The organism is Acetobacter sp. UBA5411, assembly GCF_002409645.1.
Taxonomy (GTDB): domain Bacteria; phylum Pseudomonadota; class Alphaproteobacteria; order Acetobacterales; family Acetobacteraceae; genus Acetobacter.
The window spans coordinates 18,664-76,334 of record NZ_DHNR01000040.1 but is presented as its reverse complement, the minus strand read 5'-3'; the positions used below and the strand labels follow the sequence as shown (position 1 = coordinate 76,334).

Annotated in this window: 51 protein-coding genes and 1 pseudogene (1 of these 52 running past the window's edge); 26 read left to right on the top strand and 26 right to left on the bottom strand. The window is 58.8% G+C overall.

Going from position 1 to position 57,671, the window contains the following annotated elements; all coding sequences use genetic code 11:
• On the top strand, window positions 1-2,229 hold the 3' portion of the coding sequence (locus B3759_RS14055; RefSeq protein ID WP_291366771.1) for a glycosyltransferase. Its footprint begins 786 nt before the window's first position; only the last 2,229 of its 3,015 coding nucleotides appear in the window; its start codon lies off the left edge, out of view; it ends in the stop codon at window positions 2,227-2,229.
• Between the two features lie 185 nt (window positions 2,230-2,414).
• Here B3759_RS14055 and dgt read toward each other — a convergent pair whose 3' ends face one another.
• From dgt to B3759_RS14030, 5 genes are all read right to left on the bottom strand, one after another.
• On the bottom strand, window positions 2,415-3,647 hold the full coding sequence (gene dgt / locus B3759_RS14050) for a dGTP triphosphohydrolase (protein ID WP_291366769.1): 1,233 nt from the start codon (window positions 3,645-3,647) through the stop codon (window positions 2,415-2,417).
• Between the two features lie 140 nt (window positions 3,648-3,787).
• A complete protein-coding gene (locus B3759_RS14045) occupies window positions 3,788-5,266 on the bottom strand; it encodes an outer membrane beta-barrel protein (RefSeq protein WP_291366767.1) in 1,479 nt (492 codons plus the stop codon).
• Between the two features lie 35 nt (window positions 5,267-5,301).
• A complete protein-coding gene (gene eat / locus B3759_RS14040; protein ID WP_291366765.1) occupies window positions 5,302-6,657 on the bottom strand; it encodes an ethanolamine permease in 1,356 nt (451 codons plus the stop codon).
• Window positions 6,654-7,454 carry an ethanolamine ammonia-lyase subunit EutC gene (eutC, locus tag B3759_RS14035; protein WP_291366763.1) on the bottom strand — a complete coding sequence of 267 codons (801 nt, stop codon included), beginning with the start codon at window positions 7,452-7,454 and terminating at the stop codon, window positions 6,654-6,656. The genes eat and eutC overlap by 4 nt, the downstream gene beginning before the upstream one ends.
• 1 nt (window position 7,455) lies before the next feature.
• Window positions 7,456-8,838: an ethanolamine ammonia-lyase subunit EutB gene (locus B3759_RS14030; protein ID WP_291366761.1), complete on the bottom strand. Its 1,383-nt coding sequence runs from the start codon at window positions 8,836-8,838 to the stop codon at window positions 7,456-7,458.
• Window positions 8,839-9,303: 465 nt separating this feature from the next.
• Here B3759_RS14030 and B3759_RS14025 point away from each other — a divergent pair, with 465 nt between their 5' ends.
• Window positions 9,304-9,819 (top strand): exonuclease domain-containing protein, encoded by a 516-nt coding sequence (locus B3759_RS14025; protein ID WP_291366759.1) that lies wholly within the window; start codon window positions 9,304-9,306, stop codon window positions 9,817-9,819.
• A 38-nt stretch (window positions 9,820-9,857) separates the two neighbouring features.
• Here the strand turns inward: B3759_RS14025 and B3759_RS14020 are convergent, their stop codons facing one another.
• Window positions 9,858-10,262: a tautomerase family protein gene (locus B3759_RS14020; RefSeq protein ID WP_291366757.1), complete on the bottom strand. Its 405-nt coding sequence runs from the start codon at window positions 10,260-10,262 to the stop codon at window positions 9,858-9,860.
• A 35-nt stretch (window positions 10,263-10,297) separates the two neighbouring features.
• On the bottom strand, window positions 10,298-11,647 hold the full coding sequence (locus B3759_RS14015; protein ID WP_291366755.1) for an aspartate aminotransferase family protein: 1,350 nt from the start codon (window positions 11,645-11,647) through the stop codon (window positions 10,298-10,300).
• Between the two features lie 212 nt (window positions 11,648-11,859).
• Here B3759_RS14015 and B3759_RS14010 point away from each other — a divergent pair, with 212 nt between their 5' ends.
• From B3759_RS14010 to B3759_RS13995, 4 genes are all read left to right on the top strand, one after another.
• The gene (locus tag B3759_RS14010; RefSeq protein WP_291366753.1) at window positions 11,860-12,942 is read left to right on the top strand and encodes an MBL fold metallo-hydrolase; all 1,083 of its coding nucleotides are present in this window, start codon (window positions 11,860-11,862) and stop codon (window positions 12,940-12,942) included.
• A gap of 88 nt (window positions 12,943-13,030) precedes the next feature.
• Window positions 13,031-13,540 carry an ankyrin repeat domain-containing protein gene (locus B3759_RS14005; protein ID WP_291366751.1) on the top strand — a complete coding sequence of 170 codons (510 nt, stop codon included), beginning with the start codon at window positions 13,031-13,033 and terminating at the stop codon, window positions 13,538-13,540.
• Complete coding sequence (gene hisC / locus B3759_RS14000) at window positions 13,537-14,616, top strand: histidinol-phosphate transaminase (RefSeq protein ID WP_291366749.1); 1,080 nt, start codon at window positions 13,537-13,539, stop codon at window positions 14,614-14,616. The genes B3759_RS14005 and hisC overlap by 4 nt, the downstream gene beginning before the upstream one ends.
• A 196-nt stretch (window positions 14,617-14,812) precedes the next feature.
• Window positions 14,813-15,103 (top strand): hypothetical protein, encoded by a 291-nt coding sequence (locus tag B3759_RS13995; protein WP_291366747.1) that lies wholly within the window; start codon window positions 14,813-14,815, stop codon window positions 15,101-15,103.
• 256 nt (window positions 15,104-15,359) lie between these two features.
• Here the strand turns inward: B3759_RS13995 and B3759_RS13990 are convergent, their stop codons facing one another.
• On the bottom strand, window positions 15,360-16,604 hold the full coding sequence (locus B3759_RS13990; RefSeq protein ID WP_291366746.1) for a UbiH/UbiF/VisC/COQ6 family ubiquinone biosynthesis hydroxylase: 1,245 nt from the start codon (window positions 16,602-16,604) through the stop codon (window positions 15,360-15,362).
• 212 nt (window positions 16,605-16,816) lie between these two features.
• On the opposite strand from B3759_RS13990, the gene B3759_RS13985 reads away from it, so the two are divergent.
• From B3759_RS13985 to rplS, 10 genes are all read left to right on the top strand, one after another.
• Window positions 16,817-17,155 (top strand): P-II family nitrogen regulator, encoded by a 339-nt coding sequence (locus tag B3759_RS13985; protein ID WP_099347488.1) that lies wholly within the window; start codon window positions 16,817-16,819, stop codon window positions 17,153-17,155.
• Window positions 17,156-17,319: 164 nt separating this feature from the next.
• Window positions 17,320-17,661: a HesB/IscA family protein gene (locus B3759_RS13980; RefSeq protein WP_291366739.1), complete on the top strand. Its 342-nt coding sequence runs from the start codon at window positions 17,320-17,322 to the stop codon at window positions 17,659-17,661.
• Window positions 17,662-17,782: 121 nt separating this feature from the next.
• Window positions 17,783-18,553: an exodeoxyribonuclease III gene (locus B3759_RS13975; protein WP_291366737.1), complete on the top strand. Its 771-nt coding sequence runs from the start codon at window positions 17,783-17,785 to the stop codon at window positions 18,551-18,553.
• A 109-nt stretch (window positions 18,554-18,662) separates the two neighbouring features.
• Window positions 18,663-20,123, top strand: a complete 1,461-nt coding sequence (locus B3759_RS13970) for an NAD-dependent succinate-semialdehyde dehydrogenase (protein ID WP_291366735.1) — start codon at window positions 18,663-18,665, stop codon at window positions 20,121-20,123.
• 771 nt (window positions 20,124-20,894) lie between these two features.
• Window positions 20,895-21,974 carry a Hint domain-containing protein gene (locus B3759_RS13965; RefSeq protein ID WP_291366733.1) on the top strand — a complete coding sequence of 360 codons (1,080 nt, stop codon included), beginning with the start codon at window positions 20,895-20,897 and terminating at the stop codon, window positions 21,972-21,974.
• A 216-nt stretch (window positions 21,975-22,190) separates the two neighbouring features.
• The gene (gene ffh, locus B3759_RS13960) at window positions 22,191-23,603 is read left to right on the top strand and encodes a signal recognition particle protein (protein WP_010667938.1); all 1,413 of its coding nucleotides are present in this window, start codon (window positions 22,191-22,193) and stop codon (window positions 23,601-23,603) included.
• A gap of 44 nt (window positions 23,604-23,647) precedes the next feature.
• A complete protein-coding gene (rpsP, locus tag B3759_RS13955) occupies window positions 23,648-23,998 on the top strand; it encodes a 30S ribosomal protein S16 (RefSeq protein WP_010667939.1) in 351 nt (116 codons plus the stop codon).
• Window positions 23,999-24,028: 30 nt separating this feature from the next.
• Complete coding sequence (gene rimM / locus B3759_RS13950) at window positions 24,029-24,568, top strand: ribosome maturation factor RimM (RefSeq protein ID WP_291366730.1); 540 nt, start codon at window positions 24,029-24,031, stop codon at window positions 24,566-24,568.
• Window positions 24,565-25,296, top strand: a complete 732-nt coding sequence (gene trmD / locus B3759_RS13945) for a tRNA (guanosine(37)-N1)-methyltransferase TrmD (protein WP_291366728.1) — start codon at window positions 24,565-24,567, stop codon at window positions 25,294-25,296. Before rimM ends, trmD begins: the two co-directional genes overlap by 4 nt.
• Complete coding sequence (gene rplS, locus B3759_RS13940; protein ID WP_010667942.1) at window positions 25,293-25,688, top strand: 50S ribosomal protein L19; 396 nt, start codon at window positions 25,293-25,295, stop codon at window positions 25,686-25,688. Before trmD ends, rplS begins: the two co-directional genes overlap by 4 nt.
• A gap of 355 nt (window positions 25,689-26,043) precedes the next feature.
• On the opposite strand, the gene B3759_RS13935 is transcribed toward rplS, so the two are convergent.
• The 8 genes from B3759_RS13935 to pstC all read right to left on the bottom strand — a co-directional run bounded on the left by B3759_RS13935 (window position 26,044) and on the right by pstC (window position 34,148).
• Window positions 26,044-27,354 carry a DUF763 domain-containing protein gene (locus tag B3759_RS13935; protein WP_291366726.1) on the bottom strand — a complete coding sequence of 437 codons (1,311 nt, stop codon included), beginning with the start codon at window positions 27,352-27,354 and terminating at the stop codon, window positions 26,044-26,046.
• Between the two features lie 319 nt (window positions 27,355-27,673).
• A complete protein-coding gene (pstS, locus tag B3759_RS13930) occupies window positions 27,674-28,690 on the bottom strand; it encodes a phosphate ABC transporter substrate-binding protein PstS (RefSeq protein ID WP_010666134.1) in 1,017 nt (338 codons plus the stop codon).
• A 186-nt stretch (window positions 28,691-28,876) separates the two neighbouring features.
• Entirely contained in the window at window positions 28,877-30,055 is a 1,179-nt protein-coding gene (locus B3759_RS13925) for a sensor histidine kinase (protein ID WP_291366723.1), read from the bottom strand.
• Window positions 30,056-30,085: 30 nt separating this feature from the next.
• Window positions 30,086-30,799: a phosphate regulon transcriptional regulator PhoB gene (gene phoB, locus B3759_RS13920; RefSeq protein ID WP_291366722.1), complete on the bottom strand. Its 714-nt coding sequence runs from the start codon at window positions 30,797-30,799 to the stop codon at window positions 30,086-30,088.
• Between the two features lie 5 nt (window positions 30,800-30,804).
• Complete coding sequence (phoU, locus tag B3759_RS13915; RefSeq protein WP_010666137.1) at window positions 30,805-31,506, bottom strand: phosphate signaling complex protein PhoU; 702 nt, start codon at window positions 31,504-31,506, stop codon at window positions 30,805-30,807.
• A gap of 12 nt (window positions 31,507-31,518) precedes the next feature.
• Entirely contained in the window at window positions 31,519-32,310 is a 792-nt protein-coding gene (pstB, locus tag B3759_RS13910; protein WP_099348819.1) for a phosphate ABC transporter ATP-binding protein PstB, read from the bottom strand.
• A gap of 4 nt (window positions 32,311-32,314) precedes the next feature.
• Entirely contained in the window at window positions 32,315-33,205 is an 891-nt protein-coding gene (pstA, locus tag B3759_RS13905) for a phosphate ABC transporter permease PstA (protein ID WP_291366718.1), read from the bottom strand.
• Window position 33,206: 1 nt separating this feature from the next.
• Window positions 33,207-34,148 carry a phosphate ABC transporter permease subunit PstC gene (gene pstC / locus B3759_RS13900; protein ID WP_231368053.1) on the bottom strand — a complete coding sequence of 314 codons (942 nt, stop codon included), beginning with the start codon at window positions 34,146-34,148 and terminating at the stop codon, window positions 33,207-33,209.
• Window positions 34,149-34,491: 343 nt separating this feature from the next.
• On the opposite strand from pstC, the gene B3759_RS13895 reads away from it, so the two are divergent.
• From B3759_RS13895 to B3759_RS13885, 3 genes are all read left to right on the top strand, one after another.
• Window positions 34,492-34,767, top strand: coding sequence for a DUF333 domain-containing protein (locus B3759_RS13895; protein WP_026200140.1), 276 nt, complete (start codon window positions 34,492-34,494; stop codon window positions 34,765-34,767).
• Window positions 34,764-35,585 carry a nitroreductase family protein gene (locus B3759_RS13890; protein WP_291366717.1) on the top strand — a complete coding sequence of 274 codons (822 nt, stop codon included), beginning with the start codon at window positions 34,764-34,766 and terminating at the stop codon, window positions 35,583-35,585. Before B3759_RS13895 ends, B3759_RS13890 begins: the two co-directional genes overlap by 4 nt.
• 150 nt (window positions 35,586-35,735) lie before the next feature.
• Window positions 35,736-36,041 carry a hypothetical protein gene (locus B3759_RS13885; protein WP_291366716.1) on the top strand — a complete coding sequence of 102 codons (306 nt, stop codon included), beginning with the start codon at window positions 35,736-35,738 and terminating at the stop codon, window positions 36,039-36,041.
• A 56-nt stretch (window positions 36,042-36,097) separates the two neighbouring features.
• On the opposite strand, the gene leuD is transcribed toward B3759_RS13885, so the two are convergent.
• The 5 genes from leuD to B3759_RS13860 form a co-directional block, all read right to left on the bottom strand.
• On the bottom strand, window positions 36,098-36,718 hold the full coding sequence (gene leuD / locus B3759_RS13880; RefSeq protein WP_291366714.1) for a 3-isopropylmalate dehydratase small subunit: 621 nt from the start codon (window positions 36,716-36,718) through the stop codon (window positions 36,098-36,100).
• A 25-nt stretch (window positions 36,719-36,743) separates the two neighbouring features.
• Window positions 36,744-38,150, bottom strand: coding sequence for a 3-isopropylmalate dehydratase large subunit (gene leuC, locus B3759_RS13875; RefSeq protein WP_291366712.1), 1,407 nt, complete (start codon window positions 38,148-38,150; stop codon window positions 36,744-36,746).
• Window positions 38,151-38,456: 306 nt separating this feature from the next.
• On the bottom strand, window positions 38,457-38,633 hold the full coding sequence (locus tag B3759_RS13870) for a hypothetical protein (RefSeq protein ID WP_291366710.1): 177 nt from the start codon (window positions 38,631-38,633) through the stop codon (window positions 38,457-38,459).
• A 38-nt stretch (window positions 38,634-38,671) separates the two neighbouring features.
• On the bottom strand, window positions 38,672-39,070 hold the full coding sequence (locus B3759_RS13865; protein WP_291366708.1) for a hypothetical protein: 399 nt from the start codon (window positions 39,068-39,070) through the stop codon (window positions 38,672-38,674).
• Between the two features lie 150 nt (window positions 39,071-39,220).
• Complete coding sequence (locus B3759_RS13860; protein WP_291366707.1) at window positions 39,221-41,017, bottom strand: tetratricopeptide repeat protein; 1,797 nt, start codon at window positions 41,015-41,017, stop codon at window positions 39,221-39,223.
• A 379-nt stretch (window positions 41,018-41,396) separates the two neighbouring features.
• On the opposite strand from B3759_RS13860, the gene B3759_RS13855 reads away from it, so the two are divergent.
• Window positions 41,397-42,242: a uracil-DNA glycosylase gene (locus B3759_RS13855; RefSeq protein WP_291367055.1), complete on the top strand. Its 846-nt coding sequence runs from the start codon at window positions 41,397-41,399 to the stop codon at window positions 42,240-42,242.
• A gap of 194 nt (window positions 42,243-42,436) precedes the next feature.
• Window positions 42,437-44,422 carry a transglycosylase SLT domain-containing protein gene (locus B3759_RS13850; RefSeq protein ID WP_291366704.1) on the top strand — a complete coding sequence of 662 codons (1,986 nt, stop codon included), beginning with the start codon at window positions 42,437-42,439 and terminating at the stop codon, window positions 44,420-44,422.
• A gap of 207 nt (window positions 44,423-44,629) precedes the next feature.
• On the opposite strand, the gene B3759_RS13845 is transcribed toward B3759_RS13850, so the two are convergent.
• Together B3759_RS13845 and B3759_RS13840 are read right to left on the bottom strand one after the other, a co-directional pair.
• Entirely contained in the window at window positions 44,630-45,253 is a 624-nt protein-coding gene (locus B3759_RS13845) for an SGNH/GDSL hydrolase family protein (protein WP_291366703.1), read from the bottom strand.
• A 57-nt stretch (window positions 45,254-45,310) separates the two neighbouring features.
• Window positions 45,311-46,519 (bottom strand): OpgC family protein, encoded by a 1,209-nt coding sequence (locus B3759_RS13840; protein WP_291366702.1) that lies wholly within the window; start codon window positions 46,517-46,519, stop codon window positions 45,311-45,313.
• A 324-nt stretch (window positions 46,520-46,843) separates the two neighbouring features.
• On the opposite strand from B3759_RS13840, the gene B3759_RS13835 reads away from it, so the two are divergent.
• From B3759_RS13835 to B3759_RS13825, 3 genes are all read left to right on the top strand, one after another.
• Entirely contained in the window at window positions 46,844-47,959 is a 1,116-nt protein-coding gene (locus B3759_RS13835) for an Mrp/NBP35 family ATP-binding protein (RefSeq protein WP_291366700.1), read from the top strand.
• A 141-nt stretch (window positions 47,960-48,100) separates the two neighbouring features.
• The gene (locus B3759_RS13830; protein WP_291366698.1) at window positions 48,101-50,017 is read left to right on the top strand and encodes a Hint domain-containing protein; all 1,917 of its coding nucleotides are present in this window, start codon (window positions 48,101-48,103) and stop codon (window positions 50,015-50,017) included.
• 10 nt (window positions 50,018-50,027) lie between these two features.
• Complete coding sequence (locus tag B3759_RS13825) at window positions 50,028-51,998, top strand: glycosyltransferase (RefSeq protein ID WP_291366697.1); 1,971 nt, start codon at window positions 50,028-50,030, stop codon at window positions 51,996-51,998.
• 163 nt (window positions 51,999-52,161) lie between these two features.
• Here B3759_RS13825 and B3759_RS13820 read toward each other — a convergent pair whose 3' ends face one another.
• The gene (locus tag B3759_RS13820) at window positions 52,162-52,599 is read right to left on the bottom strand and encodes a hypothetical protein (RefSeq protein ID WP_291366695.1); all 438 of its coding nucleotides are present in this window, start codon (window positions 52,597-52,599) and stop codon (window positions 52,162-52,164) included.
• Between the two features lie 104 nt (window positions 52,600-52,703).
• Window positions 52,704-53,594, bottom strand: coding sequence for a 4-(cytidine 5'-diphospho)-2-C-methyl-D-erythritol kinase (locus B3759_RS13815; RefSeq protein ID WP_291366693.1), 891 nt, complete (start codon window positions 53,592-53,594; stop codon window positions 52,704-52,706).
• A gap of 237 nt (window positions 53,595-53,831) precedes the next feature.
• Here B3759_RS13815 and B3759_RS13810 point away from each other — a divergent pair.
• Both B3759_RS13810 and B3759_RS13805 read left to right on the top strand, forming a co-directional pair.
• Window positions 53,832-55,695: pseudogene (locus tag B3759_RS13810) on the top strand (N-acyl-D-amino-acid deacylase family protein).
• A 241-nt stretch (window positions 55,696-55,936) separates the two neighbouring features.
• Window positions 55,937-56,404, top strand: a complete 468-nt coding sequence (locus B3759_RS13805) for a hypothetical protein (RefSeq protein ID WP_291366691.1) — start codon at window positions 55,937-55,939, stop codon at window positions 56,402-56,404.
• A 51-nt stretch (window positions 56,405-56,455) separates the two neighbouring features.
• On the opposite strand, the gene B3759_RS13800 is transcribed toward B3759_RS13805, so the two are convergent.
• On the bottom strand, window positions 56,456-57,442 hold the full coding sequence (locus tag B3759_RS13800) for an alpha/beta hydrolase (protein ID WP_408736496.1): 987 nt from the start codon (window positions 57,440-57,442) through the stop codon (window positions 56,456-56,458).
• Window positions 57,443-57,671: the final 229 nt, after the last annotated feature.

Below are 57,671 nucleotides of genomic sequence, written 5' to 3'. Positions count from 1 at the left end.
ACGGGGCAGCTTCGTTCCGCCTACGACCATTTCCTGCGTTATGGCGCATTCGAACGTCGTCGCCCCCATCCGGATGTCGATCTCAACGCCTACTTTTTCTCGGGAACGGTCCGGGCTGATATCGAGCGCGGTCTGGTACGCGATGTGTTCGAGCACTGGCTGTCCCGTCGGCACCAGCAGCCACTCGATGCAGGGTTGGAACGTCCGGATCTGAAAGTGTTCGAAGGGCTCGCGGTGCGCAAAGCTGAAAACCTTCTACCGCTTCTGGCTGCGCGTCCTCTGGATTTTACCGCGCAGGATGAGCCGCGCCTCAGTGTTATTCTCCTTGTCCGCAATCGTCTGTCCCTGACCCTCTCTACCCTGTCGGCCCTGCACATGACCTATGCCGGGCCTCTGGATGTTATCGTCGTGGATGCAGGGTCACGTGACGATACGACGCGTCTGCAGCATTTTGCCCGTGGCATGCAGATTCTGAGACTGGATCGTTCGGTGACACGGGCCGAGGCGCTGAAAGCAGCGCTGCCTCATGCTCGCGGAACGGCGGTGCTATGGCTGGGGCAGGGGATGCGTCTGGCTCACGGCAGCTTGCAGGCCGCACTTGATGCGCTCGACACGCAAGTACCTTCGGCGGAGGAGTGTATCGGCGTTGTGACGGGTCTGACCCTGCGGGCTGACGGTCGTATTCTCGAAGCGGGCGCTCTGATCGGGCGGGATGGATCGCTGATCCATTATCTTGAAAACGCCACGATGGAAGAGCCTGCCGCCTGTTTCCGCCGACCTGTGGCATGTGGGACGGTCCCTGCTCTCCTGATTGACCGTACTTTGCTGGAAAAGCTGGAGGGATTTGACGGGCGGCTGGAGTCTGAGGCGGCGCAATTGGCTGACCTTTGTCTGCGCGCTGCGGAGGCAGGGCGGCATGTTGGCTATGAGCCTGCATTTCTGACTTCGCAGGATGTCAGCGATAAGGAAGCGTCTGCTTTTGATACGGCGGATCGTCACCGTCTGAAACAGCGACACGCCGCCATTTTTGCACAGGCTTTCCCGCCATCTCCCCGGCTTGCGGCGCGTGCCCGCAGTAACGCTGGCGCGTCGGTCAAACGTATTCTCTTTATTGAGGATCGCGTGCCCTTGCGCAGTCTGGGCTCCGGCTTCGTGCGCTCCAATGACATTGTGCGCACCATGGCGGCGCTTGGTCATCAGGTCACGGTCTTTCCGATCTATGCGTCGGTTGACCCCCTATCCCGGATCTATGCGGATTTTCCGCCGGAGGTGGAGGTTCTGCATGACCGTGGTTATGAGACGCTTGACGCATTTCTGCAGGAACGCAGCGGAGTATGGGACTGTGTGTGGATTGGCCGGACGCATAACATAGGCAGATTGCTGCCGATTCTGATGGCGCAGGCTCCTGCGCTGCCGCTCAATGCGGTTGTGCTCGACACGGAGGCGGTTACGTCTCCTCGTGATCTGTTGAAGGCGCAGCTGTTTGACGAGCCGCAGACGCGAACGCTGGACGAAGCGCTGGGTGCTGAATTTGCAGCGGCCTGGTTCTGCCGGAAGATTGTCGCAGTCAATTCGCTGGACGTGCGCACTCTGCATGAGGCTGGCTTTGAAAACGTCGCTGAGCTCGGGCACATGTGTCCTGTCAGACCGATACCGAGGGCATGGGACGAGCGCCGTGACATGCTCTTTCTCGGAGCTATTCATGAGCCTAACTCGCCTAACCATGACAGCCTGATCTGGTTCGTGGAGAAGGTTCTGCCCCTGCTGCGGGATCGTCTGCCTGAGGATGTCCGGTTCTCTGTCGCCGGTTTCCGTGGGGCCGCAGTTGATCTCAGTGTTCTGGGGCGTGATCCGCGTGTCGAGTTGCTTGGACCGGTCAAAGACCCGTCAGAACTGTATGCGACGCACCGTGTTTTTATCGCGCCGACCCGTTATGCGGGCGGTATTCCCTTCAAGGTGCATGAGGCGGCATCCTACGGATTGCCGGTGGTGGCGTCTGATCTCCTCTGCCGTCAGCTTGGCTGGCGGGATGGTCTGGAGATTGTGTCGGGCGGCGACAACGATGCCGAACGTTTCGCCGAGCGTGTGGTGGCTCTCTACACGGACGAGGAACTGTGGAACACAGTACGCGATGGCGCCTTAAGGATGCTTGAGCAGGAGAACAGCGCCAAAGCTTATGCTGTTCGACTGAACAGTATTTTGCAGGATGTGTTTGAAGCAGGACGGTAGGAAACTTCGGTGTTTCTGTATGTCATTGTGGTGTCCGGGATTGGCTTTTTTCGGACCGCAGCCTCAAACCCCGTCAAAGATGGCGCTTCTGGAAACCGGTCTGTTATCAATACCTCAAGGTCAAGAAAGGCTGCGTCTCCCTGTGGGGAAAGGCAGAGAAGGGTCAATCCGTAACGCCGCTGATATTACCCCGGCACGGACAGATCGGTCAGACGCCGATGCTCTTCCATCGCGAAACGGTCGGTCATGGACGCTAGATAGTCGGCTACGACACGGCGGCGTCCCGCTTCATCGGCGGCGGCATCGGCCTGTTCACGCCATCCGTCGGGCAGAAGACCCGGGGATGAGCCCAGCGTATCGAAAAGCTCGGCGACCACGTGCTTCGCCTTGTGCGTCATCCGCTTGACTTTCCAGTGCCGGTAAAGATTGGCGAACAGGAAAGAACGGATCTGCGCGTTGGCTTCGCCCATGGCTGGGCTGAAACTCACAACCGGCTTGGCGGCATGACGGATGTCGCTGGCGGATTTCGGTTCGAGCGCGACGAGATTTTTTTCGGTTTGTTTGAGAACATCCGAGACGAGAGCATGGACGATACGCCTCACCATCTCATGGCGGAGGCGTTGATCCTGTGTAGCGATGGATGCGCTGGCGGTCGTGGGCGCATCCCCCGTGCGGCTACCGGCTCCGAATGATGTAACAGGACGGGGCGGCAGGGTTGCGGCAATCCGACGTGCTTCCCGCAAAGCATCGCTAACCACTGGCACATCAACCAGATCGTCCAGCGTGAGCAGACCGGATTTGATCCCGTCGTCCAGATCATGGCCGTGATAGGCAATATCGTCGGCCAAGGCCGCCAGCTGCGCTTCAAGCGAAGCGAAGGTGTGCAACTCCAGATCCTGAGCTGCTGTATAATCTCGCAGCCAGCCGGAAACATGGTTGACCGGGCCGTTATGTTTTACCAGCCCTTCCAGCGTTTCCCATGTCAGATTGAGGCCATCAAACTGGAGATAACGTTGCTCCAGTACAGTCACCTGCCGGAGGGCCTGTGTATTGTGATCGAACCCGCCCCACGGCTCCATCGCGAGGGAAAGGGCGTCCTCTCCCGCATGACCAAAAGGAGTGTGACCAAGATCATGGGCGAGGGCGATGGCTTCAGTGATGTCTTCATCCGCACCGAAATACCGGGCCATGGATCGTGCGATCTGGGCGACTTCGAGGGAATGGGTCAGGCGGGTGCGGAAGAAATCCCCCTCGTGATTGATGAAAACCTGAGTTTTGTACTGGAGCCGCCGGAAGCCTGATGAATGGATGACCCGGTCACGATCCCGCTGCCAGGGCGAGCGTGTGGGAGACGCGGGCTCATCATAGAGTCTGCCGCGTGAGGCATGTGCGTTGACTGCAAAAGGAGCTGTGACCATCAGGCCCATCCATGGTGGTTGGTTGGCCTATAAGATCATGTTCACAGGATCATGGCGAGAGGCGCTGGTGGCGATCTCTTTTCGTACAGGGGAGTGCAGACACTCCCCTGTGTAGACAGTCTGTTTATGCGTGGTCTGGATCAGAAGGCCCAGATGGCATCGGCGTTGAACCACAGCATGTTGCTGGTGCCGTTGTTCACGACTGGATTGGCGGCTGTGCCCGCCTGGTTGAAGGGGCGTGTCCCGTTGAGCGATTTGTCGAGACGGACTTCCGGACGGAAGGTGAACTGTCCGAAACTGACATGTTTGTTGATGAATTCCGGACGATAGGTGACGCCGACTGTCAGAGCACCAAAGGTCGTGGGGGCGGCAACATAGTAGGGGTAAGGCTGGTTTGTCAGGGCCTTGGTGAAGGATGTGAAGCTTGAATATTCAGCGATCGTGCCGCCTGTGTTGTCACGCAGGATTTCACCACGGGCGTTGAAGGTCAGGTTCGGATTAATGTCGTAGGCGAAATAGCTTGTGACACCATAGACATCATCACGCGCCAGATCATCATGCAGATAGGTCCCATCAATGGTGATGGTCATCTTTTTGTTGAGCTTGTAGGTCGCAAGAATGTCGCCGTTATACTGCATCTTTTCATTGGCGATCTTGCCGACGCCCACACTGTACCAGCCGGCTGCGGCCCGCGATTCACCATTGTTGCCCTGCGGACCGAAGTGACCAAGGAGATGGAAGCTCAGCTTGCCATCCATGAGATCGTTGAAGGCGAAGCCGAAAGTTCCCTTCGGACGGCTGTTGTTTCCGGCATTGCCGAAGGACGTTGAGTTGCCCGCGTCAATGCCCAGAATCCAGTCAACATGCTTGTTCAAGTGCAGGGTGGTATAGATGCCGATGACCTGGAACGGTACGATGTAATCCGAGGCATAGTTGAAGGTATAGAAGGGACGGGCAAGAGCCGGTGTGCCTTCGGAACCGAGCAGACCATACATCTGACCAAGCTGGACATCGATACCGCGCTTGAAGAGCCACGGCATGTGGAAGTCAACATGTGCCTGTGTCGGAACCCACTGATACAGGCCGGTCAGAGACCCGTCACCCATACCTGCGGTCGGATCGAAACGGGCGTCCGAACCATACATGACTTCAAAGTTGAAGCCGAAGCCGTAACCATCACCAATGCTCGTTACAGGATGGGAGAGGGAACCCATGATCTGGTTGAGTGTAACGGTGTTGGCGCGGTCAACATAGAACTGTCCGAAGTTGCGTGCCGAGCGTGTCCAAGGGTTGCCGGCGATACCGGCTTCCACGGTGAGGTGCCCCACCAATCCATCCCAGTAGGAGAGAGGTTTTCCTGCCTTGGGGTGGAAGATGTTGCCCTGTACGACTTTCAGGCTTTCTTCGGTTTCCGCAACATCATCATCGACGAGTTTGTTGTTGTCAGCAAGCGCGTCAGGAGCGGGTGTCTCCTTCGGTGCATTGATGTTGACGACAGGAGCCGTGGCCGGAGCAGGCGATGACACAGTCTGTGCGTGGGCCGCATACGGCAGGATCAGGCTTGCTGTCACCAGCGTTGATGAAAGAAGCAGGCCTTTTCTGCGGTATTTTTCGATCATATAACTTCCCTCTCTCGTGATCGACTCTGACTGGCTCAGGAAGCCTGCAGACGCTTCTTCGTGGATCGCATCATAAAGAATACAGATAAAATCATTACGAACGTGATATAAATCAAGAAGATTGTTGTGTTGTAAAAAATAACCGCAGTCAGTGCGACAATTGCGCAACTCAAGGCGAGTCCTGGAAGGATCGGATAGAGCGGCGCACGGTAGGAGCGCTCCATGTTCGGCTCCTTGCGACGCAGCACGAACAGGCTGATCATGCTGAGAATATACATGGTCAGAGCGCCGAAAACCGACATTGTGACGAGTGTAGCCGTCAGGGACTGACCGGCGATCGACACAACATCATCGGAGAAAATAGCAGCGATTCCCACGATTCCGCCTGCAATGGTGGCGACGTAAGGGGTCTGGAAACGTGGATGGATTTTTCCCAGGACCGCAGGAAGAAATCCGGCGCGGGCCAGAGCGAAGATCTGACGGGCGTAGCCCATGATGATGCCGTGCAGGGAGGCGACAAGACCGAAAAGTCCAAGCCATACCAGCATGTGCAGCCAACCGCTGTTGGTTCCGACAACGCGCTTCATGGCCTCGGGAAGCGGATCATTCAGATTCGCCAGTGCTTTCCAGTCGCCAACACCGCCGGCAAAGATCATGACGCCGAAAGCAAGGGAAACGAGCGTCAGCACACTTGCAATATAGGCCACGGGAATCGAGCGTTTCGGGTCTTTTGCTTCTTCTGCGGCCATCGCCACGCCTTCAATGGCGAGAAAGAACCAGATGGCGAAAGGAATGGCTGCAAAAATGCCTCCCATGGCTTCAAGACCGAAGTGAGGAGCAACGCCCCATCCATCATGAACGAAATTATTCCATGAGAAGGCGGGTGCGACCACACCCATGAAGACAAGGAGTTCGATAATAGCCGCTATTGTCACGAACAGTTCAAAGGATGCGGCAATGTGAACGCCGATTATATTGAGCGCCATGAAGATGATGTAAGCGCCCACGGCCGCAACTTTGGGTGATAAGGCCGGAAACTGCACGTTCAGATAAGCGCCAATCGCAAGAGCGATCGCAGGAGGTGCAAAAATGAATTCAACGAGCGTCGCAAGGCCTGCGATCAGACCTCCCAGTGGACCCAGTGCGCGGAAGCTGTAGGTGAACGGGCCACCTGCATGGGGAATAGCCGTCGTCAGTTCCGTAAAACTGAAGATAAAGGAAGTGTACATCAGCGCCACGAAGATCGTGGCGACCATGAAGCCAAGCGTTCCGGCCGTGCCCCATCCATAACTCCAGCCGAAATATTCGCCTGAAATCACAAGACCGACACCGATCCCCCATAAATGGAAAGCACTCAGTGTCTTATTGAGTTTTGTCGCACCCGTGGTCATGCGCGTGTGTCCTTATCAAGAGCGGGTGGTGTCTGTTGGAGAAGGGTGCTTTCTGGCGCGTCATCTTTTAGATCGACGCCGGTCAGCTTTCGCTGTCTGGCCTCGCGCATCAGCCAGGCGAGTTTGTCAGCCGCCACAGCCGTTTGCTGGCCGTGAGGGTGAATGTTGGAAAGGCAGTTGCGCGCCGAATCCGGGCAGCCAACGCGGGGTGCGTATGTGAGATAGACGCCCATGCTGTTTGCAACGCTGAGCCCCGGACGTTCGCCAATCATCATGACCACCATGCTCGCTCCCATGGCGGCGGCGATCTCATCGCCAATGGCGACACGGCCTTCCTTTGCGATGACAAGAGGCGCAATCGACCAGTCTTGGAGGCGCTCTTTCATCGCGTGATACAGAGCGACCGCACCTTCCGTCGTGGCGACGGAGGAAAGGCCATCTGCAGCGACAAACACAACGTCCCAACTGCCTTTTTTTAGACTGGCGAGACTTTCGGCATCAAGACGCCGTCCCAGATCAGGCCGACGTAGATAGGTCGGGCGATCCGGTGCGCGGCTGTGAACGATCAGGCAGGGCTCGTCCTTCAGCTGCGCCTGCATCGTGTCGATGTCGAGCGGTGCATGCACGGCGTCACGCGCTTGTGCGTGGGCCGCCTGAAATGCGAGAACATCCGTGCTACGCTGGGCATTTCCGCTGCGGCCCAGCCCGATGCGGGCGCGAGTGAGGGAACGCAGTCCGTGCCACGGGTCAGGGCTGCCGCCTCCGGTCGATGCGGTGGGGAGTGTCTTGTCTGTCATGTCAGGCAATCATCTGGCCAAGAAGTGTCTGGCTGGGAGACAGAGGCAGCATTTTGTCAGAATGGCTGTCATACAGACCCATTTTTTCAAGCCATGCCGCGAATTCCGGTGCCGGTTTCAGGTTCAGCAGCGTCCGTAATGTCAGAATGTCGTGGAAGGACAGGCTCTGGTAGTTGAGCATGATGTCATCCGCGCCCGGCACACCGATCAGGAAGGAAATGCCTGCCGTGCCCAACAGCACCATCAGGTTGTCCATATCATCCTGATCGGCCTCGGCGTGATTGGTGTAACAGGCGTCACAGCCCATCGGGACACCCATTAGCTTGGCGCAGAAATGATCTTCAAGACCGGCACGGATGATCTGCTTGCCGTCATAGAGATATTCCGGACCGATAAAGCCCACGACCGTGTTGACCAGTAGCGGCCTATAAGCTCGTGCAACAGCATAGGCCCGGGCCTCCACAGTCTGCTGGTCAATGCCGTGATGCGCGTCGGCGGAAAGCGCTGCGCCCTGTCCGGTCTCGAAATACATCAGGTTATCGCCAACCGTGCCACGCTTCAGTCCCTGCGCGGCATCATGCGCTTCCTTGAGAATAGCGAGGTTGACGCCAAAGCCTTCATTGGCCTTCTGGGTGCCGGCGATGGACTGGAACACCAGATCGACAGCACCACCGCGATTGATGATCTCGATGGTGTTTGTCACATGCGTCAGAACGCAGGTCTGGGTGGGAATATCGTAATGCTGTCGGGCATGGTCGAGCATGTCGAGCAGCGCCAGCCCGTTGGCGACACTGTCCGTCGCCGGATTGATGCCGATGACCGCATCGCCCATGCCGTAGAGCAGCCCGTCCAGCGTGGAGGCGGCGATCCCCTTGAGATCGTCTGTCGGATGGTTGGGTTGCAGGCGGGAGGCAAGGCATCCCTCAAGCCCGATGGTGTTGCGGAACCGGGTAATGACCCTGATCTTGCGCGCAACGCTCATCAGATCCTGATTGCGCATGATCTTGCTGACGGCAGCGGCCATTTCAGGTGTGATGCCCGGTGCTACGGCGGCGAGGGTGGCTGTGTCAGCCTCGTGTGACAGCAGCCAGTCACGGAAACCACCCACCGTCAGATGGGCGATGGGCGCGAAGGCGGCCTTGTCGTGAGTATCCACGATCAACCGCGTGACCTCGTCTTCCTCATAAGGAACGAGATCGGCGCTCAGGAAGGTGCTGAGAGGCAATTCCGCCAGTGCGTAGCGTGCGGCCATGCGCTGACCGTCCGATGTGGCGGCAAGACCTGCCAGTTCATCTCCGGATCTCTGAGAGGAAGCTGCGGCGAGCAGCCCCTTGAGATCATCAAATCCATAGCGTTCTCCGCCGAGTGTATGATGGAAGCTCATCCCGAAAGCTCCTGACATCCAGTTTCGGGCCAAGCCCGGCTTGTGTGATGGGTCGCGGACGCGCAGAACGATGCGAACCCGAAACATACCGGATATGCGTCAAAACGCCAAAGCAGGACTGTTCAATCCGTAACGTGATTGCAGGGCGTGAACAGGCTTTTCATGGATTGTGTCAAAAAAAGGGGTTTTTCTGAATCATGGTGTTTTTCGGATCGAGTATGAAGCAAATGAAAAAACGTAATCATGAAACAGAGGAACAATTAGCAATGTTTTGACACAAAAAATTCAGAATCAGAAAGGAAGGTAATTTTCAATTAATTGAAAATAAAAGGAAAAGAACGCTCTGGATTATTGAATGGACATAAAATGACGTAAAGTTTCTTTCGAAAGACGTTTATTTCTGGCTTGTGCAGTGCTCAAGGCCCGGCAGAATATCTGGCGCAGAAAGGCAGGGCTGGATCTAACATGTTCATTTTTCTGGATAATGAAGCCTCTTCTCTCAACGTCGATAGCTATCCCATCGAAATCGCTTGGGTCTGGGAGAGTGGGAAGAGTGAAAGCTTCCTGATCCGTCCGGAACCTGAGTGGACAGACTGGTCGGAAGAAGCCGAGGCTCTGCATGGGGTGAGTCGGGACACGCTCATGCGCGAAGGCAGCCCTGCTGCTCTAGTGGCTCAACGCTTTCTGGCGGCCACGGAAAACTGCCGGATTGTCACGGATGCGCCCGCTTTTGATCGCGGCTGGCTGAAAAGACTGTGCGGCGTTGTCGGAAAAAGCGAGCCTGCCGTCCATCCCGTGCTGGAAGCGTGGGTGGAGGCGCTGCGGTCAGCACACAGGGGAGCGTCGGCGGCGGAAGATGCTACGTTGCTGGCTCAGGTTCGCGTACGGGAAGAAAAACGGACATCCCGAAAGCACAGGGCTTTACCCGACGCGATGGAATTATGGAGAATCTGGAAAGACCTCCGGGATGGCGTGTCGTAACAGGGCAGATCGGACGTTTGTCCGATCTGCCCGCAGTTTCATTTCTTCGGGAGAGGAAGCTCGCCTGTCAGGAACTGGGCGCGGCCCAGACCGAATGACCAGTGCGCATCCTTGTTCTCCACCACGGAAACCATGACGTCAGAGGGCTTGATGCCGCATTTTGCTTCCAGACGCTCGGTGAGCAGTCGGTAAAACAGGGCAAAGCCGCCATCACCGCGCGGACGGCTGAAAATCTGCAGCAGCACCATGTTCTTCGTGCGGGGGATACCGAGATCGGTGTCCTCAAGGATCATGTGTGACGGCTTGTGCTCGCTGACGATCTGATAGCGGTCACCCGGCGGTACCTGAAAGGCTTCCAGAACGACTTCGTGCGTCGTGTCCAGCAGCTTCTTGATCTCGGCTTCGTTGCGGCCTTCATAGAGGTGAAAATGCAGAAGCGGCATATAAAATCTCCTTTGTCCGCCGAAGCGGAATGGTGTCAGTCCAGTTCGGTAATCAGTTTGCGGACGGTCGCCACCATGTCACGCAACTGCTCAGGTGTCGAAATGAAGGGAGGGCCGAAAGAGATCGTCTCGCCCGTGCAGCGCAGAAGAAGCCCGTTCTTCAGCCCTTTTTCGAACAGTTCAAGACATCGTGCGCCGGGGGCGTCTTTACGCGGCTTCAGATCGACACCTGCCGTAAGACCGATATTGCGGATGTCATGCACGATGGGCAGATCGCGCAGGCTGTGAATGGCCTCTTCCAGCACCGGCTCAAGCGAGCGGGCGCGGGCGATCAGGCTTTCCTCTTCCATGATGTCGAGAACAGTGTGCGCCACGGCGGCCGCCAGCGGATGGCCGGAATAGGTATAGCCGTGCGCGAACTCGATGGCGTTCTCCGGGCCGGTCATGAAGGTGTTGTAGATCTCGTCAGTCACGATCACGCCGCCCATCGGCACTATACCGTTGGTGATGGCCTTGGCGAAGGTGATCATGTCCGGCTTTACGCCAAAACGCTGCGAGGCGAAGTTTTCGCCCATACGTCCGAAGCCGGTGATGACCTCGTCAAAGATCAGCAGGATGCCGTGCTTCGTGCAGATCTCGCGCAGGCGTTCGAGATAGCCGATCGGCGGTACCAGCACGCCGGTGGAACCCTGCACCGGCTCCACCATGACAGCGGCGATGGTGGAGGCGTCATGCAGGGCGATGACGCGCTCCAGATCCTCGGCCATCTCTGCACCCCATTCGGGCTGCCCCTTGGAGAAGGCGACCTTGGCGTGGTCGTAGGGGTGGCGGATGTGATCCACGCCCGGCACCATGATCGTGGCGAACATCTTGCGGTTGGGGACAATGCCGCCGACCGACATGCCGCCCAGTCCGACGCCGTGATAGCCACGCTCACGCCCGATCAGACGGAAGCGACCGCCTTCTCCACGCAGCCGGTGGTAACCGATGGCGGCCTTCAGCGCCGTGTCGGCAGCTTCCGAGCCGGAGTTGGCGAAAAACACATGCTCGAGTCCTGCCGGCGCCATGTTGGCGATGCGCTCGGCGAGACGGACCGTGACAGGATTGGCAAGCTGGAAGCCCGGTGCATAGTCGAGCGTGTCTGCCTGTTTTTTCAGGGTTTCCGAAATCCGCGGATCGGCGTGTCCCAGTGGGGAGCACCACAGGCCGGACAGCGTATCAAACAGCTTCACGCCGTCGGCGGTCGTGTAATACGGTCCGCTGGCGCTCTCCAGAACACGGGCCATGCCCTGTTCCTTCACCCGGCGATTGGCCGTGAACGGCATCCAGTAGCGCCCTTCCTTGAGACTTTTGGCGCAATCGAACTCGTTTTTCAGTTCAGGCATGCTTGGCTCCCGCTTTGCCCCTGTCGGGGACTATTCGCGTCTGTGTTACGTGATCATTGCGACTTCGTATAGACATCTTGCGATGAACTTTTCTGCTTCTTCCTGTGAGGGCAGAAGGAACAAGCATAGTGCAGAAAGCGCCTGACTGCCTGCGGGTGACGGCGTGCAGAAGTTCTGATGGCGTCTTCCTCTTCCGATGCTATTTTCCCTTTATGAAAAAGGCAGCGCTTCCTCTCTCCGATCATTGCAACGGAGAGATTTTCATCAATCCACCTCTTCCGGAAGACTGGCAGGAGGCTCCAAGGCCCCCGGCATGGCCAGATCAACCGGCTCCCGTGCAGTCAGCGGCTCAGGCAGGTAAAAAACGACGGGGGATAAGACCTCTGACGTTTCTGCGCTGGATCATATCGAATATTCTGGAAAAACCGCCGCAGGGCCAAGGGCCGGACACGCCGGGCAATCCGCACGATATCCCGGAACAGGGGGAAGTTGCTGTCACCTTTATCGGTCACGACACCTTCCTTCTCAGATTCCCATTGCCGGAGGGCGGCACGCTGTCTGTGCTGACAGACCCGATTTTCTCGGAACGCTGCTCTCCCATTCCGTTTATCGGGCCGAAGCGTTTCCGGCCACCAGCTTACCAACTGGCCGATCTGCCCCCCATCGACGTCGTGCTGGTTTCACATTGCCATTACGACCATCTCGATCTGCCTTCACTGCAAGCGGTGGCGCAACGGGACAATCCCGTGGTCGTGACAGCGGCGCAGACGGGGGACCTGATTCGCAAGGCTGGCCTGTCGCGGGTGTCCGAACTGGACTGGTGGCAGAGTGTGCGGATTGGGGGGCTTGAGGTCGTTTGCACCCCGGCCCGTCATTTCACGCAGCGTGGGCTGACGGACGCCGGGAAACGTCTGTGGGGCGGGTTCTTCCTGCGTTTCCCAAAATCGCCCGAGACTCCTTCGGTCTTCTTCGCGGGTGACACTGCACACGGTGCTCACTGGAAGGAGATTCGCACCCGGCTTGACGCGCCTGATATAGCGTTACTGCCGATTGGAGCGTACGCGCCGCGTCCGATGCTGCGCAAGGTTCATACGGACCCGGTGGAAGCGGTGGAGGCGTTCCGGCAGTTGCAGGCGCGTCACGGGATTGCCATGCATTTCGGAACTTTTCCGTTGTCGCAGGAGCCTTTGGGGGAGCCGGAGCGTTGTCTCAGGGAGACAGCGGAGTGGGCCGGGCTTGCTCCGGATGCCTTTGTGCCGCTCGGCTTTGGTGAAACGAGACTGTTGAGCCGGTAGCGTCCTTCGCAGAGACGGCCGAATAACGTAGAAGATCAGCAGCGCCTTCCGTGCGGGCGTTGCAGTGGAACCGGGAAGGGAGAGTCAGATGCCAGAACATGAAGGCGAGACATTCGATCAAGCGGAAATCGAAACCCTGTTCCTTGAAGCTGCGCGTGACGGTCAGACGGATCTTGTCCGCGAATTTATCGCGGCAGGCCTGAGCCCGGATGTCACGAATGACAAGGGATACACGCCGCTGATTCTGGCCGCCTATAACGGACGCGCGGACACGGTGAAGCAACTGCTCGAATCCGGTGCGTCGGTTGACAAAACCGACGCCAAGGGCGCGACGGCGCTGGCTGGTGTCGCGTTCAAGGGTGACCGCCCAATTGCCGAAATCCTCATCGCGCATGGCGCGGCGGTGGATGCCGTCAACAGCGTGGGCCGTACGCCGCTGATGTTTGCCGTCATGTTCGGGCGCACGGATATGGCGCGTTATCTGCTTGAAGCAGGGGCTGATCCGGACCAGAAGGACGGCGAAGGCCAGAGCGCGCGTGAAATGGCTGTTGCGCAGGGCCATCCTGATCTGCTCACTCTTTTTGGAATCTCTTCATGAGTCGTTTCTGGAGCCCGCTTGTTCACCGCCTCACGCCTTATGTTCCCGGTGAGCAGCCGCGTCTGACCAATCTCATCAAGCTGAACACCAACGAGAGTCCTTATGGCCCGTCGCCCAAGGCGATTGCGGCCATGCAGGCGGCAACCGATGAGACTCTTCGGCTTTATCCTGACCCGGCCTCTTTGGCCCTGCGCGAGGCTATCGCGCGGCGGTCGGGTCTGACGGCGGAGCATGTCTTTACTGGCAATGGTTCGGACGAAGTTTTGGCGCATGCGTTTCAGGCGTTCTTCAACCATGGCGAGCCTGTGCTGTTCGCCGATGTGACCTACAGTTTTTATCCGGTCTATTGCGGTCTTTATGGCCTGCCGTTTGAGACTGTGCCGCTTGATGACGGGCTGCGTGTGCGGATCGAGGACTTCAACCGTCCGAACAGCGGTATCGTGCTGGCCAACCCCAACGCGCCGACAGGGATTGCGCTGGGGCTTGGAGACATCGAGAAACTGCTGGCTGCGCATCCGGATCGGGTTGTGCTGATTGATGAAGCCTATGTGGATTTCGGTGCTGAATCCGCTGTTTCACTCGTCAGTCGCTATCCGAATCTTCTGGTGGTCCAGACATTCTCCAAATCACGGGGACTGGCTGGCCTGCGTGTCGGTTTTGCTGTCGGCGATCCTGCCCTGATTGAAGGGCTGGTCCGCGTGAAGGACAGTTTCAATTCCTATCCGCTCGACCGTCTGGCTCAGGCTGGCGCTCTGGCGGCCTATGAAGATGAAGAATGGCTTGCCGAATGCGTCAACAAGGTCATGGCGACCCGGACGGCTCTGTCGGGCTCCCTCGCGGAACTCGGTTTTGAGGTCTTGCCTTCCAGCGCCAACTTTGTTTACGCTCGGCATCAGGATCGTGAGGCTGCCATGCTGGCGGCCGCGTTGAGAGAAAGGGCGATAATCGTGCGCCATCTTAAAGGCCCGCGAACATCATCCTGGCTCAGGATCACGGTCGGAACCGATGCGCAATGCGCAGCACTGGTGAAGGCGTTGCAGGATATCCTGCACAGAAATGATCAGTCGCCGGATTAACGCCGACTTCCATTTTCTGAACACTTTCCCGCACTCCGAAAAACAGACAGCCCTCTCACGTCTGTCGTTCTCGCCCGTCGGCAGGACTGGTCAGTCGTAAAGGACAGGTGAGAGAGTCTGTTTTTTCACTTTTTGTTAGAATCTGTCCTCCAGATATGGGGGTAACCTTTTGTCCTGCCTGAATGGGTTTTGAAACATGCGTGCTTTTCACGGCCAGCTTTCGGATAATCAGCCGATCCGCCGTACTCTTGCTGAGAAGCAGAAGCAGCTTCGTGACCTCAAGGAAACGCTGGCATCCATGAAGTCGCACACGGCTCCCGCCCTGCGGGACAGCGTGCGCAAGCGTATTGCCCAGCTTGAGGCCGAACTGGCTGCTGCTCCGGCACTGAAGTCTACGTCCGAGAACCGGACACAGCGTCCCACGACGCGTGTAGGCGATGCATCCCGTCGCCCACGCAGCCGTATCCGTTCAGACCTGACTGGCTGAACGACTGCCTTAGTAGAGCGGCACCATCAGGTGCCGTTACCTGCCGGGGATATACCGGCAGGTATTCAAAGGTCCGGTTCTCCCGGACCTTTTCTGTTTCCAAGGCGATAAATTGCGTTTGGGGTCATTATCCCAATGAATGACCCGTATGCGGGCACTGCCCGCACCCGCAAGGGACCGCAGTCCCTTTGACCCCGATTAAACGGTTTCCAAAGGCGAGCCTTTGGCGGGGTTATGGGGCAGAGCCCTGTTGGGATCAGACGCCCATCGCGTGTTTGACGAACGCCTTGCGCAGCCGGGGCAGGCGCTGAACGGTTGCAATCCCGACATCTCTTGCCAGACGCAGCACCGGATTGTCGTTGCTGAACAGACGATCCAGCGCGTCGGTCGCCACAAACATCATCATGTTTGCAGGACGGCACCGCGCCTGATAGCGGGCCAGCAGGGCTGGATTACCGAGGTCTTCTCCCTTGCCGTGCGCCGTAATCAGGATATCCGAAAGCGCGATCACATCCCGAAAGCCGAGATTGAGGCCCTGTCCGGCGATTGGATGGATGCCGTGGGCCGCGTCGCCTGCCAGTACAAGACGTGTGGCCGTGTAGCGCTGAGCATACTGCGCAGCGAGCGGATATACCCAGCGGCGACCAACTGGCGTGACGTCTCCCAGCCGATCACCGATGCGACGCTTCAGTTCACGCTTGAACTGCTCTTCCGGAAGGGCCGCGATTCGTCGGGCCATCGCGTCCTTTTCACTCCAGACAATCGCTGAAAGATTGGGATGCTCGGCGGTGCCGGTCATCGGAAGCTGGGCGAAGGGACCACCCGGCAGGAAATGCTCAAGCGCGCCGTTGTCATGCGGGTATTCGTGGGCGATTGCACAGACGATGCCGCTCTGACCGTAGGCGAGTTTCGTGATGGGAATGCCGGCCTGCGAGCGTGTGCGGCTTCCGCGACCGTCTGCGGCGACAAGAAGCTGCGCCCGTATCGTGCGGCCATCCGTGGCTTTTACGGTCACACCGTTTTCATTCCGCACGATCGAGACATCGGCAGGGGCAAGCACCGTCACCAGAGGGGCATTGTGCAGCGTTGCGTTCAGCGCCACGCGGAGGGCGCGGGCTTCCGCCATCCATCCGAACGGCTGTGTCGAGTCCTCACGGGTGAACTCAAGAGACAGCGGGGAAGGGGGCTGTCCCGGCCTGCCGTCCGTGACAAGAATGTCCTCGATGGGGCAGGGGATCTGCGGGAGATGTTCCCAGACTCCGGCGGCTTCCAGAAGGTTTTTTGATCCGGCGGCAATGGCGTAGGCCCGTCCGTCGAATTCCGGATTTTCCATCGGCGGAAGCGCTGCCCGGTCCACGACGGCCACGGGAACGCCGTCACGGGCAAGGCGGCATGCCAGCGTGGCCCCTACAGGCCCCGCGCCGATGATGCAGACCGCGACGTCCGTGACTGTTTCGCCACGACCTTGTTCACCAGTGCTCTGTTCCGTCGTGCTGGACATACCGAGCCTCCATGAATTCAATAATTTACGCCGAGCCTGCGTGCGTAGAAAACAGCCCGGCTTCTGTGGCGAAACTCATGGCATGCTTTGCGCGTTCGAACCATCCCAAGCGATGTCATCCATATGACGTGACAGGAAGGAAACAATATGCTTCCTTGGCAAAGCCATTACGGCATCGTTGTGAATTTTCTGGTGATTAAAGAGGAACTGGGATGAAGCTCGTCACGGCAATTATCAAGCCCTTCAAGCTCGACGACGTCCGCGACGCGCTCTCGCCGTTGGGGATCCAGGGGCTGACCGTGTCTGAAGTCAAAGGATTCGGTCGTCAGAAAGGACAGACCGAGATCTATCGTGGGGCAGAGTACCACGTCAGCTTTCTGCCCAAGATCAGGATCGAAATTGCAACCTCTGATGCGCTGGTCGATCAGGTGGTTGAGGCCATTCTCCAGTCCGCGCACACCGGAAAAATTGGTGACGGAAAGATTTTTGTGAGCGATCTCAGCCGTGTCGTGCGTATCCGTACGCGTGAGAGTGGTGACGAGGCGCTTTAATCATCCCCCAAACTGCCCCATGAATCTGATGAAGGGCGCCTGCGGGGCGGGTCGATCACCCGTCCGGCTCCTTCAGGAACGGGCTTTAATCAATTTTTCTGTTGTGAAGTCCTCCCGCTATTGTCCCTCTTCACATTGACGCTTCGACAACCCATTATCCCCTCATGACCCAGAGCTTCACCGTTTCCGACGCCGCCGCCAGACGCATCGCTGAGATCATCGCGAGTAAAGGAGCGGTCGAATCGACGTTCGCCTTGCGCGTTTCCGTTTCGGCGGGAGGCTGCAACGGCTTTCAGTACGAGTTCAAACTCGACCCGGAAACGTCGCCGGAAGACTTTGTAGTGACCAGTCATGGCATTCGTGTCGTGGTCGATCCTGTTAGTCTGGACCTGATGAATGGCGGTGAACTCGATTTTGTCGACAAACTGATGGGTGCGCATTTTGCAGTAAACAATCCCAATGCGGCCTCAGGCTGTGGATGCGGCACGAGCTTTTCGCTCGCCTGACGCTGCTGTCTTTTCCGTCGTGGCCTGATTTTCTTCGTAGCAGAATGACAGCCCGGCCTTTCCTCGGGTCTGCGGATGCAGGCCACTCCGCACACCCGGTTCACAAGGCCGCCACAACGCCATGAAAATTGCGACCTGGAATGTCAATTCCATCCGTCAGCGTCAGTCTCTTGTCCTCGACTGGTTGAAGCGTAATGAACCGGACCTGCTGCTGTTGCAGGAAATCAAGTGCGAGGATCATCTGTTCCCCGCTTCGGTCTTCGAGGAAGCCGGTTACATCTCTCATTGTGTCGGACAGAAATCCTACAATGGCGTGGCGGTTCTTTCCCGCCGTCCTGTCGAGGTGCTGGCCCGTAAGCTGCCGGGTCTGAGTGATCCGGAACCACCGGCACGTTATATTGAGGTCAGGCTTGATTCCCTGACAGTGGGAAACCTGTACCTTCCTAACGGTAATTCCGGCGGTGAAGCCGGTTATCTCGGCAAGCTCGAATTCTTGGATGCTCTTGCCCGTCATGCGGAAACCATGCTGCGGGCGGACACGGATTTCATTCTTGCTGGCGACTACAATGTCTGTCCGACAGACCGGGATCTTGCGCCCGGCTCATTGCCAGCTACGGATGCGCTCGTCCGTCCTGAAAGCCGCGCCGCTTTCAGGCGGTTGCTCTGGCTTGGTCTGACGGACGCCGTGCGGGCGCTTCACCCGGACGAGACGATCTATACATTCTGGGACTATCAGGCCGGGTCCTTCAATCGGGATATGGGACTCCGCATCGACCATCTTCTGCTTTCACCCGCCGTGGCCGAACGTCTTGTCAAAGCGGAACCGGACAAGGCCGAGCGGGCGATGCCCCAGCCATCCGACCATGTTCCCGTCATGATCACGCTGGACTGAAAAACCCTCCAGCGTCAGAAAGGTTAATCTGTCTGGCGTAATGTCACTCTATCTCTGGGTGGCAGAAAGCCGGCATCTCAACAGAGCGCCGCTCATCCGGAGGTCCATCATGGGCATTGCCAATCTTTCCGATCCGTCTCTCTTCCGTGAACAGGCCTATATCGCGGGCGAATGGATGACATCGTCTTCAGGCAAGACGCTGTCCGTCACCAATCCGGCGACGGGTGAAGTGATCGGAACGATTCCGGCCTGTACAGCCGCGGAGACCCAGCGGGCCATCGAAGCCGCTGATCGGGCGCAGGCCAAGTGGAAAACCACCAACCCAGACGAGCGCGCCGATCTGCTGATGGCGTGGTACGATCTGATCCTGAAAAACGCGGACGATCTGGCGCTCATCATGACGGTTGAACAGGGTAAGCCCCTATCCGAGTCGAAGGGCGAAGTGAAATACGGTGCTTCCTTCATCAAATGGTTCGCGGAAGAGGCCCGCCGTATCAACGGGGCCGTCATCACGCCGCCGCAGAAGGATCGCCGCGTTCTCACCGTGAAGCAGCCGGTCGGCACGACCGCCGCCATCACGCCGTGGAACTTTCCCAACGCCATGATCACCCGTAAATGCGGTCCGGCCTTTGCCGCCGGGTGCAGCATGGTGCTCAAGCCGTCCGAACTGACGCCTTATTCCGCGCTGGCGCTGGCCGTTCTGGCTGAGCGTGCGGGTCTGCCGAAAGGGCTGTTCTCTCTCGTGACCGGCGATGCCAAGGAAATCGGTCCTGAGTTGACCTCCAGTCCGGTCGTGCGCAAGCTGTCCTTTACCGGTTCGACACATGTTGGCGCGCTGCTGATGAAGCAGTCAGCCGACACCATCAAGCGTCTGAGCCTTGAGCTTGGCGGTAATGCGCCGTTCATCATCTTTGATGACGCCGATCTGGAAACTGCTATCGCGGGAGCGCTGGCCAGCAAGTTCCGCAATGCTGGACAGACCTGCGTCTGCGCCAACCGCATCTTTGTTCAGGACGGTATCCACGACCGGTTCGTCGCCCGCATGAAGGAAGAGGTCGCCAAATTCAAGGTCGGCAACGGGCTTGAAGAAGGCGTCACAATGGGGCCGCTCATCAACGGAAACGCCGTGAAGAAAGTCCGCGAGCATGTCGAGGACGCTCTGTCTAAAGGGGCCAGTTATGTCAGCGCACCGCTGGAGACGAACGGCAATTTCGCCACACCGGTCGTGCTGGAAGGCGTGACGACCGAGATGCGCGTGTTCAGCGAAGAAACATTCGGGCCGCTGATGCCGATCTTCAAGTTCAGCGATGAAGCGGAGGTGATCCGCAAGGCCAACGATACGCCGTTCGGACTGGCCAGCTATTTCTTCACGACGGACATGAGCCGGGCATGGCGCGTTGGTGAGGCGCTGGAATATGGCATGGTCGGCGTCAACACCGGCATGGTGTCTATGGAGTGCGCGCCATTTGGTGGTGTGAAGCAGTCCGGGTTGGGCCGTGAGGGTGGTGCTGAAGGTATCGAGGAATTCCTTGAAACCAAGGCGCTGCATATGGCCGGTCTGAAGCTGTAATCTGGAAGCATGTATCCAGCCGGACGACAGGTCTGGCTGGATTATTCAGCCTGTTACTGACTCTATTAGATGAGAGCAGAAACATCAGGGCGGATTTTTGCTGTTTTCCATTTTTTTGTTGCATTTTATTTGCAGAATATAGCGTTTTATTAAAATTTTTCTTCTGATGATGGTATTGAGTGCCCGCAGTGGGAACTCTATCTGCGATATGGCGTTGTAACTGTTATACTTAAATTATTGTAATACCGAAGAATTGATCTCTATTATGAGAATCGGTTTTTAAAATATACAAATTCGTAAATTTTTAATTAAAACTGAAAAAATGATCTTCCATGATTCATCTATCATTAATAAAATAGGCGAAACTCACTCCGTCGCGGAGAGGCATTCGTCATGACCATCTATAATCTCAATTCACAAAATAGCTCTCTGCACACAAGTAGTAGTTCGTTTAACAAGAATGGAACGAACTACATCAACGTCAATGCGTCTGGAACTTCAATATACCTCGATTCAATACAGGCATCTTCATCTGGAACGCAGGTCTATATAAACCAGTAAAACAATGCTGAGTTTAATATAGAGATCGGTTCAGGAAGTATTTCCTCTGATTCGACGGTTGTTTATAATAAAGCAAGCAATATCACGATCATAAATTATGATACGACAGACGGTAGAAGTATCTCTTTCCGTATAATGGGTGACTTTCTGAATCTTGGGTCGTCCATAGAGTCAGGATCGCACTACGTTCAGAAGAATCTCACGGATGTCGTGCCTCAGTCTGGTAGTTACTATGAAATTACCGCCTGCTTTCTTGCGGGGACACTGATCTCGACAGCTTCGGGTGACGTGCGTGTCGAAGATGTTCGGGAAGGTGATCTCCTGAACACATGGTCGGATGCGAGCGGTGCTCCTGTCGCGCGCAAGGTGGTGTGGGCTGGAAAATCCCATGCTGCGGTCCGTCCGCTGCCTCATGAAGATGAGGCGGGTTATCCAGTGCGCGTGCTGAAGGATGCAATCGCCCCGGCCGTGCCTGCCCAGGATATGCTGGTGACTGCCGAACACTGCCTGTATCTGGATGGCGGATTTGTGCCCGTCCGGATGCTGGTGAACGGCAGATCCATCTTCTATGACCGGTCCATTCTCTCCTACGATTATTACCACATAGAAACCGAGAGCCACGCCATCATCATGGCTGACGGTGTACTGACGGAAAGCTATCTCGATACGGGTGACCGTCACTCATTCAGGCAGATTGCCGGAGCGGCCCGGATTGGTGGTCGTGGTTTCCAGTGGGAAACGGATGCTGCGGCCCCGCTGAAAACGGATCGCGCTTTTGTTGAGCCCATTTACCGTCGTATCGAAGCGCGGGCGATTGATGGTGATGTCCCGATGCATGCGGTGGAGCCGATTCTGACGCAGGATGCGGATCTGCATCTTGTGACGGAAAGCGGGCAGATCATCAGGGAATCGCGTCAGGTGGATGGTTACACCGCCTTCCGGATTCCATCCGGCGTCAGGTCGGTCAGGATCGTGTCCCGCACCAGCCGTCCCAGCGATGTCATGGGAGTGTTTGTGGATGACCGCCGCTCGCTTGGTGTCGCCATCGGAGAGATCAAGCTGTTTGACAGCGGCAAGCCGTATGTCCTGACGTCGCATCTGACGGAGACGGAACTGTCTGGTTGGCAGTGCCGCGATGCGGAGGGTGCGCGATGGACGGACGGCAATGCGCTGCTGTCTTTCGAAGGGCATGAAACCGGCGCGTTTGCCCAGCTTGCCGTGCAGGTTCTTGCTGGCGGTCCTTATCGGCTTGCCGATGTGGCCGGAGCCAACGAGGTTCAGAGCGCGTAAGCTTCAAGCTGCGTAACAGTGTTAAAGTGGTATTCCATAGCACCGCTGCCCAACTGACGGGCAGCGGTGTTTTTTTTTATGTGATCCGGCGTCCGGGAATTGGGTCTTTCCGTTTGACTCCTGCCGCTGTGGAGCGTAGGAGCATGATCCACACATAAGTCACGCCACCCCGCGAGTATTCGCGCAGTGGCGCGTATTCTTTTGGGGAAACGGTTCTTGTTCGAATCTCTGTCCGACAAGTTTTCCGGCGTTATTGGCGATCTCGGCAAGCGCGGCACGCTGACCGAGGCCGACGTTGCGGAGGCCATGCGCGAGGTTCGGCTGGCGATGCTGGAGGCCGACGTCGCGCTTCCGGTCGTCAAGGACTTCGTCAATAAGGTCAAAGAGCGCTCGGTCGGCGCGGAGGTGCTGGAAAGCATCTCTCCGGGTCAGGCTGTCGCCAAGATCGTCAATGATGCGCTGATCGACGCCCTTGGTGGCGCGGGCGCTGTTCCCCTGAACCTGAACGCAGCCCCGCCTGTGCCGATCCTGATGGTCGGTCTGCAGGGCTCGGGCAAAACGACCACATCTGGCAAAATCGCCCTGCGTCTCGCGACCCGTGAGCGCAAGAAGGTGCTGCTGGCCTCGCTCGATACGCAGCGTCCCGCTGCCCAGCTCCAGCTCCAGCAGTTGGCCGAGCGTGCGAAAGTCGCGTCGCTGCCGATCATCGCTGGCCAGACGCCGGTCGAGATCGCCAATCGTGCGATGGATACGGCGCGCCGCGAAGGCTATGACGTCGTCATTCTCGATACGGCGGGTCGTCTGTCCATCGACGAAGCGCTGATGGATGAAGTCCGTCAGATCCGCGACGTCACACACCCGGCTGAAACGCTGCTCGTTGTCGATGCGATGACGGGTCAGGACGCCGTCAACACGGCCAAGCTGTTCAACGAAGCCGTGGGCGTTTCCGGCGTTGTCATGACCCGTATGGATGGTGACGCCCGTGGCGGTGCCGCGCTGTCCATGCGTGCGATCACCGGCGCGCCGATCAAGCTGACCGGTTCGGGCGAAAAGCTGGACGCGCTGGAAGAGTTCCATCCGGAGCGTGTCGCGGGCCGTATCCTCGGCCTCGGTGACATCGCCGGACTGGTCGAGAAAGCTGCTGATACGCTCGATCAGGAAGAGGGAGAGCGGCTGGCCAAGAAGATGATGGCCGGCAAGTTCGATCTCGACGACTATGTGTCGCAGATCAAGCAGATCCAGAAGATGGGCTCGATTTCGGGCATCCTCGGGATGCTGCCGGGCATGGGCAAGATGAAGGACATGGTGGACGAGAAGAAACTCGACACCACGATCTTCAAGAAGCATCAGGCCATCATTTCCTCCATGACCAAGGCGGAGCGCAAGACGCCCGACATCATCAAGGCGTCGCGTAAGAAGCGTATCGCTGCCGGGTCTGGAACCACAGTTCAGGAAGTCAACAAGCTGCTCAAGCAGTTCGATGACATGTCCACCATGATGAAGCGGGTCAACAAGCTCGGGCTGAAAGGCCTGATGCGACAGGCCTCCGCGCTCATGTCCGGGGGCGGCATGCCGGGAGGCCCCGGCGGCTTCCCCGGTGGTCCCGGTGGCCGGCCTCCCTTCGGCTGACCTGTCCCCTTTTTATCTTTTTCTGGCTTTACCGGAGTAGTTGAATGAGCCTCAAAATCCGCCTTGCACGCGCTGGTGCGAAGAAGCGTCCTTACTATCACATCGTGATCGCAGACAGCCGTTCACCGCGCGATGGCCGCTTCATCGAGAAAGTTGGCGCGTACAACCCGATGCTGCCGTCCGATCACGCTGATCGCGTGAAGCTGACAAACGAGCGCATCACGCACTGGCTGTCGCAGGGCGCTCAGCCGACCGACCGTGTCGCCCGTTTCCTAGGTAACGCTGGCCTGATCGCGAAGCCGACCTGGAACGAGCAGCCGAAGCAGTCCGCGCCGAAGAAGAAGGCGCAGGAGCGTGCGAAAGCCGCTGCTGCCGCTGCTGAAGCCGCGGCCTGAGGCTGAGAGACCGGAAGACGCTTTCTCGCCATGACCGACGAACGCATCCAGATTGGAGTCATAGGGAGGCCGCACGGTGTGCGCGGGCTTGTGCATGTGCACAGCTACGCCGCCGATGAGGACTCCCTGGTCTCCTATGGTGTGCTGACGGACGATCGTGGTGATCGCTGGACGCTGAACTGGCGTTCGGGCGGTGTGGCGGAACTGCGCGATGCGCAGGGAAAACCGCTTGCCGACCGGACGGCGGCGCAGGCGCTGGTCAACCGCAAGCTCTATGTCAGCCGCGACGTGCTGCCCGAGCCGGACGAGGACGAGTTCTATCACAGTGACCTGCTTGGTCTGGACGCTGTGGAAGACGGGGCTTCGATCGGTAAGGTCGTCACGGTGCATGATTATGGCGCGGGCACGAGTCTTGAACTCGATACCGGCCTTATCCTGCCTTTCTCCAAGGCCTGTGTGCCCGAAATCGATTTTCCCAACCGTCGCATGATCGTCGTGCGCCCGGTGGAGGTGATCGGTGAGGAAGAGCACGCGCCGAAAGAGAAGGTCGCAAAGGGCGCTTCGGCATGAGCTGGACAGCGACCATCCTCACCCTGTTCCCCGAGATGTTTCCGGGACCGCTTGGCCAGTCTCTGGCCGGTCGGGCGCTGGAGAACGGAACGTGGAACTGCGATGTGCGCGACCTGCGGGCCTTCGGGCTCGGACGTCACAACGCCGTGGACGACACGCCCTTTGGTGGCGGTGCGGGCATGGTGATGCGCGCGGATGTGGTGGACACGGCGCTGGACTCCGTCTCGCGGCAGGATGGCGCTCCGTGCGTCTATCTGACCCCGCGTGGCCGTCCGCTGGCCCAGGCTGATATCCGTCGTTACGTGGCGGGGCCGGGTGTGACCCTGCTCTGCGGGCGTTACGAAGGTGTAGACGAGCGCGTTCTGGAAGCACGCTCCATCGAGCAGATCTCGATCGGGGATTACGTGCTTTCAGGCGGTGAGACGGCGGCGCTGGTGCTGCTGGATGCCTGCGTGCGGCTGCTGCCCGGCGTCATGGGCTCTGCGGAAAGCGGTGTCGAGGAAAGCTTTTCCGACGGTCTTCTTGAATATCCTCACTATACCCGCCCCGCCGAATGGCAGGGCCGCACGGTGCCGGACGTCCTTCTGTCCGGAAACCACGCGGCGATTGCCCGTTGGCGGCGCGAACAATCCGAGCGGGTCACGCGCGAGCGTCGGCCCGACCTGTGGGCAGCCCATCTGTCGCACAGTAGTTCCAGACCATCCGTTCAGGAAGGACAGTCCCTATGAACATCATCCAGCAGTACGAGGCCGACGAAATCGCTCGCCTCACCGCCATCCGTGAAGTGCCTGTTTTCCAGGCTGGCGACACCGTCCGCGTGTCCGTCCGCGTCAAGGAAGGCGAGCGCGAGCGCGTTCAGGCTTACGAAGGCGTTGTCATCGCCCGGTCCAACAAGGGCCTGAACAGCAACTTCACGGTTCGCAAGATTTCCAATGGTGAAGGTGTGGAGCGTGTGTTCCCGCTCTATGCGCCGACCCTTGCCGAGATCAAGGTCGTCCGTCGCGGTAAGGTGCGTCGCGCTAAGCTGTATTACCTGCGTGGCCGTAGCGGTAAGTCCGCTCGTATCGCCGAGCGTCCCCGTGACGTGACGCCGGCAGCCAAGGCAAAAGCCAGCGCCTGATATCACTCAGGTGTTCTGCCCGGAAAACTTAAAGGGTTTCCGGGCAGAAAGGCTTTTCAACACTGGTTTCACAGCGTGCCGTCAGTCAGGCCTGACGATGGTGGTGATGCACTGAACGAGCTGAAATAAATGCCGTATCAGTCTGATCCACGTATCCTGCGATTCTTCAGAACAGCCTCTATGCTGCCAGTCTGAGCCACTCTCTTTTACTTTTCATAAAATCTGACACGGATTTTCCGTGGTTCGCGACAGTTTTCCGTAAGTAAAAAACCTGTGTGATGAACTATCGCTCCGTCATAGTACAAACAGCGTCATATAGTCACCTGCCGAGATTGGTTCAGGGAACGGAACTGTCTCAAGACGTAAGAGCAAACCGGGGTGGCCTGCGTTTTTTCCCAGTCGGAGCTGTCACAGTTTTCGGTCGTTCTGCTTTTACTTTTGGTGGTGGCTCCCAGCCAAACACGCTCCGTCCACCATACGCATGAGAGCGCGTTCTTTCAGACGCAATATGCTCGTCCAGTGACGGACCTGAGACCCATTGCTCCAGATGTCGCGCCTGAACGTCCAGCCTGCGGATAGCCTCAAGCCGTTCCTCGTTCCCGAGACTCGCCTGTTCAACAGCGCCTTTCAGCATGGCAATCGTGCGATCATACACCTCTGTCGGCACAGGGAAGGGGTGACGATCTTTTCCGCCATGCGCCATGGAGAATCGTGCCGGATCGGCGAAACGGCACGGCGTTCCATGCACAACCTCCGCCACCATGGCCAGCGTTTCCACGGTTCTCGCCCCAACTCCCGGCGTTAGCAGCAGATCCTGAAAATCCTCCGGTCCCCGATCCGCCGCTGCGGCAAGAGCGCCATGCAGTCGTCGGATCATCACGTCATCAGAGCGCACATCGTGATGCTCCGGCATGACGAGGTGCGGCAACATCCCCTGTGCCGGCGCAGCCTGTTTCGCAGCTCTCAGTGCGGATACTTCACGCGCCACCTTGTCCGGTCCCAGATCACGCAACAGGTCCAGTTGCGCGATACGACTCCTGTCCGCACGGCGATCGGCGAGATTGACGATATTCCCCTGCGGTTTTCCGTCGATAGCGCTGTGAGGATCGGCAACGAAGCTCGTCAGACCTTCCGACAGCCAGTGATAGCGGCGGGCATAGCGGCTTTCCCCGTTCATACCCTGTTGCACGACTACCCAGCGGCCATCATCCGCCAGAACGAAACTGTGTAGATACAGGTTAAACCCGTCCTGAACCGCAGCACTGTCGACCTTGGCGACCAGCCGGCTCGCACGTGCGAGCGCCGCACCATCCAGTCCGGTCATATCCGCTACAGCAGTCAGTTCATCCGGTGTATGGCGGGAATGTCGGCCTCGACCGCCACAGACATGCAGGCCCAGTTCATCGGACAAGGGTGCCAGCCCGCGCTTGAGGGCTCCCATCACACTGGTGGTGATGCCTGACGAATGCCAGTCCATGCCCATGACAGCACCAAAGGACTGGAACCAGAAGGGATGGGCCAGACGTCGCAGAAATTCATCGCGTCCGTAATGATGGACAATGGCCTGGGTGATCACGGCTCCCAGACTGCTCATCCGGTCGGCAAGCCATTGCGGTACGCGACCGCCATGCAGCGGCATATCGGCACTTCCGGATCGACGCGTCATGTCCACTCACCCTGCTTTCGCCTTGGGAAATGGTTTTATCAGTTATTCGTCATGCTTGGTATCGCAGTATCGGAAGCCGAGGTTCCATCTGTGATGGGACGCTTCCGAAACGACAGGTGGGATGTGTTCAGTCTGTATTCCTGATGGAACGGACTGACAGAAAGTATTCTGATTTTTACAGGGGATACAGTGCATGCCGTTCTCTGCCGAACTTCATGACCGGATCATTTCTCCGTAGGGCAGGGCATATCCTGTCGGCGAAAGCCTGACAGTTTTCAAAGGTGCTCCGGGTCTCAGCCCGGAGCGATAAGGCAAAATATTATTTCTTGCCCGGATAACCAGCTTCGATTTTCTGCTTCACGCTCTCAGGCAGAGCAACGTAATCGAGCTTCTGAGCCGTTGCATCACCCGTGCGGAAAGAATGATCGAAGAACTTGTAAACCGCATCGGCGCGAGCCGCGTCCTTCGGATTGGTCGGAACCAGAACGAATGTCGCGGACACGATCGGCCACACGTTCTTGCCAGCGCCGTTCAGCAGATCGACAGCGAAGTGGGAAGCATGATCCCAGTCAGCCGAAGCCGCAGCAGCGGAAAAGCTGCCGAGGTCAGGCGATACGAACTCGCCATCCTTGTCCTGCAACTGGACCGTCGGGATGCTGTTGCGACGGGCATAGGCATATTCGACGTAGCCGATGCCACCTTCGGTCGCACGCACGGAGGAACCGACACCGTCATTGCCACGCGCACCTGCACCACCAGCCCACTGAACGGATGTCGCAGCGCCGACCTGATCTTTCCAGTCAGCGGACATCTTGGTCAGGTAGGAGGTGAACACGAAGGTCGTGCCGGAGCCATCTGCGCGGTGCACGGGCGCAATGGCGGTGTCCGGCAGAGAGACGCCCGGGTTGAGTGCTACGATCTTCGGGTCATTCCAGTTGGAGATCTTGCCGAGATAGATATCGGCCAGCACGGAGCCGTTCAGCTTCAGCTGGTTGGATGCAACCCCCGGAATGTTGACGATCGGCACGATGCCGCCGATGACGGTCGGAAACTGATAAAGAGCGGAAGACGCCAGCTTGCTGTCAGCCATCGGCGCATCGGAAGCGCCGAAGTCGACTGTGCGGGCCGTCACCAGATTCTGGCCAGCGCTGGAACCAACGCTCTGATAGTTCAGGGAAACGCCAATCGCCGACTTCGCACCGTCACCCCAGGCCTGATAGATCGGTGCGGCAAAGCTCGAACCGGCGCCAGTGATATCGGCAGCATGCGCTCCGTGGGCCATGACCGGTGCCGCCGTCAGCAGAAGAGCGGTGAGAAAACGGGTTTTGTTGAGCATTCCCAACTCCATTGAAATAGCGCAGCGGCCGATGGGACCGGGCCGCCGATGCATCGCTCTACCTCACAGAACCTGTGAGGGAAAATGATGTCTTCATGACAATCCCCTGAAAACTGACACTGATTCCGCGTCTTTGCCAGAGGACCGGGACGAGAAGGCTGACTATTGGGAAAATGGTGGATGGACCTAGCCGCGGATTTCGCGTTCGCAGGGTAGCCAGACCTCGCAGCGGGTGCCCTGTCCGATCCGGCTGGTGATTTCCAGACATCCGTCATGTCGATCCACGATATGCCGGACAATCGCCAATCCAAGCCCATAGCCGGAGGCGGGCGCGTTGCTGCGACTCCCTTCCACCCTGTAGAAGCGCTCTGTCAGACGTGGAAGGTGCTCCTCGGCGATGCCGACACCGTTGTCCTGCACGACAAACGCCACTCCCGGTCGTCCCAGAAGGATCTTTTGTTCCGCAGACACGGAAATCCTGACGGGACGGCCGTCAGTGCCTGCATATTTCACAGCATTTTCGACAAGATTTACAAGGACCCGAATAATCTGCTCCTGATCTCCGGGAACGGGGATATCCGTCGCTTTTGCCTCTAGCTGCACATTCTTTGCCGCGCACAGACTGCTCAGTTCATCACGGACAAGCTCGATGACCTGTTTTGCATTCATGCTGCCCCGTGGCTTGCGGTGTTCCAGCATTTCGGCGCGGGACAGTTCCAGAAGCTGCTCGATCAGGCGCTGCATCCGGTGCGCCTGAGCCGCCATGATCGCCAGAAACTGCTGCTGGGCGGCCGGGTCATCGGCGGCGGGACCGCGCAGGGTCTCGATGAAGCCGATCAGGGCCGTCAGTGGTGTGCGCAACTCGTGGCTGGCATAGGCTACGAAGTCGGAACGCATCCTCTCAACGGCGTCCCGCTCAGAACAGTCCGTCAGAATGGCCAGAATATGGGCCGGTCCGGTCGCCAGCACTTCCGGTAACAGACGGAGATCAACCCGCACGACCCGGCGTACAGGGACCGTCAGCACAAACTCGGCGCTGGCCTGAACCGTGACGCCATTGAGATACCGCATGGCTGAAAACACGTCCGGATAACGCATGATCGTGCCAAGAGTGTCGCCAAAGGCTTCGCGTGCCTCGATGTTGGCGAAACGAAGCGCGCCATGACCGTCCAGAAGGACGGCTGCTTCTGGAAGAAGATCGAGCACTTCTTCCAGAGAGACCGAGGATGTGCCGACTTCTTCCCGCCTGGCTCGCACGCTGCCGGGCAGCACGCGGGACAGGCTGCGTCCCCGTAGAATCCATCCGGCCAGTCCGCCCATCAGCCCGACAGGAAGCAGGCAGGCCACAATATCTGCCGCCGTCATGTCCCGCTCTTTCCGAGAAGCGCGGGGATGTTATTCGCCCTCGCTGTCCAGCGCGTAACCCGCCGAACGCACGGTACGGATCAGATCCTTCTCGTCTGGTCCGTTGATCTCCTTGCGTAGCCGCCGGATATGCACATCCACGGTGCGGATTTCGACATGGATGTTCTCGCCCCAGATCGACCGCAGGATTTCCTCCCGCGAAAAGACCCGGCCCGGACGACGCATGAAAAACTCAAGCAGACGAAATTCCGTCGGCCCAAGCTGCACGGAGCGTCCGCCACGTTCCACGCGGTGCTTGACCAGATCCAGAACGATGTCCTCGAACGCCAGTGTTTCCGCAGGAGCCTGAGTCCGGCGCAGCAACGCCTTGATGCGGGCTTCCAGCGTCGCCATGCTGACAGGCTTGGTCAGATAGTCATCCGCGCCTGTTTCGAGACCACGGATCGAATCCGCTTCCTCGGCGCGGGCCGTCAGCATGATGATTGGCAGTTCGTGGCCGCCGGGAGACGCCCGAAAGCGACGGCAGAGATCAAGCCCGCTTGCCCCGCCGGGCAGCATCCAGTCCAGCAGGACCAGAGCCGGGCGGAAGCTGGAAAAGGCAGCTTGAGCGGACTCGCTGTCGCCAGCGACCTCGACCCGGTATCCCTGCTTTTCCAGATTGTAGCGCAGCATGACCTGCAGGGCAGGATCATCCTCCACCACAAGGATACGCAATCCACTGTTACCGGATGTCTCCGACATCATATTCCTCAGGATGCAGGGTGGTGGCCGCGACCACCGCGAGGGCGAACGGCAGGCAGCATTTCGCCCGTTACGGCATAATAGACACGCTCGGCGATGTTAGTGGTGTGATCGCCGATCCGTTCAAGGTTCTTGGCCACGAACAGCAGATGGATGCAGGTCCCAATATTACGGGGGTCTTCCATCATGTAGGTCATCAGTTCACGGAACATGGCCGTGTAGAGTTCATCGACCGCCGTGTCGGACTGCCAGACCGCAACAGCGCCGTCCCGGTCCTTGGTGGTCAGGGCGTCGATGGCGCGGCGCAGGTTGTTCTGCACCAGATGCCCCATGTTTCGCAGACCCACGAGGGAGATGTTGCCCTCCGTCTCGAGCTTCATGGCCCGGCGGGCGATGGAGGAGGCATAGTCGCCGATCCGTTCCAGATCGCCGGTAATCTTCAGGGCCGCGACAATGGTGCGGAGATCGACAGCCATCGGCGAGCGCAGGGCGAGAATACGGATCGCCAGAGCCTCGGCTTCCCGCTCCAGTTCGTCGACTTCCGGGTCAAGCTCGGGTGGTTCCAGAGCGGCTTCCTCGTCCCCATCCACCACGGCTTTCACGGCCTGTGCTGTCTGGCGCTCGACCAGTCCACCCATCCGGGCCATGAGGCTGCCGAGATGCTCGAGTTCCTGTTCGTAGCTTTTGACGGTGTGTGTCGATTCAGTCATCGCCTGCTCTCCTCAGCCAAATCGACCGGTGATGTAATCCTGCGTCCGTGTCTCTCTCGGCGCTGTGAACATCCGGTCAGTGCTGTCCATTTCCACAAGTTCACCAAGATAAAAGAACGCGACCTGGTCCGCGCACCGTGCTGCCTGCTGCATGTTGTGCGTCACAATGGCGATGGTGAACTCTTTTTTGAGTTCATCAAGCAGTTCTTCGATACGGGCCGTGGAGACGGGGTCGAGAGCACTTGTCGGTTCGTCCAGCAGCACGACTTCCGGACGGGTGGCGATGGTACGGGCGATGCAGAGCCGCTGCTGCTGGCCACCGGACAGAGCTGTCGCGGAAGCCTTCAGGCGGTCCTTCACTTCTGTCCAGAGCGCGACGCGACGCAGCACGTCCTCGACACGCCCGTCCATCTCGGAGCGGGAGAGTTTCTCATGCAGTTTCACGCCGAAGGCGATGTTGTCATAGATCGACATCGGGAATGGCGTCGGTTTCTGGAAGACCATGCCCACCCGGGCGCGCAACCGGTTAAGGTCAATGCCCTGACCGATGATGTTGCGTCCATCAAACACCACCTCGCCGGTGGCGCGCTGGCCGGGGTAGAGATCATACATGCGGTTGAGCACGCGGAGCAGCGTGGATTTGCCGCAGCCGGAAGGACCGATCATGCCGGTCACCTTGCGGCGGGCGAAATCCATGGAGATGTTACGAAGCGCCTTGTGCTCGCCGTAATAGAAGTCGAGCGATTTCACGGAGATCGCCGGTTTTTCCGCGACAGCCTGTCCGTTGTCTGTCTGGGTGGTCATTTGTTTACGCTCCCTTACGGCCAAAGCCGACACGGACAAGAATATTGATGATCAGGACGCCTACCGTGACCAGCAGGGCACCGGTCCATGCAAGCTGGACCCAGTCATCAAAGGCGGAACCAGCATACTGGTAAATGGTGACCGGAAGGCTGGCCATCGGGCGCGCCAGACTGACGGACCAGTCCAGATTGCCCAGAGAGGTGAACAGCAGCGGCGCGGTTTCACCCGCTACGCGGGCTACGGCCAGCAGCACACCGGTCAGGACGCCGGTGCGGGCCGCACGCAGGCAGATAAAGAGAATGACGCGCCACTTAGAGGCGCCCAAACCGATGCCCGCTTCCCGCAGGGACACAGGCACCAGACGCAGCATGTCCTCCGTCGTGCGGACCACGATGGGCAGCGCCAGAATCGCCAGCGCCAGAGAGCCGGCGAAACCGGAGAACTGCCCTGTCGGCACGACGACCAGCTCATAGATGAACAGACCGATCAGGATCGATGGTGCGGACAGCAGCATGTCCGAGACAAAGCGCGTGGTGCTGGCCATCCAGCCGCGTCCATAATCCGCCAGATAGATGCCACACATCATGCCGATCGGTGCGCCGATCAGGATTGAAACCGCAGTCTGGATCAGGCTACCGACAATGGCATTCGCCAGTCCGCCGTTCAGTCCCGGCGAGGCGGTCGAATGGGTGAAGGTGATCAGCGAGAGACCACCTGCGCCGCGTATGATCAGCGTGAACAGGATCGAGCCCAATGCAATCAGCGCTACAGCCGTCGCGCAGAGGCTGAGCACGGTCGCCAGACGGTCCATCAGACGGCGACGCATCGCCAGCGAACTGTTGACCTTCCAGCCATCAGTTACGACGGGCTGAGTCGTGTCGTTCAACTGCGTCATGTCAGCGTCCCTCCTTCTTGCCGGACACGCCCAGCAGAACACGGGAAATAGCCAGCGCGATGAAGGACAGTCCCATCAGGATTGCGCCCAGCGCCATCAGTGCCGACAGCTTGACGCTGCCAGCCGGACTCTCGGGAAATTCGAGCGCGATCAGGGAGGCGATGGTGTTGCCCGGCGCGAACAGCGACCAGCCGATCTTGTTGGCGTTACCGATCACGAAGGTGACAGCCATCGTCTCGCCCATCGCACGGCCCATGCCGAGCACGACACTGCCGACAACAGCACTTCTGGACCAGGGCAGGATGACGTTGCGCATGACTTCCCAGCGCGTGGCCCCAAGCCCGAAACCGCTTTCCTTGAGCACGGCGGGGATGGAGGTGAACACATCGCACATGACCGCCGTGACGAACGGCATGATCATGACGGCGAGGATCAGACCACCCGTCATCAGGCCCGTACCGAATGGTGCGCCTGCCACCAGCGCCTCAATGACGGGAACATGACCGAACCAGTGATGCAGGGTGGGCTGCACATAACGGGCGATCAGCGGCACGATGACGAAGAAGCCCCACATGCCGAAGATGATGGAGGGGACCGCCGCGAGAAGTTGCACGGCCATGCCGACAGCGAACGAGATGCGGGCAGGAGCCATCTGCGTCAGCCAGAACGACGCGCCAAAGGCCAGAGGCACCGCGACGACAAGACCGATCAGACTTGTGACGATCGTACCGAAGACGGGGGCCAGCGCACCGAAGTGCTGGGTGACAGGGTTCCAGACGGAGGTCGTGAAAAAGGAGGGGCCGAAGGTCTCGAAAGCCTTCATCCCGCCACCGATCATGACGAGAATAATCCCGCCGAGCAGCAGCAGGACACCAACACCCGCCGCCGTCACCAACCATCGAAAAAAGGAATCGCCATTCAGACGGGATCCGGCTTCAAGCATCGTCTCTCGCGCTTCTGTGCTTTCCGGCGGCTTCCCGGGAACTGTTCCAGCCGTCCGCGCTATACCGTTCATGAATCAGACGCTCCGCTTTCTGATACGGCCCGACCATTACTTAACGGTCATCAACCGGGCAACCGTGGAATGACATGCGGGTTCATGACATTTTTATTGCGACCGATGTGAAAAGCCCGCCTGACCGGTATTTTTCTCCTGCATCACCTTCCTGCGGAGCCTTATTTTTAGCCGGGATTCTGTTCATATGGGATCAGACTGTCCCGTGATTTTCCCTTATCCCGCTCACGCCTTAAGGTGCATGATGAACGCAACAGAAAACAGACAGATCATGACATCCAGAAAAATCATGACGGCAGGCGCATCCGCTCTGCTGATCGGCGGACTGGCTGCCTGCACAGATAGCCATCACCCTCGGGAACGGCGGATCGGTATGGCCAATCCAGCCTCGGTTTACTGCCAGAAAATCGGCGGTCGGCTCGAAATGCAGCAGGGACCGGACGGTGTGCGCGGCATCTGCCATCTGCCGGACGGTACCAGCATGGACGAATGGGCCCTGTTCCGGCGTGATCATGCGGCTCCCACAAAAGGAGACGAGCCTCGATGACAGATCGTTTCAACGCGCTGTGGGAAGAACGCTACGGACCTGACGTGCCTGTGCCATCCGTCACACCGGATGCGATCACGGAAAGCCTGATGGCCCACCGGACCGTGCGCGCCTATCTCGACACACCTTTGCCGGAAGGGGCGCTGGAAGCAGCCATTGCTGCCGCGCAGTCGGCATCTTCTTCCTGCAATATGCAGATCTGGAGCGTGGTGGCGATCGAGGATCAGGCCCGCAAGGACCGGCTGGCGGCGCTCGCTGGCAATCAGGCTCATATCCGGCAGGCACCCCTGCTTCTGGTTTGGCTGATCGATTTCGGACGCCTGAAACGATTGGGTGATGCCGAGGGTAAGCCAACGGAAAACCTCGAGTATCTCGATACGTTCATGGTCGGCGCAGTGGATGCGGGCATTGCCGCGCAGAATGCTGTCGCTTCTTTTGAAGCCGCCGGTCTTGGCATCGTCTATCTCGGAGCGATGCGTAACAATAGCGAGGCCGTGGCGAAGGAACTCAACCTACCGCCCCTGACAGCCGTGGCGTTCGGCCTGAGCGTCGGTTTTCCGGACCCCGACAGGCCGGCCCACATCAAGCCACGCCTTGCTCCGTCAGTTGTGCTGCATCGTGAGCAGTATGACGCAAGCGGAGAACAGGAAGGCATCGCCCGTTACAACGATGTCTATGCGGCTTTCCAGAAGGCTGAAGGTTTGCCTGAGAAACGCTGGGCGGACGCGACATTGCCCCGTCTTGCTTCACCCAATGTGCTGCATGGACGGGACCAGCTACGGGATGTGCTGGAAAAGCAGGGGTTTCGCCTGCGGTAACCCTGACATGTTTTGACATATCTCTGTGGGAGCAGGATGCTCCGCAGGCATTTTCGGTGAACACGGTGAGCGGGTCCTGCTCACCGGTCGTTCTGTTCCGAAAAGCCGTGGGCGGAGAATGCGTCCGCTCCGGCATAAGGAGTGTCAGACATGTCAGCCTACAAAACCCTGCGCGAAGCCATTGAAAAGAAAAGCGCGGTCAACTTCACCCTGAGCGGCAAGGCCCAGAGCGGTTCACCCCATGCGCTCGGCAAGGGCGACAATGTGGAAAAGGTCCTGATGTATCGCGGTGAAGATGCGCACGAAAAGCGCGTGCCGCCACAGGGCGAATGGAGCTGCATTGCAGTCTCCGATCTGTCCGACGTGGAGCTTGCTCCCGGTGTGCCGTTCCATGTTGGCCACCCGCCAGAGAAGCATCGGGCGGAAATCCGCGAAGTCGATATCGAACTTAGCTAAATCGCTCGTCAGGACCGTTCCCCGCCTTCATGCGGGGAACGTCTTTTTTTATGCAGTCAGACGGCGATCTTAGGGAACCAGGGCTCGTCCTGCTTCCGCTTTGTCTCGAACGCTTCAATGGCGTTTTCGCGCTTCAGCGTCTGACCAATATCATCCAGCCCTTCAAGCAGCAGATGCTTGCGCAGCGGATCGATCTCGAAACTGATTTCCTGCCCGTCCGGACGAATGACGACCTGACGCGCCAGATCGACCGTGATCCGGCTGTTCGAGCCCTGCGAGGCGTCGTTCATCAGTTCATCACAGACTTCACGCGGCAGACGGATCGGCAGGATGCCGTTCTTGAAGCTGTTGTTGAAGAAGATGTCGGCAAAGGACGGCGCGATCACGCAGCGGATGCCGAAGTCGAGCAGCGCCCAAGGCGCATGCTCACGCGAGGAACCGCAGCCGAAATTCTCGTGCGTCACAAGGATCTCAGCCTTGCGGTAAGGCTCCTTGTTCAGCACGAAATCCGGATTTTCCGAACCGTCCGGGCGGTAACGCATGCCGTCGAACGCATGCACGCCAAGGCCGGTGCGCTTCGTCGTCTTGAGGAAGCGGGCCGGAATGATCTTGTCCGTGTCGATATTGGCCTCGGGCAGAGGTGCCGCGATGGCCGTCAGAGTGGTGAATTTCTCCATCGGTCTTCGTCCTTCCCTGCCGAAATCAGTTTGTAAGCTCGCGGGCGTCGGTCAGTACGCCGGTCACCGCCGCCGCCGCCGCCATTGCGGGAGACAGCAGATGCGTGCGGCCACCCGGCCCCTGACGTCCCTCGAAGTTGCGGTTCGAGGTTGAAGCGCAACGTTGTCCCGGCGTCAGCTTGTCCGGGTTCATGCCGAGGCACATGGAGCAGCCAGCTTCACGCCATTCGAAACCGGCATCAAGAAATACGCGGTCCAGACCTTCTTCCTCGGCCTGCGCCTTCACCAGACCAGAGCCCGGCACGATCATGGCGCGCACGCCATCAGCGACCTTGCGACCTGCGGCGATGGAGGCCGCAGCCCGGAGATCCTCGATACGGCTGTTGGTGCAGGAGCCGATGAACACCACATCGACGGGCGTTCCGGCAATTTTCTGACCAGCCTTCAGGTCCATATAGTCAAGCATGCGGACCATCTGTGCCCGTTTTGCTTCATCGGGTTCATCAGCCGGATCGGGCACCGTGCCATTGATCGGTAGCACATTCTCGGGGCTTGTGCCCCATGTCAGGCACGGTTCGATCTCTTCGGCCCGCAACGTGACTTCCGTGTCGTAGACCGCACCCTCATCGGAGGCGAGTGTCTTCCAGTAGGCGACGGCCTGATCGTAGCCTTCACCCTTGGGGGCGAAGCGACGTCCCTTCACATATTCGAATGTGGTCTCATCCGGTGCGATCAGACCAGCGCGGGCACCGGCTTCGATCGCCATATTACAGACCGTCATGCGGCCAGCCATGTCCAGCCCGCGAATGGCGGAGCCGCAGAACTCGATGACATGACCCGTGCCGCCAGCGGTGCCGATCTTGCCGATGATCGCCAGCACTACGTCCTTCGCCGTCACGCCGGGAGCAAGCTCACCTTCGACGGCGATCTTCATGTTCTTGGCGGGCTTCTGCAGGATGGTCTGGGTCGCCATCACATGTTCGACCTCGGACGTGCCGATGCCGAACGCCAGAGCGCCCATCGCGCCGTGCGTGGAGGTGTGGGAATCGCCGCAGACGATGGTCATGCCCGGCAGCGAGATGCCCTGCTCGGGGCCGACCACATGCACGATGCCCTGATTGGCCGACAGCAGCGGGAAATACGGAACGCCGAATTCCTTGACGTTGCGTTCCAGCGTCTCGATCTGATTGCGGCTTTCCGGTTCCTCGATCGGCTGGGTGCGATCGGAGGTCGGCACGTTGTGGTCCACAACGGCAATCGTGTTTTCCGGATGACGCAGCTTGCGTCCAGCCAGACGAAGTCCCTCGAACGCCTGTGGGCTGGTCACCTCATGCACAAGGTGACGGTCGATATACAGGATGGCGGTCCCGTCCTCGAGGGTATCGACAACGTGGTTGTCCCAGATTTTGTCGAACAGAGTACGCGGTGACATGGCCAATCCTGATTATCCCGAAATGAAGCAGACCTTTGCCTTCCGTCCATGCGAACCGTCAAGTTCGGTCCTGCGCAATGATGGTGCGCGCAGGGCGATGAAGCAGTGAGATCTACTCTTATATTATAGCACGCAAACAGTGGCTTCCCTATTCCGATCTTGCAGGGAACGTGAGGTGCGAAGGGCGCGAGATCAAGAAGGACCTTGTCCTCTCCGACTTTAATTTAACAAACCGGGATCAAAGAGGCTGTGTTCCTTTGTGGGGTTCGGGGCAAAGCCCCGAAACGAGATCAGTCATCTGTGTCATCAAAAAATGAAGGGGAGGAGCTTCCACCTGACCTCTTTCGACCAGTTGGCCCATTCACTGCGGGGCGCAAGCATCTTTTCCTCGGCGTTGATCCTCATGATCTGCATCCACCAGGTGAAGAGAAGAACCCCGGCGTTATGAGTTGTTGGATATTGCAGCAGAAAAGCCACCTGCATCAGAAGATAACCGGCATACATGGGATGCCGGATAACCCTTAAGGCCCGCCTGTTTTTAGCTGGCGCGATGCCGCGATGATTCCGAAGCTTCTGCGTAGGGACAGCTTGGCGGAAAGGCTGAGCAGGATGCCCAGTAGGGCCAGACTGCCGCACAGCAGACTGGGGAAAAGAGGCAAAACATGCGGCGTGGCAACGACTAGCAGACCAGCATATGTTCCCAGCACAGCAACAAGCCAGTCACGCCAGTTGTGGCTGAGAGGGCCGCGTTGCCGTGTGACCGTAAAAATCATGTCGAGCAAAGCTTCCGCCAGATAGAGGCAGGCCACGAAGCTATGCGTTACAAAGACAGGCGTGAAATTCGCAAAGAGAAAGTAACAGCCAACGCCAAGAAGCAGGAGCTTTTCGCTTCGTTCAATGAGAGATGCAGATGGCGTCATGAAGGAGGATATGTTTCAGTGCTGTAAGAGATTTCTTACATTGTGAAATAATCCGGTAAATATTTGATTGTCTGATACAACAAAGGTGAGACTTCTCCTGCTTCGACAGGAAACGCTCACCTTAATAATAAATGGTGTAATGCGGGTCTTTTACTGAACGACCGCTCCCCCCTGCTGCGGAGCGGCGGCAGTGTCCCGAATGGGGAATTTTGTCTTGATATCCGCCGTTCTGGCAAAATCCAGAGCCGACTGAATACGCTGCACATCATCAGGCTCAGGCTTCAGGCCGAGCGCGACATTCCACTGATCAATCGCCTCGCTTTTGCGTCCGAGATCCCAGTACGCCACGCCAAGGTGATAATTCACCTCCGGATCAAGCGGTGTCTGCTCTGCGGCCTTTTCGATCATTTCCGCACCGCGTGGCAGATCACCGGAGCGCAGAAGAACCCAGCCCAGACTATCACGGATCGCCGCGTCATCCGGGTCGAGGGCGAGCGCCCGTTTCAGAAGTTCGGTAGCCTCTGTCAGATGGAGACCACGCTGCGCCCAGCCATAGCCGAGAAAGTTCAGCAGGAGCGGTTCATCGGGAACCATCTTGCGGGCTTCCTGCAGATCCGCTTCGGCTTTCGGCCAGTTGTTGGTGCGCTCGTAGGCCGCCGCCCGTTCGAACAGCAGGGTCCAGTCAAGAGACTGGCTGGCACGGGCGTTGGTGATGGCCTTGTTGAATGCGTCGATCGCAGCGGGCCAGTCCTTGCTTTCGGAGAGGATGGTGCCGAGCGAGCGGATGGGCAGCACGAGGTTTGGCGCGTCATGAGCCAGACGTTCCAGCTTGGCGCGGGCGTCCGCATGGTTGCCAAGCTGATCTTCCAGCATGGCCACGCGATACTGTGCGACACGGATCAGGGGATTGGTGTCTGGCAGATCCTGCAACACCGCGATGGCGATATCCTTGTGCCCCAGACTTTCTTCAATCTCTGACAGCATCAGGCGGGCGATGGCGAGCGTCGGGTCAAGGGTCAGCGCCATGCGCAGCATCATGGCTGAGGCGATGTTGATCTGCTGCATGCTGTCCACTTCCGGCGCATGCAGGGCCTGCTGGCGGAGAATGAAGGCGACCAGTACATAAGCATGCGCCACGCCGTCACGCGCAGTCGGTACGGGAGGTGAGTCGATGGCAGCCTGTAGCTCAGGCTCTGCCAGAGACAGGACAGTGTCGCTACCCGTCGCCGCACGGAGCAAGTCGCGGGCTTCGCTCTGATGGCCAGTCTGCCACAGAAGGTTGGCGCGTGCGCGGTTGATCAGAAGGTCGCTGGCGGGAAAGAGCTGGTTCGCCTTGTCGAACAGCGTTTTGGCCTGTCCGGTGTCGCCGGCAAGCAGAGCAATCAGCGCGGCGTGGCCGACATAGAAAGGCGCGGCAGGAGATGTGCTGTGTTTTGGGGAGGTGAGAAGCGCAATGGCGTCCGTGTATTTCTTCTCACCCGCCAGACACCATGCCTGTAGAAGAGGGGAGAGGATGTTGGTCAGCGCGTCGGAGGGCATGCTCCGATAGGCTTCGGACGCTTCTTTCCAGCGATCATGCAGCACGGCGTCGTTGCCGAGAACAAAGGCGGTCAGAATGCTGCGTCCACCTGCCTTTGCCAGAGTCTGGCGGGCCAGATCCACGGCGTTGGGCGCTCCGGCCAGAGCGGCTTCGGAGAAGGCCTGCCGCAGCAGGTCCATGTTATTCGGGTCTTTCGCCAGCGCCGCGCTGTAAGCTTGGGCGGCCGTGGCGTAATCATTGGCCCGGGCGGCGATGAGTCCCACCAGAAAATCTGGCGTATCGATCGGCGTAAACGGTGCGGATTCTGTCTTCGTTGGGGTGACCGGCGTTTTCTGTCCCGCAGCTAGCGCGCTACTGGACAGAAGAGAAGCCAGCAGCAGGGCGGACAGGACAGGACGAATTGGCATGATGGCGATGAGCCCCTGACGATGTGTGAATGGGATGGTGGCATCCCGTGGCTGTAACAGCCATGAGAAAGATTTAACCCGGCAAGCGCGATCGGCCAACCACGAGCATATGTGGCTGATGAAGTTTGAAAAAAGATGGATGGTGGAAAAGGTTCCCGCGGTGTCCCTTCATGATGTTGTCGTCATCGGAACGAAGGCGGGAAGCTTACCCGGCCAGAAGGTGCCTTGAGGGCGATGGTTACGCCCCCTGCTGGAAACGGTGTCCTGTTTCCTTCGATCGTCCAGTCGAATGTAAGTGATCTTGTGTCGACAGGGGGACGGGCAACCACTCTTTCCTCTATAGACGGAATCAGCAGAGAGTGTGGAGAGTCTGGTGACCATGGACGCTGGTGCGGTTGCGGCGCTGCTGGAGTTGCAGATTGAGTGGGGCGTTGATGTCCTTCTCGATGAGGAGCCCCATGACCGGTTTGCCGAGTGGGAGGCCGAACAGGCGGCGCGTGTGGCGCATCAGACGACGGCCCCGGCGATTGAGCGTGCTGTTGTCAGGAGTAATGAACCGCGATCACCAGCCGCCCGCAAAGAACTGCATTCCCCCGCTGCTGCATTATCGGCGGCTCCTGAAGCCACATTGCGGGCGCTGGACGGGATCACAACCATTGAGGCGCTGGAAAAAGCCATTGACGGGTTCGTGGCCTGCAATCTGCGCGGCACGGCGACTCACACCGTTCTGCCCCGTGGTCCGGTCGGCGCACGGGTGATGGTGATCGGGGATGCGCCTGATGCCGATGAGGACAGAAGCGGGGTCGTTTTTTCAGGAGAATCCGGCGGTCTGCTGGGGCGTATGCTCGCCTCGATCGGCCGGACCCGTGAGGAGATGATTCTGGCTCCGGCGATTCCCTGGCGACCACCGGGCGGACGCCCTCCATCTCCCGTCGAGGTTGCGCAATGCCTGCCGATGCTTCTCAGGAGTATAGCCCTCTACCAGCCTGAAAGACTGCTCCTGTGCGGTGGTCTCGCGACCCGCATGATCCTCGGGCCGGACATCAATCCCACCCGGGCGAGAGGCAGCTGGCGCACGACCGCATGGGGTCCGGAGGGCGGACCGCAGAGGCCCGTCATGGCAATGAGACACCCCTCACAGTTGCGGGCAGGGGCGACCGCTCGCCGTCAGATATGGGATGATATGTTGTTACTTGCGGTAACACTCGATGGCACCGTGAATTAAGTAACGTAATAGTGGAATAATGAAGGCGGGTCGGCAGGAATAGAATCAGGTAGAGGCATCTCTCTACCACTTGTGACAATCACAGGAATTCAAGCGTTTGCAAGGAGTATTCCTGAGTGAAGCTTGCCTGTTGCCGTGCGATGATTGTCAGCAAGCTTGCATTTTGCAGTGGGAACTTATAGACCCCCGCCACCATGCGAGCCATAGGTCATATTTCCCACTCGATCGCCGCCAGGTTTCTGCTTGCCGGCGCTGCCTTGCTGACGGGAGCATCCTTCGCCAGTGCGCGGCCGCTGCCGGTTTCCCCTGATGAGGGAGGGTCCCGTTCATCGGAGCGCTCCTCGCAGGATGGACATGGCAGTGACGAAGTGGCCATGGCCGTGTCACGCCTGCCATATGGCGGGCCTGATGACGCCGGTGTCTCGTTGCCCCGTCCGTTGTCTTCCGACATGGCGACCCTCGTGCGGGCCATTTTCCGGCTTCAGCGCCAGAGCGCCTTCAGCGAGGCGCTGGCTAGCACGACGCGTCTGACCGACACCACCCTGCTGGCCGACATTCTGGCCGAAAGATTTCTCAACCCGTCCTATCATCCCAGCCCCGCCGAAATGAGGCGCTGGCTGCGTGATCACGCGGACATGGCGGATGCTCCGGCGGTCTACACCCGTCTGGCGTCGCTTTCCGAACGGGGCGCGCCGCTTCCACCTGCGCCGTCTCTCGCCATGCTTGGCGGGGCGCGCGCTGGAAGCGTCAACGGATCGATGGACCGGGCGTTCACACGCAATGCGCTGTTGGACCGCACGGTCATGGAACGTACCGCGTTGGGTGCAAAAGGGGCGGATAGCGCCCTGCATCTGATCGCGATCACGCCGGGTATGACGCCTCCCTACGCCGCCCAGCTGGGTGGCGAGGTGGCGCAGGTCCTGCTGAGTCAGGGAGCTTTTGCGGCTGCGGAAAAGACCGCTCGTGAGGCTTTCCGTCGTGGAAACGAAAAGGTTGGTTTCCCCGCCTATATGGCCGGGCTGGCGGCCTGGTCGCAGGGACACAAGGCGGAAGCCGTGGCCCTGTTCGAGAAAGCCTCCCGTGCGCCGCTCGTGACGCCCGAACTGATCTCGGCGGCGGCGTTCTGGGCGGCTCGTGGACATCAGGAGCTTGGAGAGATGACGTCTTTCCGTCCCTGGCTCCAGCGGGCTCAGGCGGCTCCGACCAGCTTTTACGGTCTGCTGGCGCGCCGCATGATGGAGCGCGTGCCGCACCATGTAATGCGTGACAACGCTGTGCAGGATGCCGCTCTCGAAGTGTCAGCGGACACTGCGCCTTCCGAACCGCTCCTGACAGAAATTGATGTGGAAGCAGTGGGTGCAACGCCAGTCGGTCGCCGCGTGTTTGCCCTGTTGCAGGTGGGCGAGCAGGAGCGGGCGGAGCAGGCGCTGCGTCGCTACTGGCCGCAGATCGTGCGTGACACGGCTCTGGCGCAGTCCTTCCAGCTTGTGGCCGCTGCGGCCGGACTGAACGATCTGGCGCTGGAAATGGCGGATTCCATTCAGGCGATGGAACAGTCTTCCGGCAAGCATGGCGAGCATCTGCCTCTGCCTGCACTGCATCCCCGCCACGGTTTCACCGTTGATCCGGCGCTGGTCTATGCCCTGACCCGTCTGGAATCCAACTTTGATCCGGGAGCCGTTTCCGGTGCGGGTGCGCATGGCCTCATGCAGATCCAGCCCGGCACGGCAGGGTTTGTGACAGGGCAGGCCGACCGGTTCGCCTCATCGCCTCAGGTGCTGCACGATCCTGGCCTGAACCTTGAAATCGGTCAGCGCTATGTGAAGTATCTGGCGCATCTGAGCTGGGCAGGGCAGGCGGCTCCGGAGGGGGGTGATCTCATCCGTCTGCTGGCGAGCTACAATGCGGGGCCGGGTTCGATTTCCCATTGGGAGACGAGCGCGGGCGTGTCTGAAGATCCGCTGCTCTACATGGAGCGTCTGCCAAACGCACAGACGCGTGCCTATGTGACACAGGCCTTCTCCTACCTCTGGACCTATGCCGATCGTCTCGATCTGCCGACGCCCTCTCTGGAAGCGCTGGCGGACGGTGAGTGGCCGGGTTTTGGGCCGGAACTCAAGCTTGCAGCTCCGGCGCGTCTGCATCTGGCCTCGGCGAATATCTCTCCGACCATTCACTGATCTGTCGCTGACAGATCTGGTCTGAAAGACGCCGACAGCTTTTTATAAACGAGCGATGAAGCAGGGCTCTGCCCTGCACCCGGAAGGGGTCGCAGCCCCTTCACCCCTGTTGTTTTAATAAAATGGGTTCAAAGGGACCGTGTCCCTTTGTGGGGTCAGGGGCAAAGCCCCGATAAACGTAAGACGACTTACGTCAGACGCGGGAACCTAAATTCCCGTCATTTCGACAATCCAGCGCGCCACGGTCTCACCCAGCAGCTTGTAACCGAAATCACCCAGATGCAGGCCATCGGGAGAAAGCTGCTCGCGAGTCATGTCATACTCGGCGCACCATGACTTCATCAGCGCGTAGCGGTTGAAGAACGGGATATTCATCTCGATGGCGAGCGCGGGCACAGCGTCCCGGAATGCCGGGAAGTTCGGCAGCTCTTCCAGCATCTTGCACCATTGCGGTCCGATCATGCCCAGATCGCACCCGTCCTCACGGCGCAGACGCTCGAGATCATCGCGGGTCTGATCAATGAAGCTGGAGACAGGCTTCTCTTTCCAGACATCGTTGGTGCCGCCCTGCCAGACGACCAGATCGGCGCGATCATCAATCACCTGCTGAAGCCGGTCATGCATTTCCTCGGCTCCATTGCCGCCGATCCCGCGATTGATGACGGTCACACCGTTCGGCATGAAAGGCTGCAATGTCCGCTCCACGACCGGACACAGGCCATTCTCGGGCGAACTGGCGCCGACGCCTTCGACGGTGGAGGAGCCGAACAGGCAGATCTTCACGGAGGAACCGGCCTGCAATAGCCGGGTCAGACGGGGAAAGTGGCTCATTCTATCGGTTCCTGTGTCTGTGGGCGGCGTCATCCCGCCAGAGGCGGACGAGACGGCTCAGGAGGCGGCAGGCTGCTTTGGCTGTGAGGGCTTCATCAGCTCCCGCGCCCGGTTACGTTTACGCTCGTAGACAACTGTCACGCAGTAGAGAATCCACAGGCCTGCAATGTTGATCACGACCTGAAACAGCCAGCCTTCCCCGAATGTGGTGAAGATCAGACGCCCGATCAGGTCGAGAACAGTGCCGACCGTAAAGACTTCCAGCGAATGACGTCCGCACAGCGCCAGCGCCTGCCCCAGCCGTGTTTCCGAGAACTGCCGGGCCAGTTGCGAAGACTGCACCAGGTAGAAAATCGACAGGACATCCAGCAGCCGCAGGGGAGCCAGCGTGCTCTTGTCGGGAGATGGCAGGGCGAGGGGGCGGATGGTCGGCAGTCCCCACTGCGTCCACGGAAAGGCCTCCAGCAGCGAGAACATCAGATAGCCCGCGCAAAGGATCTTCAGCCAGGAAAAGGAGGGCAGATTTCCGTTGTGACGACCGGCCTCGATAGCCCCGCAAGCGCCAAGCACAAACAGGAACTGCCATGCCAGCGGGTCAAAATACCAGCCATCCGGGTCAAGCCAGTTGGGGAAATTGACACTGGGGTCGATGTTGATCAGCAGCCATAGGGCGAAGCTCAGTCCCAGCGCGAGGAAGCGGTTGAACCGGATCACGCAGAACATCAGGGGAAAGGCCCCCAGCAGCACCATGTAAAGCGGCAGGATGTTCAGGTTGGACGGCAGGGCGTCCAGCAGAAATACACGCCAGAAATTGGAAAGACCGTGAGCCAGTTCGGGTTCAAGAAAGTCGACGGGAACGGGCGTGAAATTGCGCCATGTGCGGATGATAACGACAAAGGAGATCATCATCATCGTCTGGGCGATGTAGAGCTTTCCACAGCGGACGGCGATCTTGCGAAGCGTCACGGGCACGCCGTATTTCGGGAAGCCCCGCCCGTACGCCAGCCAGGAGGCATATCCGGCCAGCAGCACGAAAATCTCCGCAGCATCGGCAAAGCCAAGGTTCCGGATGGTCAGCCGGTTGAGGAGGTTCTGTGGCATGTGGTCCACAAACATCATCAGCAGGGCGATCCCGCGCAGGGCGTCTACGCGATGATCCCGGACCCGTTTGGTGGCAGGTGGCGTGTTCAGGGTGACCGAGGCCTTGTCGGCCCGACCTTCAGAAGAATGGCCGGAAAGCGGAAAAGAGGAGGTCGTGGCGGTCATGGCCTGTCCTGCATGGCTGCGGCAATGGAGTGGTCGCCGGAAACTTGCGCCTTATAGCAATCAATCACGGAAGGGTGAGAGCCACGACCGGGCTGTCTGGCGCATTTTTCGAAGACACTGGTATCCATGCAACATTCTTTCAGGGGACGACCGTCGTTATGACGTCGGCCGGGCAATCAGCCACATGCCGCAACATGACAAGGAATGCTTTACGAGGCGTTCGGGAGAAAGATGGGCCGGTGAAAGATTGGTGCGCATTCCATCTGGCCGTTCCTGTTCATAAACGCCATATACACCCTCACAGCAGAGAAAAGAGGCGATGTCATGACCGAGCAGCACGTTCCCTCGCGTGAGGAAATCGAGACAGTCATCAGGGGCGTCGTCGAACCGACCAGTGGTCGGTCGCTGCTGGACATCGGACAGATTGAAGCCTGTCAGATCGCGGCCGGACGTATTCGTCTGACACTGGCCGTGGCACCGGCTCTGGCGGCGCATCTCGAGAAAAGCGCCTCGACCGCCGAACAGGCGCTGGACAGGGCCTTTCCGGAATGGCGCGCCAGCGTGCTGCTGACGGCGCATCGCCAGACAGCACCGCGACCAGAGCCGAAAGCCGGAGGTGGTCACCGACCTCTGGGTGGCGTCGGGAACAAGGACGCGTCCGAACCGCTTTTGCCGCAGGTCCGCACCGTGATCGCCGTCTCGTCCGGCAAGGGTGGCGTCGGCAAATCGACCACCGCCGTCAATCTGGCGGCCGGACTGGCGCTGGAAGGATTGTCGGTCGGACTGATGGACGCCGATGTCCACGGTCCCTCGCTCCCCCGTATGCTCGGCATCAGCGGCAGACCTGAAGTCCGGGACGGCAAGCTGATCCCCGTTGAGGCATGGGGACTGCGTGCCATGTCCATCGGTATGCTGGTGGATGAGACGCAGGCGATGGTCTGGCGTGGCCCGATGGTGATGGGCGCAATCGGCCAGCTTCTCGGCGATGTCGCGTGGGGCGAGCTGGATGTTCTGGTGATCGACATGCCGCCCGGAACGGGAGATGCGCAGCTCACTCTGGCGCAGAAGGCCGTCCTGAGCGGCGCGATCATCGTTTCGACACCACAGGACATTGCCCTGCTGGATGCGCGGCGCGGCGTGGCGATGTTCGAGAAGACCCGCGTGCCGGTTCTCGGACTTGTGGAGAACATGTCCTATTTCTGCTGCCCGAACTGCAATCATCGCACGGAACTGTTCGGTCACGGCGGCGCACGGGACGAGGCGCGACGGCTCGATGTGCCGTTCCTCGGCGAGATTCCGCTGCTGGCCGACATCCGCCTCAGCGCCGACGAGGGCGCACCGATTGTGGTGAGAGCACCGGAGAGCGAGGCCGCGAAGGCCTATCGCTCGCTCGCGGCTGGCGTGGCGGGCGTTGTGCGGAAACTGCCGCACAGGCAGTAATCACGGCCACAAACAGGTATATGTTTTGTTTGTTTTTTGAGGCGGCGCCTTTGTGTTAATATGTAACTAAATATTGGCGTCCCTGTTATTTTGTTAACGTTTCGGCTGTGGGCGCATCAGACAGGTTTGAGGAATACCCTGATGGCGAACGTAACAAATGGCAGTTCCGTTTCTGGCACAACCACAAGTTCCGGTGATGTAACGAGCGGGCCGGTCGTCTATTCGGGCGACGGCACAGGAACCGCTGTCGAGACAGTGGTCAGCAGCGGTGGAGTATTGACGTCGGCTCTTCTCAAGCCGGGTGATGTTGTGACCGTGGAGGCTGGCGGAGCCTCCTATTTTACATCGGCTGTGGACGTGACGGGGTGGGGTGGAGCTTCCCCCACACTTTTTCAGAGTTCGCAGGAGAATGTTTACGGCCTGAGCACAGACGGCATATTTTCCGGTTACATCAGTGCGGCTGGTGACGGCAATTACTTTACGTGCTCTGTGGAGCAGGATGTTTACGCCGGAGGCGAGGCCTACGGAGCAAGCTTTACAACGCAGTATCTTCCTGGAGCACCCACCAAGCAGGTGGTGGCACCCGCCGAGCAGGTAATTGACTCTGGTGGTCTCGCCCGAAACACTCTGGTGGGCTACATGGCGGAGCAGAATATTTCCAGTGGAGGCGTTGCTATTGGCGCAACGGTCAGCGGTGGCTTGCAGCTCGTTGAGCCGGGTGGTGTGGCGCGTGACACGACGCTGGATGGTCTGTCTTTCCAGCAGCTCTCTGGTACGGGAGCAGTTGCCTACAATACGACTGTCAATCGTGATGCGCTGGTGGAGGTTTATAACGGAGCCGCTGTTGTTGATGTGAAAGTCAACGACGGTGCTTCGATCAACGTTTCCTCTGGCGGAGCGGTGAGTGACGCTGATATTGGCTCTGGCGGCGTTCTGCGCGCAGGTAGCGGTGCGACGCTGACGGACATCACGCTTGAGAACGGCGGAAAGCTGGACGTATCGAAAGACACGCTGTTCACGGACCGTCTCGTGTTCAACGGCGGCACGATCGACATCACCGACCTGACAGGCACCGGCACGCCGGACTACACATTCAGCGGCGACAACCGCCTGACCATCACGCAAGGCGGAGTCAGCGAGACGATCCTGTTCGACGGCGTCTATGACCCCACGAAACTGCTGGTTACGACCGACACCGACGGCAGCACGCTGATCGATTACGGCACGCCCGCGCCCTGCTACTGCCCCGGCACGCTGATCGCCACGGCACAGGGCGAAACCCCGGTCGAGGCGCTGGTAATCGGTGATCTGGTCCGCACGGCGTCCGGCGCGCTGCGTCCCATCCGCTGGATTGGCCGCCGCGCCTATGACGGCGTGTTCGCCCGCGGCAATCCGGACCTGATCCCTGTGACCTTCGAGGCAGGGTCTCTGGGGTCCAGCCTGCCGAAGCGGGCGCTGACGGTCTCGCCACTGCACGCCATGTTCGTGGAGGGCTACCTGATCCCGGCCCACTGTCTGGTGAACGGCGGCTCCGTCCATTTCGACAGCATCGGCGAGCGTGTGGAATACATCCACATCGAGCTTGAAAGCCACGATCTACTGCTGGCCGAGGGGGCTCCGTCCGAGAGCTTCGTCGATGACGGCTCACGCGGCATGTTCCACAACGCAGGCACGTTTGCGGAACTGTATCCGGACGCCGAGACGGTCGAGGCGGTCTATTGCGCCCCGCGTCTGGAAGACGGCACGGTTCTGGAGCATATCCGCGACCGCCTGTCGGCCCACACGGGGAACTCTGTGCGGATGGGCCTGCTGGCGTCCGACAGGGAGCGTCAGTTGACCGGCTGGGCTGTCGATCTGCTGACACCGTCCGAGCCTGTGGCGCTGGAAGTGCTGCTGGACGGACGTGTGATTGGCATGACGCTGGCCGATGGTTCGAGCGACGTGGTGAGCAACGGCGCTGCGGTCTATGGTTTCACGTTCGGTCTGCCGCGTGGCGTCACGACCGCCAGCGGCACATTCTCGCTGCGGGCCGTGGCGTCCGTAAAAGCAGCGGCCTGAGCCACGTCCCATGACCGGTCCGCTCTATCGCGCCTTCCTCGACCGTGCGGACCGATATGTGAGCGAGGGATGGGCGAGGAATGAGACGGACCCTTTCACGCCCGTCCCGCTCACCGTTTTCCGTGACGGCGTGCAGGTCGCGGAACTGGCCGCCGAAAGTTGGCGCGAAGACCTTGTGGAGCCCGGCCATAGCGACGGTTACTGCGCTTTTCGCCATGTCTGGCTGCCGCCGCTACCGGAAAACGATTTTTCACGTATCGAAGTGAGGCTGCCCAACGGGGAGCAGATCAACGGCTCCCCTGTTTTCGTGCCTGCACCGACAGACGAGCAGACCGTGCTTGGGGTGCGGGGCGCGATCGACATTTTCGATCACGAGCGTATCGCCGGATGGATACGCGATGAAGACCGGCCAGAGCGTGCGGTTGGAGTGGCTATTCTGCTCGACGGTCAGGAAGTCGCCTTTCTGAAAGCCAACAGTTTCCGCCGCGATCTTCGTGATCTGGGTCTGGGGAGCGGGCGATACGGTTTCGAGTTTCTGTTTGCGTCTCCGCCGGACCCGCTCACGGCGCATACTGTCGAAATCCGCCCTGATACAGGCGCACCTTTTCCGGAAGGTGCAAAAGTCCTGCCAGCGGCGGAGGGGTTTTTCGATCAGGCCATGATGAATCTTGCCAGTCGCGAGATTGGCGGGTTGCGCGATGTGGAGAAGATTCGCACGGCTGCCGACTTTCTGGCGTCCTGTCTGGAGACTCTCAGGAAGAAGGATGCGGAAGGCACGCTGGGGCTGGCGTCCCGACGTGAAATCCGTCGCCTGCGCCGTCAGGAGGGTAATCGTGCCGTCACGGTGCAGCGTCAGGTGCTGGTGATTGACGACCAGATCCCTGATGTGCGGCGCGATGCGGCGTCGGTGGCGCTGCTGTCGCACATGAAAGCCCTGCAGGTGGCGGGTCTGAAAGTGTTTTTCACGCCGAGTCTTATTCCCGGCTGCCGTGAGGACGTTCTCGCTTCGCTGGCAGAACAGGGGATTACAGTCCTCAGACCGCCCCTATGGGAGTCAGTCGAAGCCATTCTCAGGCAGGCGGGCGAGGCGTTTGATCTGATTTATCTGCATCGGCTCGGCAATGCGTCGGCGTATCTGGAGCTGGCGCGGCGTCTCTGCCCGATGGCGCGGATCATCTGGTCCGTGGCGGACATCGACAGTCTCCGTTTGCGGCGACAGGCGCAGGTCGAACAGCGGCCCGAGTTGACCATTCTTGCCGCCCAGAGTGAAGCGAGGGAACGCATGGTCACCTGGCGCTCGAATGTGGTGATCACCCATTCAGATGAGGAGACGACGCGGATCAGGGAAGGCGTGCCGTCCTGTGCTGCCGTCACCGTGCGCTGGGCGGTCCCTGTCGGAAGGACCGTGTATCGACCGGCGAAACGGGACAGGATCGTTTTTCTCGGCCACTTTGGCCATGCCCCCAACCGCGACGCCGTGCGCTGGCTGGCGACGGAGATTGTGCCCGCCCTGCGACGCCTGAATCCGGCGCTTGAGATCACCGTTTTCGGCTCGGGCATGACGGCGGAGACCCTGTCTTTCGCCTGTGATGGTCTGACATTTGCGGGCTATGCGCCCGAGATCGGCACTGTTTTTGCGCAGGCGCGCCTAATGGTGGCACCGCTCCGTTTTGGTGCGGGCATCAAGGGCAAGATTCTGGAAAGCTGGTCGCATGGCGTGCCGGTTCTGATGACACCGATGGCAGCGGAAAGTCTGCCGCTTCTGGCTGGTCAGCGTTCCTGTGTGGCCCCTGCGGAAACGGCAGCGTTTGTTGCCGGTCTTGCGGCATTATGGGCTGATGAAGAGGCGCTGAAACAGCAGTCTGCTCTGGGACGGAAACTGCTCAGAACATCTTTTTCGGAAAAGTCGGTGGAAGCCGAAATGGCGCTGGCCTTGTCTGCCGCTTTTGCCGAAAAAGGGATGAAGAGCGAGAGCCTGTAATCAGAAGTTTTTGATGAAGCTTTTGCAAAAAGCTTCAAATCAGTCGTCTGTCAAAAGGCGCTTTTGGATGCGGTGCTTTGCAGGGTTTTGGTCGACCTTCACAAAGGGACAGAGTCCCTTTGATCCCGGGCTATGTTTCAGAACAAAAGAAGGGGGTGACCCGTCAGTTGGCCGGTCCGGATGCTTTCAGGGTCGCGGCATTGAGTTGCTGATGTAAGGACAGGCCCTGCGCAACCTTGGCCGCATCGGTGGGGGTCATGGCAAGGCCGATAGGGCCGTAGGCAGGGTGCTGGAAGGCGAGAATGGAGCCCTGTGATTCCGGATCAAGCTGGAGCGCCCAGTTGGTGCGACGGACAGGTGTGAAGGAAACCCCTTCGATGGGGGGAATATCCTTGCCGATCATGGCCTGATGCACAGCGCCAAGCCCTGTGATCAGATCGGAAACCTGCGCCACATTCAGGTCCAGCACGATCTTCTTGCGTCCTGACGTGATGGTCAGGGTCGCCTGGCTAAAATCCTCGGACGCCGAGATATGAACATGAGGATCCTTGACACGTTCCGCAGGAGCCGATGTTTCCGTCGGAGTCGTTTTCTTGCTCATTATTCCGTCAGGCTTTCCTGCTGATCGAGGTAACCTGAAACCGATATCTCAGGTGGTCTCTCCCCGCACTATAAAGCCATTCCCTTTTTCTGAGAAATGCTCTTTCAGGCGAAGGGTGCAGCGGGGGAGGGCAGAACAGGGCCAGCCCAGATCCACCAGTCATTCTGCTGCTCCTGCCGGAGTTGGGCCGCAGCAGCTTCCGCACTTTCGGCTGTCTCGAACAGACCGAAGCAGGTAGCGCCCGAACCGCTCATCCGGTTGAGCAGGCAACCCGGCAGGCCCCCGATGGCGTCCAGAACAACGCTGATGGATGGACAGAGCGCGCAGGCTGGCGGTTCGAGATCATTGCTGAGGCGTTGAAGGTCGTCCGTCATGGCGGCGACGGTCGGCCACGCGCCAGGCAGAATCGCGTCTTCAGAAAAGGCGGCGTTGCGCGCCTTGAAAATGGCGGGGGTGGAAACGGCCTCACCACAGTTTACAAGCAGTATTCCGCAGGGCGGGAGAGCGGGCGCGGGATCAAGTTGCTCGCCGATGCCGCGCATCAGGGTAGGCTTCTGGAGCAGACAGACAGGTACATCCGCGCCCAGCTTTTCTGCAATCGCCAGAAGACACGGCTCCGGTGTGCCGAGAGCCAGAAGCCTGTCCACAAGACGAAGGGTAGCTGCGGCATCGGCTGATCCACCGCCGATACCGGACGCAACAGGCAGATTTTTCTCAAGGATGAGGCGACCGGTGAGTGGGGTGGCCGCTCCTTCGGTCAACAGGCGGGCTGCCCGTATAACCAGATTGTCGTCAGAGGCTTCCGATGCGAGCTTTTGGCCAAAGGGCCCCGTCAATTGCAGAGACAGCGGGGTGTCGGAGGCTTCATAGGTGAGTCGGTCCGCAGCACCTGCAAACACCACAAGACTATCGAGGAGGTGGTAGCCATCCGGCCGCTTGCCCGTAACATGCAGATAGAGATTGATCTTTGCATGGGCTGTTTCTGTGAGACTCACGGGTTCATCCGGCTGTTGTGGATCGGCGTGCACACGTTTAGCGCAGCTTGGCAGATGGCGCGAGATATGAACATGCTGATATTGGCATGGTGCTGTCTCCGTTCGCTCAGGTCAGAATCAGCGAAACCATTGCTCATATTTAGCGTTCTATTTCAGTAGAATGGCATCGCTGCGTGCAGGTTCGACGTGTGAGAGTCCGACAATTGCAGTCACGGCAGCGATTTCCTGGAGGCCGGATTGTCTGAGACCGTGTATAGAAACGCCACCCTGTTTGATGGCCTTGGGGGTGCGCCTGTCCAGTCCGATGTCCTCATACGGGATGGTATAATCGCCGCTATCGGAAAAACCCTTCCCGTGTCGGAAAAGGCTGTGGAAATCAATTGCCACGGTCTCTGGCTGCTGCCGGGTATGCTGGATATTCACACTCATCTGGATCTGGAAGTGGAACTGACGCCGGGCCTGCCGGAGGTCGTTCGGCATGGGACGACCACGGTTGTGATCGGCAACTGCTCGATCGGCGTGAGTTATGGCAACCAGCGACGCAATGGTGAGGATCCTATCGTGGATTGCTTCGCCCGGGTGGAAAACATCCCCCGTGTCGTGCTGGAAAAGGTGGCGGAACACTGTACGTGGGACAGTTCCAGCGCGTATCTGGATCATCTTAAGGCCATGCCTCTGGGCGTGAATATCGCGCCGCTTCTGCCGCATTCCATGGTGCGGATTGAGGTGATGGGGCTGAATGGCTCGGTTTCCCGCAAGCCAACCGCTACAGAATTGCGGCAGATGGAAAAGCTGGTGGAAACGGCCATGCAGGAGGGCTATGTCGGTCTGTCCACCGATGCGCTGCCCTTCCATTTTCTTGCCAACGCTCCCCACAAGAAAAACAGAATCCCCACTCAGTATGCTGAATTTTCCGAACTGAAGCGTCTGCTGTCTGTGGTCCGGCGTTTTGGGAGAGTCTGGCAGGCCACGCCGCCTAAGGATGATATTGTTGACGCAGTCAGGACATTCCTGCTGACCAGTCGGCGTCTTTACGGGCGTGAGCTGAAAGCGTCCGTGCTGGCGGCTCTTGATCTGCGCACCAATCAGTCCGCTTACAGGCTTTGCCTGATGCTGGCCCGTATCCTCAATTCAAAAAATTGTTGGCGGGCATTTTCATTTTCAGGCTCTGTCAGGGCCGTTCCGGATATGGAGTGACGGCGCCATCAATCCGGTCGCGGACGAACTGCATGAACTCAGGGCGCTGAATGAACTGGAACTGGATGATCGGGAAGGACGGTTGCGGATTCTGAATGATCCGCAGTGGGAAAAGGCTTTTTGCCGGATGTGGATGAAGGGCAGAAAAGGCCTTTCCTTTGCCCGGCTACAGCGATGGCTGCGTCTTGATCCTATTGTTCTGAGCCGTTCTCTGGCCGACATGAATGTTGTGGAATGTCCTCTGCCGCACTGGTGTGGCAAGACATTGAAAGAACCCTATCGCCGTCTGAAACTATGGCGGGCCTCCGGTGGGCGCTATGGAGCAGAGAACGCTGCTGAAGAAGCACTGTTTCGGAAAGTCCCCGGCTCTGCAAAAAACGATGCCCAGTTTCTGTTGTTCCTGCTGCGTGAATGGGATACGGCGCTGCGCTGGGAAACGGCCATTGCCAATAATGACCCTGATATCCTTCGATATCTCCTGTTCCATCCCATGACCTTACCGGGTTTCAATGACAGCGGAGCGCATCTGGCCAATATCGCCTTTTACGATGGCAATCTGCGTACCTTGAAAATTTCGCAGGAAGAGGGATTAACCCGTGTCGCCGAAAGCATCATGCGTCTGACGTCCGTTCCGGCTGAGTTTTTCGGACTGGATGTGGGAGTTATCCGTGTTGGGGCCAAGGCTGATCTCTGTGTCGTTGATCCGGAGGCTCTCCGGGTATGGGACCCGGAACAGACCTGTGAATTGCAGGAACGGTCGGAACTTGGCTGTCGGGCTATGGTCAATCGTCCGGTTGGCGTGGTGCGAGAGGTGATGGTGTCAGGACGACGGGCGTGGATGGAAGGCAAGTATGCCGACGACCTTGGCACGACATCTTACGGCACAGTCCTTCGGGCGCGTTGACAAGAACGGTGCGTCATCGGGAGTGTTCCTGACAACGGAGCCTGTAATCGGGCTTTTTAAGCGTTTTCCCGTGTTTGGCATGGCTGTTTCCATAGTGGATACTGACAGGATGTTTCTTGGTCTGTAAGCTGCGCGCAGTTTATGCCATGCTATGCGGGAAGATGTGTTCTGCGGTGACATGATAAGAGGATTGAAAGGGCATTCGATGAAGTGGCTTGGCGTTTTGGCGGGAGCTCTTGTGATGAGCATCGCTGTTCCGGCGCATGCCGAGGATTACGTCCGGCTGGTCAAAAAAGCGAAAGTTCTGACCTTCAAGGATGCGAAACCAGTTCCGGTCTCAAGTTCCGAAAGGCTGCGGAGTGTGGCCAATCTGGAATTACAGGACGGTAAGTACATCGATGACTGCAATCATCCTGTAACACCTCGCAGTATTCCTCTGGATCTCGGAAAACCATTGCCGGATGTGCGGGCTGTTTTTGTTCAGGACAGCGCCTGCTATGGGGTTGGTGAGAGCAGTCTGACGATCCTTGATGGTAATGATCGGGTGATCTGGCAGGATAATGCGACAAGTGTTGCTGTTCTGGCTTCTGCTAATGGCAAGGTGAGTGATCTTGCTTTTCAGGAAACAGCTCCGACTTTTTCGGTCTGGCGCTGGAACGCAAGCGGCCATGTTTACGAGATGCTTGAGAATGTCGAGTTGCCGGACTGACGGTCTGTTCAGTCCGCCGGAACGCGGCAGGCATCTGAAACTTTCCTGATATCAGGAAAGGAAACCTCTCTGCCGCATCCATTCATGTGCCAGTCCCGGCCAGACAGTGGTGTCCGTGCCGGGACGCCCCATACCAAAGCCATGTCCTCCATGCCTGAAGAGGTATCTGACCACGTCAACATTGTTGTCCTGACATGCTTTTTCAAGAATGGCCGTGTTCTCGGCGTTGGCGATGCGGTCGTCCGCCGCCTGCACGAGAAAAAACGGTGGATCGCCGGGTCTGACATATGTCTGCATTGACCAGTCGATACTCTCCTGTTCGGTGGGATGATCGCCGATCAGCATCCGTCGTGTGTTCGTCCGCTGGTAGGGTGGTTCCAGAGTGACAACAGGATAGGCCAGCAGGCTGAAAGCGAGTGTGGTGGGCACACTGTCGTAGAGGTCCATCGGCCGATAGGTTTGCCATTCCGGCCGGATCGCACAGGTGCCCATCAGGTGACCGCCGGCGGAAAAACCGAGCGTGCCAATCCTTGATGGATCAATTCCGAATGTCTTTGCATGGCCTCTTACAAGGCGGATTGCACGCTGGGCGTCCTGAAAAGGAGCCATCCGGCCATCTTTCCAGTGTTCTCGGGGAAGTCTGTAGAGAAGGACAAAAGCGGTAATGCCGAGAGAGGTCAGCCAGCGGGCAGGCAGAACACCTTCTTTTCCGATCTGGATATAACGGTAACCTCCGCCACCAGCCACGATAACGGCTGTTCCATTAGGACAGTTCGGACGATGAACACTCAGTGTGGGTGTCGCGATGTTGGTCAGCGCTCCGTGGGATGAGAGTCTGGGCTCTCCCAGTGGGCCACCGCCATCTGGAGGGGCTCCGTTCCACAGGGGAATATGCAGATCACCGTCAGGCAGGGCTTCTTCTGGATATGCTGTTTTGCCTGTGTGGAAATCATAGGAAGGTGGAGCGCATCGGCTTAACAACGGAGCCGTCAACGTGGCTGCCGCATTCAGCGTGAAAAGCCTGCGTTTCAACAACATATATTCAGACCCTTAGCATTTCTGAAGATAGTTGTTCATGGAGTTTTTCTGGCAGTCAAATAAGTTGATTGTGTGGCGCCTATGTAAAGAACATGAAAATCCAGATTGCTGCCGTCAAATGATTTTATTTGTCATTTCAGTGTTCTGGTTTTTTTGAGAACCAATATCCGGGGGCTTTCAATGGAGTGCTGGATTACGGAATAATATGGCGTGGCGTGGCGTGGCGTGG

Coding starts and splice junctions, on each gene's coding strand:
- dgt (WP_291366769.1), bottom strand. CDS start 3,647: ATGGTCACAGCTCCTTTTGCAGTCAACGCACATGCCTCACGCGGCAGA.
- B3759_RS14045 (WP_291366767.1), bottom strand. CDS start 5,266: ATGATCGAAAAATACCGCAGAAAAGGCCTGCTTCTTTCATCAACGCTG.
- eat (WP_291366765.1), bottom strand. CDS start 6,657: ATGACCACGGGTGCGACAAAACTCAATAAGACACTGAGTGCTTTCCAT.
- eutC (WP_291366763.1), bottom strand. CDS start 7,454: ATGACAGACAAGACACTCCCCACCGCATCGACCGGAGGCGGCAGCCCT.
- B3759_RS14030 (WP_291366761.1), bottom strand. CDS start 8,838: ATGAGCTTCCATCATACACTCGGCGGAGAACGCTATGGATTTGATGAT.
- B3759_RS14025 (WP_291366759.1), top strand. CDS start 9,304: ATGTTCATTTTTCTGGATAATGAAGCCTCTTCTCTCAACGTCGATAGC.
- B3759_RS14020 (WP_291366757.1), bottom strand. CDS start 10,262: ATGCCGCTTCTGCATTTTCACCTCTATGAAGGCCGCAACGAAGCCGAG.
- B3759_RS14015 (WP_291366755.1), bottom strand. CDS start 11,647: ATGCCTGAACTGAAAAACGAGTTCGATTGCGCCAAAAGTCTCAAGGAA.
- B3759_RS14010 (WP_291366753.1), top strand. CDS start 11,860: ATGAAAAAGGCAGCGCTTCCTCTCTCCGATCATTGCAACGGAGAGATT.
- B3759_RS14005 (WP_291366751.1), top strand. CDS start 13,031: ATGCCAGAACATGAAGGCGAGACATTCGATCAAGCGGAAATCGAAACC.
- hisC (WP_291366749.1), top strand. CDS start 13,537: ATGAGTCGTTTCTGGAGCCCGCTTGTTCACCGCCTCACGCCTTATGTT.
- B3759_RS13995 (WP_291366747.1), top strand. CDS start 14,813: ATGCGTGCTTTTCACGGCCAGCTTTCGGATAATCAGCCGATCCGCCGT.
- B3759_RS13990 (WP_291366746.1), bottom strand. CDS start 16,604: ATGTCCAGCACGACGGAACAGAGCACTGGTGAACAAGGTCGTGGCGAA.
- B3759_RS13985 (WP_099347488.1), top strand. CDS start 16,817: ATGAAGCTCGTCACGGCAATTATCAAGCCCTTCAAGCTCGACGACGTC.
- B3759_RS13980 (WP_291366739.1), top strand. CDS start 17,320: ATGACCCAGAGCTTCACCGTTTCCGACGCCGCCGCCAGACGCATCGCT.
- B3759_RS13975 (WP_291366737.1), top strand. CDS start 17,783: ATGAAAATTGCGACCTGGAATGTCAATTCCATCCGTCAGCGTCAGTCT.
- B3759_RS13970 (WP_291366735.1), top strand. CDS start 18,663: ATGGGCATTGCCAATCTTTCCGATCCGTCTCTCTTCCGTGAACAGGCC.
- rpsP (WP_010667939.1), top strand. CDS start 23,648: ATGAGCCTCAAAATCCGCCTTGCACGCGCTGGTGCGAAGAAGCGTCCT.
- rimM (WP_291366730.1), top strand. CDS start 24,029: ATGACCGACGAACGCATCCAGATTGGAGTCATAGGGAGGCCGCACGGT.
- trmD (WP_291366728.1), top strand. CDS start 24,565: ATGAGCTGGACAGCGACCATCCTCACCCTGTTCCCCGAGATGTTTCCG.
- rplS (WP_010667942.1), top strand. CDS start 25,293: ATGAACATCATCCAGCAGTACGAGGCCGACGAAATCGCTCGCCTCACC.
- B3759_RS13935 (WP_291366726.1), bottom strand. CDS start 27,354: ATGACGCGTCGATCCGGAAGTGCCGATATGCCGCTGCATGGCGGTCGC.
- pstS (WP_010666134.1), bottom strand. CDS start 28,690: ATGCTCAACAAAACCCGTTTTCTCACCGCTCTTCTGCTGACGGCGGCA.
- B3759_RS13925 (WP_291366723.1), bottom strand. CDS start 30,055: ATGACGGCGGCAGATATTGTGGCCTGCCTGCTTCCTGTCGGGCTGATG.
- phoB (WP_291366722.1), bottom strand. CDS start 30,799: ATGATGTCGGAGACATCCGGTAACAGTGGATTGCGTATCCTTGTGGTG.
- phoU (WP_010666137.1), bottom strand. CDS start 31,506: ATGACTGAATCGACACACACCGTCAAAAGCTACGAACAGGAACTCGAG.
- pstB (WP_099348819.1), bottom strand. CDS start 32,310: ATGACCACCCAGACAGACAACGGACAGGCTGTCGCGGAAAAACCGGCG.
- pstA (WP_291366718.1), bottom strand. CDS start 33,205: ATGACGCAGTTGAACGACACGACTCAGCCCGTCGTAACTGATGGCTGG.
- pstC (WP_231368053.1), bottom strand. CDS start 34,148: ATGCTTGAAGCCGGATCCCGTCTGAATGGCGATTCCTTTTTTCGATGG.
- B3759_RS13895 (WP_026200140.1), top strand. CDS start 34,492: ATGACATCCAGAAAAATCATGACGGCAGGCGCATCCGCTCTGCTGATC.
- B3759_RS13890 (WP_291366717.1), top strand. CDS start 34,764: ATGACAGATCGTTTCAACGCGCTGTGGGAAGAACGCTACGGACCTGAC.
- B3759_RS13885 (WP_291366716.1), top strand. CDS start 35,736: ATGTCAGCCTACAAAACCCTGCGCGAAGCCATTGAAAAGAAAAGCGCG.
- leuD (WP_291366714.1), bottom strand. CDS start 36,718: ATGGAGAAATTCACCACTCTGACGGCCATCGCGGCACCTCTGCCCGAG.
- leuC (WP_291366712.1), bottom strand. CDS start 38,150: ATGTCACCGCGTACTCTGTTCGACAAAATCTGGGACAACCACGTTGTC.
- B3759_RS13870 (WP_291366710.1), bottom strand. CDS start 38,633: ATGCAGGTGGCTTTTCTGCTGCAATATCCAACAACTCATAACGCCGGG.
- B3759_RS13865 (WP_291366708.1), bottom strand. CDS start 39,070: ATGACGCCATCTGCATCTCTCATTGAACGAAGCGAAAAGCTCCTGCTT.
- B3759_RS13860 (WP_291366707.1), bottom strand. CDS start 41,017: ATGCCAATTCGTCCTGTCCTGTCCGCCCTGCTGCTGGCTTCTCTTCTG.
- B3759_RS13855 (WP_291367055.1), top strand. CDS start 41,397: ATGGACGCTGGTGCGGTTGCGGCGCTGCTGGAGTTGCAGATTGAGTGG.
- B3759_RS13850 (WP_291366704.1), top strand. CDS start 42,437: ATGCGAGCCATAGGTCATATTTCCCACTCGATCGCCGCCAGGTTTCTG.
- B3759_RS13845 (WP_291366703.1), bottom strand. CDS start 45,253: ATGAGCCACTTTCCCCGTCTGACCCGGCTATTGCAGGCCGGTTCCTCC.
- B3759_RS13840 (WP_291366702.1), bottom strand. CDS start 46,519: ATGACCGCCACGACCTCCTCTTTTCCGCTTTCCGGCCATTCTTCTGAA.
- B3759_RS13835 (WP_291366700.1), top strand. CDS start 46,844: ATGACCGAGCAGCACGTTCCCTCGCGTGAGGAAATCGAGACAGTCATC.
- B3759_RS13830 (WP_291366698.1), top strand. CDS start 48,101: ATGGCGAACGTAACAAATGGCAGTTCCGTTTCTGGCACAACCACAAGT.
- B3759_RS13825 (WP_291366697.1), top strand. CDS start 50,028: ATGACCGGTCCGCTCTATCGCGCCTTCCTCGACCGTGCGGACCGATAT.
- B3759_RS13820 (WP_291366695.1), bottom strand. CDS start 52,599: ATGAGCAAGAAAACGACTCCGACGGAAACATCGGCTCCTGCGGAACGT.
- B3759_RS13805 (WP_291366691.1), top strand. CDS start 55,937: ATGAGCATCGCTGTTCCGGCGCATGCCGAGGATTACGTCCGGCTGGTC.
- B3759_RS13800 (WP_408736496.1), bottom strand. CDS start 57,442: ATGTTGTTGAAACGCAGGCTTTTCACGCTGAATGCGGCAGCCACGTTG.